This is a genomic window from Niveispirillum sp., from assembly GCF_017996735.1.
In the GTDB taxonomy this organism is placed as follows: Bacteria; Pseudomonadota; Alphaproteobacteria; order Azospirillales; family Azospirillaceae; genus Niveispirillum.
The window spans coordinates 1-57671 of record NZ_JAGOGJ010000019.1 but is presented as its reverse complement, the minus strand read 5'-3'; the positions used below and the strand labels follow the sequence as shown (position 1 = coordinate 57671).

At 64.7% G+C, this 57671-nt stretch carries 52 protein-coding genes and 1 pseudogene (1 of these 53 running past the window's edge); 28 read left to right on the top strand and 25 right to left on the bottom strand.

The window, feature by feature from the left end; all coding sequences use genetic code 11:
- Positions 1-1102, top strand: the 3' portion of a protein-coding gene (locus tag KBA48_RS09080) for a cytochrome P450 (protein ID WP_292905412.1). Its footprint begins 98 nt before the window's first position; the window shows 1102 of its 1200 coding nt (coding positions 99-1200); its start codon lies off the left edge, out of view; the stop codon is at positions 1100-1102.
- 106 nt (positions 1103-1208) lie between these two features.
- Here KBA48_RS09080 and KBA48_RS09075 read toward each other — a convergent pair whose 3' ends face one another.
- The 6 genes from KBA48_RS09075 to KBA48_RS09050 form a co-directional block, all read right to left on the bottom strand.
- Positions 1209-3452 carry a TonB-dependent receptor gene (locus KBA48_RS09075; protein WP_292905410.1) on the bottom strand — a complete coding sequence of 748 codons (2244 nt, stop codon included), beginning with the start codon at positions 3450-3452 and terminating at the stop codon, positions 1209-1211.
- A 47-nt stretch (positions 3453-3499) separates the two neighbouring features.
- Positions 3500-4468: a fumarylacetoacetate hydrolase family protein gene (locus KBA48_RS09070; protein WP_292905408.1), complete on the bottom strand. Its 969-nt coding sequence runs from the start codon at positions 4466-4468 to the stop codon at positions 3500-3502.
- Between the two features lie 92 nt (positions 4469-4560).
- Positions 4561-5154: a VOC family protein gene (locus KBA48_RS09065; RefSeq protein WP_292905406.1), complete on the bottom strand. Its 594-nt coding sequence runs from the start codon at positions 5152-5154 to the stop codon at positions 4561-4563.
- 185 nt (positions 5155-5339) lie between these two features.
- Complete coding sequence (locus KBA48_RS09060; RefSeq protein ID WP_292905404.1) at positions 5340-6122, bottom strand: SDR family NAD(P)-dependent oxidoreductase; 783 nt, start codon at positions 6120-6122, stop codon at positions 5340-5342.
- 50 nt (positions 6123-6172) lie between these two features.
- Positions 6173-6982, bottom strand: coding sequence for an alpha/beta hydrolase (locus KBA48_RS09055; protein ID WP_292905402.1), 810 nt, complete (start codon positions 6980-6982; stop codon positions 6173-6175).
- Between the two features lie 36 nt (positions 6983-7018).
- Positions 7019-8641 (bottom strand): FAD-dependent monooxygenase, encoded by a 1623-nt coding sequence (locus KBA48_RS09050; RefSeq protein ID WP_292905400.1) that lies wholly within the window; start codon positions 8639-8641, stop codon positions 7019-7021.
- 268 nt (positions 8642-8909) lie between these two features.
- Between KBA48_RS09050 and KBA48_RS09045 the strand changes: the two genes are divergently transcribed.
- The 11 genes from KBA48_RS09045 (at position 8910) to KBA48_RS08995 (ending at position 20536) form a co-directional block, all read left to right on the top strand.
- The gene (locus KBA48_RS09045) at positions 8910-9818 is read left to right on the top strand and encodes a LysR substrate-binding domain-containing protein (protein WP_292905398.1); all 909 of its coding nucleotides are present in this window, start codon (positions 8910-8912) and stop codon (positions 9816-9818) included.
- A 130-nt stretch (positions 9819-9948) separates the two neighbouring features.
- Positions 9949-10872, top strand: a complete 924-nt coding sequence (locus KBA48_RS09040; protein ID WP_292905396.1) for a fumarylacetoacetate hydrolase family protein — start codon at positions 9949-9951, stop codon at positions 10870-10872.
- A 52-nt stretch (positions 10873-10924) separates the two neighbouring features.
- Positions 10925-12022, top strand: a complete 1098-nt coding sequence (locus KBA48_RS09035; protein ID WP_292905394.1) for an aromatic ring-hydroxylating dioxygenase subunit alpha — start codon at positions 10925-10927, stop codon at positions 12020-12022.
- 42 nt (positions 12023-12064) lie between these two features.
- Entirely contained in the window at positions 12065-13558 is a 1494-nt protein-coding gene (locus tag KBA48_RS09030; RefSeq protein ID WP_292905392.1) for an FAD-linked oxidase C-terminal domain-containing protein, read from the top strand.
- Entirely contained in the window at positions 13558-14730 is a 1173-nt protein-coding gene (locus KBA48_RS09025) for an FAD-binding protein (RefSeq protein ID WP_292905390.1), read from the top strand. Before KBA48_RS09030 ends, KBA48_RS09025 begins: the two co-directional genes overlap by 1 nt.
- Entirely contained in the window at positions 14727-16028 is a 1302-nt protein-coding gene (gene glcF, locus KBA48_RS09020) for a glycolate oxidase subunit GlcF (RefSeq protein WP_292905388.1), read from the top strand. Before KBA48_RS09025 ends, glcF begins: the two co-directional genes overlap by 4 nt.
- 9 nt (positions 16029-16037) lie before the next feature.
- On the top strand, positions 16038-16466 hold the full coding sequence (locus KBA48_RS09015; protein WP_292905386.1) for a heme-binding protein: 429 nt from the start codon (positions 16038-16040) through the stop codon (positions 16464-16466).
- 8 nt (positions 16467-16474) lie between these two features.
- On the top strand, positions 16475-17008 hold the full coding sequence (locus tag KBA48_RS09010; protein ID WP_292905384.1) for a gamma carbonic anhydrase family protein: 534 nt from the start codon (positions 16475-16477) through the stop codon (positions 17006-17008).
- Between the two features lie 141 nt (positions 17009-17149).
- Positions 17150-18901: an FAD-dependent monooxygenase gene (locus KBA48_RS09005; RefSeq protein WP_292905382.1), complete on the top strand. Its 1752-nt coding sequence runs from the start codon at positions 17150-17152 to the stop codon at positions 18899-18901.
- Positions 18902-18939: 38 nt separating this feature from the next.
- Entirely contained in the window at positions 18940-19257 is a 318-nt protein-coding gene (locus KBA48_RS09000) for a 2Fe-2S iron-sulfur cluster-binding protein (protein WP_292905380.1), read from the top strand.
- Positions 19258-19294: 37 nt separating this feature from the next.
- On the top strand, positions 19295-20536 hold the full coding sequence (locus tag KBA48_RS08995; protein ID WP_292905378.1) for an NAD(P)/FAD-dependent oxidoreductase: 1242 nt from the start codon (positions 19295-19297) through the stop codon (positions 20534-20536).
- Positions 20537-20790: 254 nt separating this feature from the next.
- Here the strand turns inward: KBA48_RS08995 and KBA48_RS08990 are convergent, their stop codons facing one another.
- The 5 genes from KBA48_RS08990 to KBA48_RS08970 all read right to left on the bottom strand — a co-directional run bounded on the left by KBA48_RS08990 (position 20791) and on the right by KBA48_RS08970 (position 26574).
- A complete protein-coding gene (locus KBA48_RS08990) occupies positions 20791-21930 on the bottom strand; it encodes a hypothetical protein (RefSeq protein ID WP_292905376.1) in 1140 nt (379 codons plus the stop codon).
- A gap of 226 nt (positions 21931-22156) precedes the next feature.
- Positions 22157-23539 (bottom strand): Fic family protein, encoded by a 1383-nt coding sequence (locus tag KBA48_RS08985; RefSeq protein WP_292905374.1) that lies wholly within the window; start codon positions 23537-23539, stop codon positions 22157-22159.
- A 355-nt stretch (positions 23540-23894) separates the two neighbouring features.
- Positions 23895-25039, bottom strand: a protein-coding gene (locus KBA48_RS08980) for an IS3 family transposase (protein WP_292905372.1) whose coding sequence is annotated in 2 segments (ribosomal slippage) — positions 23895-24781 and positions 24781-25039 — 1146 coding nt in all. Because the reading frame shifts where the segments join, the coding sequence is not laid out codon by codon here.
- A gap of 201 nt (positions 25040-25240) precedes the next feature.
- Positions 25241-25768: a nuclear transport factor 2 family protein gene (locus KBA48_RS08975; RefSeq protein ID WP_292905370.1), complete on the bottom strand. Its 528-nt coding sequence runs from the start codon at positions 25766-25768 to the stop codon at positions 25241-25243.
- Between the two features lie 35 nt (positions 25769-25803).
- Complete coding sequence (locus tag KBA48_RS08970; protein WP_292905368.1) at positions 25804-26574, bottom strand: SDR family NAD(P)-dependent oxidoreductase; 771 nt, start codon at positions 26572-26574, stop codon at positions 25804-25806.
- Between the two features lie 327 nt (positions 26575-26901).
- Between KBA48_RS08970 and KBA48_RS08965 the strand changes: the two genes are divergently transcribed.
- The 3 genes from KBA48_RS08965 (at position 26902) to KBA48_RS08955 (ending at position 31975) form a co-directional block, all read left to right on the top strand.
- Positions 26902-28146 (top strand): FAD-dependent oxidoreductase, encoded by a 1245-nt coding sequence (locus KBA48_RS08965; protein WP_292905366.1) that lies wholly within the window; start codon positions 26902-26904, stop codon positions 28144-28146.
- A gap of 261 nt (positions 28147-28407) precedes the next feature.
- Entirely contained in the window at positions 28408-30753 is a 2346-nt protein-coding gene (locus KBA48_RS08960; protein ID WP_292905364.1) for a TonB-dependent receptor, read from the top strand.
- Positions 30754-30919: 166 nt separating this feature from the next.
- Positions 30920-31975 carry an MBL fold metallo-hydrolase gene (locus KBA48_RS08955; RefSeq protein ID WP_292905362.1) on the top strand — a complete coding sequence of 352 codons (1056 nt, stop codon included), beginning with the start codon at positions 30920-30922 and terminating at the stop codon, positions 31973-31975.
- Between the two features lie 139 nt (positions 31976-32114).
- On the opposite strand, the gene KBA48_RS08950 is transcribed toward KBA48_RS08955, so the two are convergent.
- From KBA48_RS08950 to wrbA, 12 genes are all read right to left on the bottom strand, one after another.
- Positions 32115-32879: an SDR family NAD(P)-dependent oxidoreductase gene (locus KBA48_RS08950; protein WP_292905360.1), complete on the bottom strand. Its 765-nt coding sequence runs from the start codon at positions 32877-32879 to the stop codon at positions 32115-32117.
- 40 nt (positions 32880-32919) lie between these two features.
- Entirely contained in the window at positions 32920-33852 is a 933-nt protein-coding gene (locus KBA48_RS08945) for an alpha/beta hydrolase (RefSeq protein ID WP_292905358.1), read from the bottom strand.
- Positions 33849-34310 carry an HtaA domain-containing protein gene (locus tag KBA48_RS08940; RefSeq protein ID WP_292905356.1) on the bottom strand — a complete coding sequence of 154 codons (462 nt, stop codon included), beginning with the start codon at positions 34308-34310 and terminating at the stop codon, positions 33849-33851. Before KBA48_RS08940 ends, KBA48_RS08945 begins: the two co-directional genes overlap by 4 nt.
- Positions 34311-34324: 14 nt before the next feature.
- Positions 34325-35221: a fumarylacetoacetate hydrolase family protein gene (locus KBA48_RS08935; protein ID WP_292905354.1), complete on the bottom strand. Its 897-nt coding sequence runs from the start codon at positions 35219-35221 to the stop codon at positions 34325-34327.
- 91 nt (positions 35222-35312) lie between these two features.
- Positions 35313-36500 (bottom strand): cytochrome P450, encoded by a 1188-nt coding sequence (locus tag KBA48_RS08930; protein WP_292905352.1) that lies wholly within the window; start codon positions 36498-36500, stop codon positions 35313-35315.
- Positions 36501-36623: 123 nt separating this feature from the next.
- Complete coding sequence (locus KBA48_RS08925; RefSeq protein WP_292905350.1) at positions 36624-37784, bottom strand: epoxide hydrolase family protein; 1161 nt, start codon at positions 37782-37784, stop codon at positions 36624-36626.
- Positions 37781-38323: a VOC family protein gene (locus KBA48_RS08920; protein ID WP_292905348.1), complete on the bottom strand. Its 543-nt coding sequence runs from the start codon at positions 38321-38323 to the stop codon at positions 37781-37783. Before KBA48_RS08920 ends, KBA48_RS08925 begins: the two co-directional genes overlap by 4 nt.
- Before the next feature lie 17 nt (positions 38324-38340).
- Complete coding sequence (locus KBA48_RS08915) at positions 38341-38742, bottom strand: nuclear transport factor 2 family protein (RefSeq protein ID WP_292905346.1); 402 nt, start codon at positions 38740-38742, stop codon at positions 38341-38343.
- Positions 38743-38753: 11 nt separating this feature from the next.
- Complete coding sequence (locus tag KBA48_RS08910; RefSeq protein WP_292905345.1) at positions 38754-39209, bottom strand: SRPBCC family protein; 456 nt, start codon at positions 39207-39209, stop codon at positions 38754-38756.
- A 29-nt stretch (positions 39210-39238) separates the two neighbouring features.
- Positions 39239-39436, bottom strand: a complete 198-nt coding sequence (locus KBA48_RS08905) for a 2-hydroxymuconate tautomerase family protein (protein WP_292905344.1) — start codon at positions 39434-39436, stop codon at positions 39239-39241.
- Positions 39437-39448: 12 nt separating this feature from the next.
- Positions 39449-39766 carry a 2Fe-2S iron-sulfur cluster-binding protein gene (locus tag KBA48_RS08900; RefSeq protein ID WP_292905342.1) on the bottom strand — a complete coding sequence of 106 codons (318 nt, stop codon included), beginning with the start codon at positions 39764-39766 and terminating at the stop codon, positions 39449-39451.
- 19 nt (positions 39767-39785) lie between these two features.
- A complete protein-coding gene (gene wrbA, locus KBA48_RS08895) occupies positions 39786-40385 on the bottom strand; it encodes an NAD(P)H:quinone oxidoreductase (protein ID WP_292905341.1) in 600 nt (199 codons plus the stop codon).
- 190 nt (positions 40386-40575) lie between these two features.
- On the opposite strand from wrbA, the gene KBA48_RS08890 reads away from it, so the two are divergent.
- The 8 genes from KBA48_RS08890 to KBA48_RS08855 all read left to right on the top strand — a co-directional run bounded on the left by KBA48_RS08890 (position 40576) and on the right by KBA48_RS08855 (position 47732).
- The gene (locus KBA48_RS08890; RefSeq protein WP_292905340.1) at positions 40576-41343 is read left to right on the top strand and encodes a GntR family transcriptional regulator; all 768 of its coding nucleotides are present in this window, start codon (positions 40576-40578) and stop codon (positions 41341-41343) included.
- 337 nt (positions 41344-41680) lie between these two features.
- Positions 41681-43153 carry a 2-hydroxymuconic semialdehyde dehydrogenase gene (locus tag KBA48_RS08885; protein ID WP_292905339.1) on the top strand — a complete coding sequence of 491 codons (1473 nt, stop codon included), beginning with the start codon at positions 41681-41683 and terminating at the stop codon, positions 43151-43153.
- 174 nt (positions 43154-43327) lie between these two features.
- Positions 43328-43864, top strand: a complete 537-nt coding sequence (locus KBA48_RS08880) for a VOC family protein (protein ID WP_292905338.1) — start codon at positions 43328-43330, stop codon at positions 43862-43864.
- Between the two features lies 1 nt (position 43865).
- Positions 43866-44771, top strand: coding sequence for a VOC family protein (locus KBA48_RS08875; protein WP_292905336.1), 906 nt, complete (start codon positions 43866-43868; stop codon positions 44769-44771).
- A complete protein-coding gene (locus KBA48_RS08870) occupies positions 44761-45447 on the top strand; it encodes a class II aldolase/adducin family protein (protein WP_292905334.1) in 687 nt (228 codons plus the stop codon). Before KBA48_RS08875 ends, KBA48_RS08870 begins: the two co-directional genes overlap by 11 nt.
- Positions 45429-46253 carry a fumarylacetoacetate hydrolase family protein gene (locus tag KBA48_RS08865; protein ID WP_292905332.1) on the top strand — a complete coding sequence of 275 codons (825 nt, stop codon included), beginning with the start codon at positions 45429-45431 and terminating at the stop codon, positions 46251-46253. Before KBA48_RS08870 ends, KBA48_RS08865 begins: the two co-directional genes overlap by 19 nt.
- A 158-nt stretch (positions 46254-46411) precedes the next feature.
- Entirely contained in the window at positions 46412-47170 is a 759-nt protein-coding gene (locus KBA48_RS08860) for a fumarylacetoacetate hydrolase family protein (protein ID WP_292905330.1), read from the top strand.
- Between the two features lie 73 nt (positions 47171-47243).
- A complete protein-coding gene (locus tag KBA48_RS08855; RefSeq protein WP_292905328.1) occupies positions 47244-47732 on the top strand; it encodes a MarR family winged helix-turn-helix transcriptional regulator in 489 nt (162 codons plus the stop codon).
- Positions 47733-47925: 193 nt separating this feature from the next.
- On the opposite strand, the gene KBA48_RS08850 is transcribed toward KBA48_RS08855, so the two are convergent.
- Positions 47926-48321, bottom strand: a complete 396-nt coding sequence (locus KBA48_RS08850; protein ID WP_292905326.1) for a hypothetical protein — start codon at positions 48319-48321, stop codon at positions 47926-47928.
- A 109-nt stretch (positions 48322-48430) separates the two neighbouring features.
- Between KBA48_RS08850 and KBA48_RS08845 the strand changes: the two genes are divergently transcribed.
- The 5 genes from KBA48_RS08845 to KBA48_RS08825 all read left to right on the top strand — a co-directional run bounded on the left by KBA48_RS08845 (position 48431) and on the right by KBA48_RS08825 (position 57135).
- Positions 48431-49605 (top strand): IS3 family transposase gene (locus tag KBA48_RS08845; protein ID WP_292905324.1). Its coding sequence is split into 2 segments (ribosomal slippage): positions 48431-48695 and positions 48695-49605, totalling 1176 coding nucleotides; the frame shifts between segments, so codons are not numbered across the junction.
- Between the two features lie 485 nt (positions 49606-50090).
- Positions 50091-50666, top strand: coding sequence for an RNA polymerase sigma factor (locus KBA48_RS08840; RefSeq protein ID WP_292905322.1), 576 nt, complete (start codon positions 50091-50093; stop codon positions 50664-50666).
- Positions 50667-51659, top strand: coding sequence for a FecR domain-containing protein (locus KBA48_RS08835; protein WP_292905320.1), 993 nt, complete (start codon positions 50667-50669; stop codon positions 51657-51659).
- 146 nt (positions 51660-51805) lie between these two features.
- On the top strand, positions 51806-54766 hold the full coding sequence (locus KBA48_RS08830) for a TonB-dependent receptor (RefSeq protein WP_292905318.1): 2961 nt from the start codon (positions 51806-51808) through the stop codon (positions 54764-54766).
- Positions 54767-54912: 146 nt separating this feature from the next.
- Positions 54913-57135: a prolyl oligopeptidase family serine peptidase gene (locus KBA48_RS08825; protein WP_292905316.1), complete on the top strand. Its 2223-nt coding sequence runs from the start codon at positions 54913-54915 to the stop codon at positions 57133-57135.
- 427 nt (positions 57136-57562) lie between these two features.
- On the opposite strand, the pseudogene KBA48_RS08820 reads toward KBA48_RS08825, so the two are convergent.
- Positions 57563-57671 (bottom strand): annotated as a pseudogene (locus tag KBA48_RS08820) (IS5/IS1182 family transposase); the annotation flags it as partial.

The following is a 57671-nucleotide window of genomic DNA, read 5'->3' as shown; positions in this document are numbered from 1 at the left end:
GGCCCTGCGGGATGCCGGGCCGGCGGTCTGGCTCAGCCGGTACAATGCCTGGGCCGTGGTCCGGCACCGGAATGTTCGCGACGCGCTGGTGAACCAGGAGGTCTTCACCTCCACCGCCGGCATCGGCCTCAATGACGAGGCCAACAGGAACAGCGAAGGGGTCATGATCTTTTCGGACGACCCGGACCATCAGCGCCTGCGGCGCGTTTTCAACCGGCCGCTTCTGCCCGGCGCGCTCAACAAGCTCAAGGAGCGGTTGTCAGCGCTGGCGGAAGCGCGGGTCGATGAACTTGTGGGGAAGGGTGAGTTCGAGGCCGTCACCGGGCTTGCCCATTACCTGCCCCTGACGGTGGTCACCGATCTTCTGGGCCTGACGGAGGAGGGCAAGAAGAAGATGCTGTTCTGGGCCGCCGGGCTGTTCGACGCCCTGGGTCCGGCCGGCAACCCGCGCACGATTACGGGCATCGCGATCGCCGTGGAGGCCTTCACCTATCTGCATGGTCTGGAGCGTGAAGCACTCGACCCGGATGGCTGGGCGGCCGGTCTGTTCCGCGCGGCCGATAATGGCGATCTCTCGCTCAGCGAGGCCAGGCACATGCTGATGGATTACACGGGGCCGGCGCTGGACACCACGATCAACGGGCTCAGCAGCGCGCTGTGGCTGTTTGCGCGCCATCCCGACCAGTGGGACCTGCTGCGTGCCAATCCGGACCTTCTGGGACGGGCGATCGACGAGGTGCTGCGGATGGAATCCCCGGTCCGTTCCTTCGCCCGGCTGATCAGCCGCGATCATGACATGGACGGTGTCAGGATGCGCAAGGGGGACCGCGCATTGATGGTCTATGCCAGCGCCAACCGCGACGAACGGCGCTATTCCGAGCCGGAGCGGTTCGACATCACGCGGGATGCCCGCGACCATGTCGCCTTCGGCTATGGCATGCACCTGTGCGCCGGCATGCATCTCGCCAAGCTGGAGATCGGCACCGTGCTGAATTTCCTGATCCGTCGCGTCAGGCGCTTCCACATCGTGGAGGAGCGGCGGGAGATCCATAACCTGCTGCGCGGCCTGTCGAAACTGACCCTTCGCGTCGATCCGGCGTAAGGCGCGATCCCCATTTCCCGACGGGGAATGAACATTATTGGAAAATGACAAGGCATCCGGAAGGTCGTCGAACCTCCCGGATGCCTTGTGTTGGAAACGGTCGCCCCTAGAACTTGACGCCGGCCGTCACGCCATAGGTCCGGGGATAGCCATAGGACACATCGATGCCGGTGAACCCTTCGAGAAGGGAAGTCGTGTAGACCGTGTTGCCCAGGTTCTTGCCCCACAGCTTGAGCGTGACGCGGTCATCCGGGTCGGTCCAGGAGATGGAGGCATTGATCAGGTCGTAGGCGCCCTGGAAGGCGACATTGTCCGGTGCGGCGAAGAACTTGCCCGACCGGTAATAGGTCGCGTTCAGGGCGAAGGTGCCGGCATCGGTGTCGATGCTGTAATCACCGCCGATGTTGAACGTGTAGTCCGGCGTCTGCGGCAGCCGGTTGCCGGCGGCCTCGCACGGCACTACGCCACCCGGCGGCGGCACGGGGCACCCGGCCCTGGGCACGATCAGGTCGGCCTGGGGGAAGGACTTGAACCGGGCATGGACATAGGAGATGCCGCCATTGAGCGACAGGCCACGGGCAAGGACGATCTCGCCATCCAGGTCCAGACCGTACATTTCCGCCCGGGCACCATTATAAATCAACTGGCTGCCGGCATCGAAGCGCTGCACCTGGATGTTGCGATAATCATAATGGAAGCCGGCTGCATTGAGGCGGAGGTGCCGGTCGAACAACTGGGTCTTCAGGCCCGCCTCGGTCGCCTTGATGTCCTCGGGCTTGAACGGCTGGGCGTCGACCTTGGCCAGCACGAAGCCGCCGCTCTTGAAGCCCGTATTGTAGGAGACGTAACCCAGGATGTCGGGTCCGAACTTGTGGTCGAGCGAGACCCGGTAGTTGAAGCGGTTGAAGTCGATCTTGGTGGGAATGCCCAGGCCGGGCCGGGGGAAGGGCGTGGTCAGGACCGGCACGCCGGACACCAGGGTGGTGTCGGTGCCCGCGATCGACTTGCGTTCGTAATTGTAGCGGCCGCCCAGCGTCAGGTTGGTGTCGTCGGCGATCTCATAGGTGGCCTGCGCATAGGCGGCGACGGCGTCGGTCTTCTGGTAATTCTCGTCGATGACGTTGACCGCCGCCCCGGGAACCTGCTGGTTGACCAGGGGGCCGATGCCGATGACGATCGGCTGCCAGCCATCCTTCGAATGGAAATAATAGAGGCCGCCGACCCATTTAAGCGGGCCGGTATCGTTGGAGGACAGTTGCAGCTCCTGGCTGAACTGGGAGAACTTCGCCTTGCTGTAGGCGGTGAACCCGTCGATCGGCAGCAGGTCGAGATCCAGGTTGAACTGGAATTCCGATGTGCGATAGGCGGTGATGCTCTGGAGCGAGACGTCCTCCAGCTCGTGGTTCACCTGCAAGGAGGCGCCGCCGGCCTGCAGCTTGTTGCGGAACGCATAGTTCTGGTTGACATCGTAGGTGCCACCCAGCGGGAACGGACCGCCGAACGGGGGGATGTTGAAATCGAACACGCCCGCCTGCGGACGCAGATGCTGGATGTCCCGGTCGCTGTCACGGTCCTCGTAATCGACGGCCAGGCGTATTTCCGTGCCGTCCGCCGGTTCCAGCAGGAACTTCACGCGGCCCGCGAAATCATGGTCGAGCTTGCCGACATCCTGGCCATTGAACAGATTGGTCCCGTAGCCCTCACCCTGATGCTCATAGCGGACAGCGATATCGGCTGAAAGCGTGTCCGACAGCCCGCCCGTCGCATAGGCATCGGCGATGATGGTCTGATAGCTGCCATAGGTCAGGTTGGCCGCGGCACCCGGTGTTGCAGCGGGGTCTTTGGTGACGATCTGGATAAGGCCGCCCGTGGCGTTCCGCCCGAACAAGGTGCCCTGCGGTCCCTTCAGCACTTCCACCCGGTCGATATTGTTCAGGGTCAGCAGCGAACTGGGCGCGCTGGCGATATAGACGCCGTCAATATAGGTCGCGACCGGATTTTCGACGCCCGGACCGTTCGAGGTCGTGCCGACGCCACGGATGCGCGGCTGGGTGTAACCCGAGGTCTGGGGGATGGTCAGGCCGGGCGTGACCGTGCTGAGATCCTGGGATGACTGGATGCCTACGGCACTCAGGTCCGCCGCCGTGACCGCCGTGACCGCGACGGGCACGTCCTGCAGCCGTTCGGAACGGCGCTGCGCGGTCACGACAATCTCCTCCAGACCGACAAAACCGGCGTCAGCCGGGGCCGCGTCCAAGGCGGGCGCCGGTGCGGCATTCTGATCCTGCGCCAAGGCCGGCGACGATATCAGCGCCAGTATTCCGACCGACGACAGCAACAGCGTTTTCATGTGTTTACCTCCCGATTTGATTTTGTTTTTGGTTCGATGCGACGTGGTCAGCTGGCCCGCACGACGCGGTTGCGGAGCACCCCGATATTCTGGACCTCCAGTTCAACGAGGTCGCCCGGACTGAGCTTGCGCCCCAGCTCGAAGCCGCAGCCGCCGAGGACGGTTCCGGACCCCAGCACCTCGCCGGGCAGGATGGTCTTTTCCCGGCTGAACTGGGCGATCGCGTCCTCGAAGCGGTGGTACATCGATCCGGTGGTCCCGCGCGTCCATTGCACGCCGTTGATCGTGGCGGTCATCGTCAGATCATACGGGTCGCCGATTTCGTCCGGGGTCACGATGCAGGGGCCGATGCCCCAGCTCCCCGGAAAATCCTTGCCTTCGCCTGGGCCGTTCATCGTGTACATGAGCGGCATTTGCACGTCGCGTGCCGACCAGTCGTTCAGGATCGTGTAGCCGAAGATGTGCTCCGCCGCCCGTTCCCGCGTGGCGTCGCGCGCCGGGCGGCCGATGACGCAGGCCCATTCCAACTCGAAGTCGATATAGTCGGAATAGCTGGGCCAGACGATGTCCACTTCCGTGCCGCTGACCGACGTGTGGTCGGCATTGTAGTACACGCATTGTTTCTTGAAGGTCGGGTTGAGCGCGTATTTGCCCGATGCCATCAATCGCTCGTAGGCGGCGTCGGGATCGCTTTCCTCCTCCGCCGCCCGTCGCGCCATCTGCATCAGCACGACATCCATATGCTCAAGCATCAGGGAGCAGTCGCGCAGCCGGGTCGGTCGGGGCAGGGGGGCGAGGAGGCGCGCATCGGCCAGGTCGTGCATGGCATCGACGTTGGCCTTCGCGATCAGCGCGCGCGCGGCGTCCCAGGCTTCGGGGCCGGCCTCGATCAGCGCCAGCATCGACGCGAAGGCGGGGGCCGCGCCCGCCGCCGCGGCCTGGAGATCGAGCACGCGATCCTCAACAAGCGCACCGAGCCGCTGCGCTTCCCCGCGAACGAACGTAACCAGCTTCATGAAATCTCCATTCGATCATCGCGCGACCCTTGGTCGTCGCGACACCTGCATTCGCCGCATTTCCGTCCGGATATGCCGGAAAGCGCCCGCGTTCAGCGGCGGAAGGGCGGGGCCATCACCTTGGCGATGTCGCGGCGCCATTGGGCGACGGGCTTGAAACCGGGGCTTGCCTCGCACATGGCCTGGGTCTCCCGGGTGATTTCCTCGTCGGTTTTGCTGAAGTCCAGGGGCACGTAGCAGGGTTGGTCAGCGTACCAGTCGGTATCGACATAGAATTCGATGTAATTTCCTTCCGGATCATGCGCGTAGACGCTCCAGGCATTGCCGTGGCTGGCCGCCGTCAGCTTGGTGGCGCCGCCTTCCTCCAGCCGGCCGCGCATGTCGCGCAGATCGGCAAGCGAACCCATCTTGAAGGAAATCTGTTGGATGACCGGACCGAAATCGGGGTTGATCGTGTTGGCCGGCAGATTAGGCGGCCGGCCGGTGGTCAGGACGATCTGGTGATGTTCTTCGGGATCGCGCGACATGAACGCCACGCGCATCTCCCCGAACACGCCATGGTCGGTCACGGTGAAGCCAAGGACATCGACATAGAAACGCGTCATCCGGTCGATGTCGGCAACCACGAGGCCGATATGGGCGAATTTCAGGTTCGGCGCCGGCCTTGCGGCCTTTTCATGGGTCATCGCTTTCTCTCCCTTGTTTTTCGATGCGGCTTGTTTTGAGGCTATTTCAAGCTTGTCGCGATCCGCGCCCAGATGAAAGTTCGGCGTCAGCGATACCTGGAACCGTAGCGCGACCATCGCCGCCTGCTGGTCTGTATTCATGTATCCGATCCACCGTGATGGGGCGATGCGGGTCCCGTTGCCTGTCACAGGGCGCAAACACCGCCATCGACGGAGAACAGCGCCCCATTGACGAAGCTGGACGCATCCGACAGCAGGAACGCGATCACATTGGCGATCTCCGCTGGTTCGCCAAAACGCCCCGACGGGTTGAGCGCCCGGCGGCTTTCCAGGCTGGGCCAACTGGGATCGGCGGCGCGCTCGGCATAGATGGACTGGAGCATGCGCCCTTCCACCGGGCCGGGCGCGACGCAGTTGATGCGGATGCCATGGCGTCCCCATTCCAGGCCGCTGCTGCGTGTCAGGCCGAGCACCGCATGCTTGCTGGCGACATAGGGCGCCATTCCCTCCACACCCTTCAGGCCCGCCGTGCTGCAGGCGTTGACGATGGCACCGCCGCCGCTCTCCCGCAGCAGGGGAATGCCATGCTTGATACCTAGAAAGACACCCTTGACGTTCACCGCCATGACGGCGTCGAACATCTCCGTCGCGCATTGATCGATCGGCGCGCGCCGCCCCTCGATCCCCGCCGCGTTCACTACGCCATGGATCGGGCCGAGGGCGGCGCGCGCCTTGGCAAAGCAGGCGCTGATCTCGGCTTCGGACGTCACGTCGCAGGGGGCGGTAAACAGCCTGTCCGACCCGCCGGCCGCCGCTGCCAGCCTGTCCAGCGCGTCTGGCGATCTGTCCAGCACAGCGACGCGTCCGCCCTGGGCCAGGAGCAATTGTACCGTCGCCGACCCGATGTCGCCACCGCCGCCGGTCAGGATGATGGTCTTGTCGAGAATGGCCGCGTTCCGCGTCGCCATTTCCCCCTCCGTTGCAGCTTCGCGCCCGCCTGGGCGCTTGTTCCGGGGCGCTATTCGATGGTGCGCAGGAATGTCTCGATCGCCTTCGATGTCTCCTCCGGCGCATCGACATTCACATGGTGGCCGGCATTCTGGATCGTCACCAGTTGCGCCCCGGGAATGGCGGCGGCCAGCGCCGCGCCCAGCGTGGGACGGGCCTCGTGCGATGCCCAGAGGATGAGGGTCGGGCAGGCGATCGCGCCCAGGCGTGGCGTGATGTCGACATAGCTTTCGGGCACGCAGGGCAGCAGCCCGACACTTTCGCGCGGATGGGAGAGGATGACATCGATCTCTTCGGCGAAACGCTCCGGTTCCCGCTCGGTGAAGCCCGGCGCGTGGAAATAGTCGGCGGCGAAATCGATGGCCGCCGCCCGGCGCGCGGCCTCATCCCGTTCCATGGCGAAGATCCGCGCGAAACCATAGATACGCTCCACGGCAGCGGGCGGGGGACCGCCGGGACCGCCGCACATATTGACCAGAGCGCGGAGCTTCTCCGGATATTTCAGCGCCACGCGCATGCCGATGGCGCCACCCTGGGACACGCCCGCGATCATCGCTTCGCGCTCTCCCAGAGCCGCGATGATCCGGGCGACATCCTCCACCAGGTCGTCGGCCGTCCAGCCCGCCGGATCGTAGCCCGACCCGCCATGGCCCCGCCAGTCGAACGCGACGCAGCGGAACCAGCGGCTCAGATACCGCACTTGCGGCAGCATCAGCCGCCTGCCCCCGAAGGTCCCGTGGCAGAGCAGCAGCAGGGGACCCGTGCCCGCCTCGGTACAGGCATAGGCGATGCCGTTGATGTCGAGGATATAGTCCTTCATCGTCCCGCTTTCGTCAGGTTTTCCGGTCGACGCTTGTCAGCGGTACTGCGCGGCGCCGCGCACGATGTCGATGACATGGCCCGGATCGTCGGGAAGCGTGTCCCCGCGCCAAGCTACATGCTGGTCCGGGCGGATCAGGGTGAGTTTGCGCTCATAGAGTGCCCGGACGCCCGGATGGTCCAGGTTCCAGACCTTCAGCGGCAGTCCCGCCTTCGCGGCCGCTTCCACTAGGGGGGCGACGTCGATGTCCGGGTCCTGCTGAAGCAGGCAGAATCCCCAGCCCAGGTGGTCGTACAGGGAGTCATCGGCGCCCAGCCAGACATGGGGCGCGCGGCACCCCGGTACCGAGGAGGGCACATAATCGCCATAGGTCATCGGCGGCGGTTCCGTGCCGTCGGCGATGATGATCGGCGAACCGGTGTAGCGATAGCCGAGCTGTGCGCCCAGGCTGCGGAACTGCTGGGTCTTCTCCTCGACGATGACCTTGCGGATCTCCGCACGGACCTGTTCGCCGCGCGCGCTGTCCTCTTCCATATGTTCACGGACCAGCGCCTTGCCCCACACCGTGTTGTTGTGGGCCGAACCGTCGATGATGAACTTGCACACGTCGCGGCGTTCGAGGGAGTAGGTGTCGAGCAGGCGCGGGCCGCCCCAGCCTTCCAGCGTGGCGGCGATCTTCCAGCCCAGATCGGCCGCATCGCCGACGCCCATGTTCATGCCGAAGCCGCCGAAGGGTGGCGTCAGGTGCGCGGCGTCGCCGATAAGGAAGGCGCGGCCATAGTTGAAGCTGCGCGCCATGCGGGCATGGCTTCCCCAGATCCAACCCCGCTCCCCCGACGTCTCGAACCGCTGGCCCACGGACCGGAACATCATCTCCCGGACCTGGTTCCAGTCGTTGGCGTCGACGCCCTCGGGGATGGGCGACACATAATAGCCCCAGTGATCCCCGCCATAGGGGACGAGGATGTCGCCAAAGGCATCGTCATTCAGGAAGAAGGTCATCGAGCACAGATGCGTCTTTTCGAACAGCGTCTTCAACTCCGGCGCGTGGAAATACCAGGAGGTATTGTGGAAAAGCGTCCTGCCCTCCAGCCGCAGGTTGATCTTGCGGCGCTGCGGGGAGTGGGGGCCGTTGGCGATGATGAAATAGTTGGCGCCGACCGTCACCTGTCCGTCATCCTTCTCATAGGTGACCTGGACCCCGCCGGCATCCTGGGTGAAGTCCAGCACGCTCGAATGCTCGATGAAGGTGACGGCGTCGAGTTCCAGCAGCCGCGTGCGCAGGGACTTCTCGATGGCCTCGAAAGGCGCCCATTCGGGCGTTTCCGCCGCGATCGGCATGCGCTCGCGCCATTCATAGGCGCCTTCGGCCTTGAACAGGATCTTGCCATTGGCCCGCGTGGAGAAAACTAGGTCGCGGGCGACATCGGCGGGCACCGGATCGTTCGCGCGGTGACGGTCCGCGATGCCCCAACGCCGGAAATGCTCCATCGAGCGGGCATTCACCAGGTTGACCTTGGCGATACCATAGGCATCGACGGAGCGAGGTTCGCACACAAGCGTGCGGATGCCGCGCAGCCCCAGTTCGATCGCCACAGCCATGCCGCACGGCCCTGCGCCGGCGATCACGACCTGGAAGTTGTTGTCGCTTGGTTTCACGGGTCGATCATCCCTTCTGCGCCCGTTTCGCCTGTGGTCCGCGAAACTGTCGGACTACCGACGCCGCTTGCGGCCCGGATTGTCGGGCGCTACGCGGCGGGCCTTCTCGTGTGGTTGGATGTCGGGGAGGCTAGTTCGGCGCTGCAAGTGCCGCCAGATGACAAGATCACGGCGGCGATACCTCCAACCGTCGCGCGAGGATTGACTGAAGCAGATGGCGCGATATTCTTTGTGATACCTAAAAAATCAAAAGAGTGCGGGGGGAACAATGAAGTTGACCCATTTCCGGGATTTGCTTGCGGTCGTCCATACGGGGAGCCTGCGTGCCGCGAGCCGGCATTTGGGCATCGCCCAGCCGGTCATCACCCGCAGCATCCGGGAGATCGAGAATGAACTGGGCCAGTCGCTGCTGGAACGCCATTCCAAGGGCGTCTCGCTGACACCCGTCGGCGAGCGGTTCGTCCGCCGCATCGAGAGCGTGCAGGCCGAGATCCAGCGAGCGAAGGAGGAGGCAAGCCAGTGGAACGGTGATTTTACGGGCGAAGTCTCGGTCGGCCTGTCGCCGATCAGCATCATGAGCCTGCTGCCATCCTCCCTTTCCGCTTTCAACAGGCGTTATCCGAAGGCTGTCGCCAAGGTCACGCAGACGCTTTTCCAGCCGGTGGAACAGAAGCTGGCGGAAGGCCTCATGGATTTCTGGGTTGGCTCGATCCGCAAGGAGAATGTCTCCCAGCGTTTCACGGTTGAAGAACTGATGCCGCACAACCGTCGAATCGCGGGACGGGTGGGCCATCCGCTTGGCGGCGCCCGGTCGCTGGAGGATCTGGTCAATGTCGGCTGGGTACGTCCGTCGCTGGAGGACAGGAGCGCGGAAAGCGACCTGGAGGCGACCTTCAAACGGCTCGGGCTGCCGGTGCCGGAGGTCCTCGTCGAATCCTCCTCCATGCTCATCACCATCATCACGGTGGCGAATACCGAGCTGTTGACCGTACTGCCGGATCAGATGTTCCAACTGATGCCCATCGCGGGCTTCTGTGCCCCGCTGGAGCATATCCCGCCCATCTCTTCGGACCCGATCTGCCTGGTCCATCGCCGGGGGCTGCCGCTGACGCCGCTGGCGGAAAAGCTCAGTGACCTTCTGCGCAAGGCCGCGCACAACCGGCGCGGGCACCCTTAGCCCGGTGCATGCCGAACCCGTTTCAGGTATCACCGGTCGAACTTTCTGATCGCCACAGGATCATCGGCTTGCCCGATAAGCTCGGGAGAGGGGCGACAACGTCCATGGCCTTTGGGGAGAGAGATCGATCATGAAGCTTGTGCGTTTCATTTGGGATGGCCAGCCTGCCATCGGTGTCGTTGTCGGCGATGGGATCATCCGTATTTCCGACCTGCTGCCGGAATATCGCGAAATGCGCCAGCTCGCAGCAGCCGGTCCGGAAGCCTTGGAGAGGCTCGCCGACAAGCTTGCTGGTGCTCGGCCGATCGTTGCCCTGGAAGGCGCGCGGTTGCTGTCGCCCGTCGAACGGCCGCACAATTTCCTGGCCATCGGCATGAACTACCGCAAGCATGCGGAGGAGGGCGTGCGCCTCGGCGTGGTCCCGCCGAAATTCCAGGTCTGGTTCAACAAGGCGACTAGTTCCATCTCCGGCCCGTTCGATGAGATCGATCCGGGCGTCACTCGTCAGCTCGATTATGAGGTCGAGCTTGGCGTCGTGATCGGCCGGGCGGCGCGCTATGTCACTCCCGACGAGGCGCCGGCCCATGTGTTCGGCTATGTCGTCGCCAATGACGTTTCAGCGCGCGACTGGCAATTGCATGCCAATACCTGGACCATCGGCAAATCCTTCGAGAGTTTCGGCCCCGTCGGCCCCTGGATCGTCACGCCGGATGAGATCGGCGACCCGCACAGACTGGAACTGCGCACCTATGTCAATGGCGAGCTGCGCCAGCAGGCCAATACCGAGCAACTCATCTACAGCATCTGGGAGCAGATCGAGTATGTCTCGACCGCCTTCGTGCTGGAACCCGGCGACCTGCTCCTGACGGGCACGCCGGAAGGCGTGGGCCATGCGCTGATTCCGCAGCGGCACCTGGAAACCGGCGATGTCGTGCGTTGTGAGATCGAGAATATCGGCGCCATCGAGAACAAGGTCGGCCCCAGCAAGGCGCGCCGCTTCCCGGTGCTTGATGAGAACCGGATCTCGAAGGTGCTGGCAGCGGCCCAGGCCTGACGAGTGTGGGGAAGCGCTACCGCCTCCCCACCCATCCATGGCACGTTAACCAATGGTCGGGCGCGCAGGCGGCCTAGCGATTGATCCGCAGCGGGAGCTGGTGATGCGGGCATTGAAAAATATCTGGTACATGGCGGCTTGGGACAAAGAGATCCCGCCCGGACGCCTGTTCCATCGGACGCTGGTGGAGCGGCCGGTGGTGTTCTTTCGCGACCATGAAGGCAGCGTTCGCGCCATCGGCGACCGCTGTCCGCACCGTTTCGCGCCGCTGCACATGGGCGAACTGGTCGGGGATGCGGTGCAGTGCCGGTATCATGGCCTGCGCTTCGGGAGCGACGGGCAATGTGTCCACAACCCGCACGGCAATGGCGCGATCCCCAAGGCGGCAAAGGTTCCCTCCTATCCGGTGTACGAGCGCTATGGCGCCGTCTGGATCTGGTTTGGCGATCCGGCCCTGGCCGACCCCGCGAAGCTTCCGGTGTTTCCGCTGCTGGACCCGGAGAAATATGCAGCCGGTCAGGGCTATCTGAAGGCCAAGGCGCATTACGAGCTTGAATCCGACAATATCATGGATCTCAGCCATATCGAGTTCCTGCACCCGCTCTTCGCCACCGAGGCTGTCCGCCGCGGGAAGATCGAGACGGTGCAGGAGGGTGACGCGGTCTGGTCGAAGCGTTTCATTACCAACGATCACTTGCCCTCCTTCCTGGAGGAGATTTTCGGCCTTGAACCCGGTACGGCCGTCGATCGTTGGCTCGATTGCAAATGGCAGGCGCCGGCTCTGATCGAGCTGTATAGCGGCGCCACGCAGACGGGTCGGCCGCGCGAGGAAGGCAGCGACGTTCCCAGCATCCATTTCTTCACGCCAGAAACGGCGAAAACGACTCATTATTTCTACGCCATGTGCTGCCCCCGCTCGGCCGGACCGATGGCGCAGGAGATCGCGCAGCAGCAGACCGACGCTGTACGGGGACCGTTTGAAACCGAAGACCTGCCCGTGGTCGAGGCGCAGCAGGAGATGATCGGCGATGCGGATTTCATGTCGCTGAACCCGGTCCTGCTGCCAACCGATGCCGGTGCCGGCCGTGCGCGACGCGTTCTCGCCCGGATGATCGCGGAGGAGGAGAAGCAGCTCAATCCGGCAAAATAGGGTCGAACGTTTCCCCGGTTTCCAGCGCAGTGGATATTCCTGATGTCCCTTCGAATGCCCGAGCCTGATACCGCCATTCTCAGGCGGCGCCCGGATATTGTCCGGGCCTTGCGGGCGATTGTGCCGGGCGACAGCGTGATCGACGATGTCGACGCGCTTCGCCCCTACGAATCCGATGGTCTGACTGCCTATCGTCAGCCGCCGATGGTCGTGGTGCTGCCGGAGACCACGGCCCAGGTTTCCGCCATCCTGGCCTGGTGCCATGCCGAGGGTGTCAAGGTGGTGCCACGCGGATCGGGCACTTCGCTCTCCGGTGGCGCCCTGCCGCTGGCCGACGCGGTGCTGGTCGGCATGGCGAAATTCAACCGGGTGCTGGGGATCGACTATGCGGACCGGCTGGTCGTGGTCCAGCCCGGTGTCACCAACCTGGCCGTCACCCGCGCGGTCGAGGAGCGCGGCTTCTACTATGCGCCGGACCCGTCCAGCCAGATCGCTTGCTCGATCGGCGGCAATGTGGCGGAGAATTCCGGTGGCGTGCACTGCCTGAAATACGGCCTGACGACGAACAACGTCCTGGGTGTCGAGATCGTGCTCATGGATGGCGAGGTGGTCCGGTTGGGCGGTCGCCAACTCGATCCCGCCGGCCTTGACCTGCTGGGGCTCGTGGTGGGGTCGGAGGGGCTGCTGGGCATCGTCACGGAGGTGACGGTGCGCATCCTGCCCCGGCCCGAAGGGGCACGCGCCCTGCTCATCGGGTTTCCTGACGTGGAGGGGGCGGGCAAATGCGTGGCCGATGTGATCGCGGCCGGCATCATCCCGGCGGGCATGGAGATGATGGACCGGCCGGCTATCCATGCGGCGGAGGCCTTCGTGAAGGCGGGGTATCCGCTGGATGTCGAAGCACTGCTGGTCGTCGAACTGGACGGCGTTTCGGCCGAATGCGACCATCTGATCGAAAAGGTCGCAGCCATCGCCCGCGCCGACGGATCGACCACCTTGCGCCTCTCCCGCGACGAGGCCGAGCGCACGGCCTTCTGGGCCGGGCGCAAGGCGGCCTTTCCCGCCATCGGTCGCCTTGCGCCGGATTATTATTGCATGGATGGCACCATCCCCCGCCGTCGCCTGCCGGAGATGCTGGAGCATATGCGGGCGCTGTCCAGGCGATATGGCCTGGATGTCGCCAATGTGTTCCATGCCGGTGACGGCAACCTGCATCCGCTGATCCTATATGATGCCAATATCCCCGGCGAACTGGACCGGGCGGAGGCGTTCGGCGACGACATCCTGCGCCACTGCGTCGCCCTCGGCGGCGTGCTGACGGGGGAACATGGCGTCGGCGTGGAGAAGCGTGACCTGATGCCGGTCATGTTTTCCGAGATCGACCTCCGGCAGCAGCAGCGACTGAAATGCGCCTTCGACCCGAAATCGCTGCTCAATCCCGGCAAGATGTTCCCGACACTCCACCGCTGCGCGGAACTGGGCCGCCTGCATGTGCATCAAGGCGCCACGCCGTTTCCGGACCTGCCGCGTTTCTGATGATGCCCGTTCCTCTCCGCCCCACCTCCTCCGATGAGCTGATCGACATCGTCCGCGCGCTGGGGCGCGGACAGCGGCTCGCCATCCATGGTGGCCGCAGCAAGGCAGGCATCGGATGCGATACGCCCGATGCCGTGCCGCTCGACATGACGGGATTTGCCGGCATCGTGGACTATGATCCAGCCGAGCTGGTGTTGACCGTCGGGGCGGGCACGCCGCTGGCGGAGGTCGAGGCGCTGGTGCGTAGCGAGAACCAGATGCTGGCCTTCGATCCCTTCGATCACGCCCCCGTATTCGGCCGTGCCGCCGGACGGGCGACGATCGGCGGTGTGGTGGCGGCGGGAGTGGCGGGGTCGTGCCGGTTGTCCTGCGGGTCGGCGCGTGACCATTTACTTGGCATCCGCACCGTGTCAGGCAGGGGCGAGCCGCTGGTCGCCGGCGCGCGGGTCGTCAAGAACGTAACCGGCTATGACCTGCCCAAGCTTGCCGCCGGAAGCTGGGGCCGGCTGTTTGCCATGACGGAACTGACCCTGAAAGTGCTGCCGCGGCCGCCCGTGCAGGCGACCCTGGTCCTGCCGGGACTGGACCCGGAGCGGGCGGCGGCGGCGATGGCCCTGGCGATGGGATCACCGGCCGAGGTTGCGGCGGCAGCGCACAGGCCGGCGGAACTGGGCGACGGGACCGCGCTGACCGCCCTGCTGCTTCGCGGCTTCGGCCCATCCGTGACGGCCAAGCGCGCCATCCTTGATCGCCACCTGTCCGACTTCGGACCGACCGTTTTGCTGGACGGGGGCGAGGCGGATATTTTCTGGGACGGCCTGCGCACCCTGGCGCCCCTGGGCGATGATCTGCCGCTCTGGCGCGTGAACGTGCCGCCAAGCAGGGGTCCGGCGGTGATCGCCAGCCTGGGGGCGCAAGGGGCGCAGTGGATGTTCGACTGGGCCGGTGGTCTGATCTGGCTGGGCTTTGATGGCGATCCCGCCCTTGTCCGGGCCGCCGCGGCGCAGGGTGGCGGGCATGCGACGCTGATCCGGGGACCGGCATCGCTGCGCGCCCAGGTCCCGGCATTCCATCCCGTCGCTTCGGGCCCCACGGCGTTGGAGGCGCGGATAAGGCGCGCCTTCGACCCGGCGGGCATATTCGAGACCGGTCGTTTTGGAGGCGCGACGTGAAGACGGAATTCAGGCCCGAGGCGCTAGCCGACCCGGTGATGGCGGGATCGGAGGCGATCATCCGCAAATGTGTGCATTGCGGCTTCTGTACGGCCACCTGCCCGACCTATGTCCTGCTGGGTGACGAGTTAGACAGCCCGCGCGGTCGTATCTATCTGATCAAGGACATGCTGGAACGGGAACGGGTGCCGACGCCCGAGATCGTCAAGCATGTCGATCGCTGCCTCTCCTGCCTGTCCTGCATGACGACATGCCCTTCCGGCGTGAACTACATGCATCTGGTCGATCATGCGCGGATCTATATCGAGGCGCGGTTCAAGCGACCGCTGCGTGAACGGCTGATACGCGCGATGCTGGCCTGGACCCTGCCGCATCCGGCTCGGTTCCGCGCGGCGCTGGCGCTGGCACGCCTGGGTCGGTTGGGCCTGCCGCTATTTAACCGGATCAACGCGCTGCGACCGCTGGCAGCCATGCTGGCCTTGGCACCGGCCCGCCTGCCGCCTCCAGCTGATGACAGCAACGCGCTTGTCGCCGGTGCCAGAGGGCGGGTGGCGCTTTTGCGGGGCTGTGCGGAACCGGTGCTGCGCCCGGAATTCCGCCAAGCGGCGGTACGCCTGCTCAACCGCGCGGGTTATGACGTCCTGCTCGCGCCCGGGGAGGGGTGTTGCGGTGCCCTGATCCATCACATGGGGCGGGAGACGGACAGTCTCGACGCCGCGCGGCGGAACGTCGATGCCTGGCAGCGCCTGATCGCGGACGGGGGCCTTGATGCCGTGCTGGTCACCGCGTCGGGATGCGGCACGACGATCAAGGATTACGGCTTCATGCTGCGCGATGACCCCCAATATGCCGCACCGGCGGCTGCCGTATCGGCCCTGGCCAGGGACATCTCGGAATTCCTGGCGAAGATCGATCTGCCGGCGGGGCAGCCCCGCGCCCTCACCGTCGCCTATCACGCCGCCTGCTCCCTCCAGCATGGTCAGAAGGTGACGGAGGCACCGAAGCGCCTGCTGACCCGCGCGGGTTATGACGTCCGTACCCCGGCTGAGGCACATCTTTGCTGCGGGTCGGCTGGTACATACAATATCCTCCAGCCGGAGATCGCAGGACGGCTCGGCGATCGCAAGGTCGCTAATCTCGAACGGTTGCGACCCGACGTCATCGCGACCGGCAATATCGGCTGCGCCATGCAGATCGGTCAGCGCACGGGCATCCCCGTCGTCCACATTGTCGAACTGCTTGATTGGGCTGCCGGCGGGCCGATGCCCGATACCCTTTCCTCACTTTCCACCGACTAGGAGTGCAACATGAGCCGCATCAGTCTGGATCAGGCGAACAGGATGATCGAAGCCGCATTCGCCAAGGGTAACGAATTGGGGCTGAAGCCCCTATGCGTGGCGGTCCTGGACGCGGGCGGCCATCTGATCGCTCTGCAGCGCCAGGATGGCGCCTCCATCCTTCGCCCCCAGGTCGCCACGGGCAAGGCGGCCGGGGCGCTGGCGCTGGGCATGTCCAGTCGCCGGATCGGCGAGGTCGTGGCCGAGCGCCCGGCCTTCATCGCGTCGATCGGCATGGTCGCACCCCAGGGCATCGTGCCGGCGGCCGGCGGTGTTATCCTGGTGGATAGCGACGGCTTGCCGATCGGTGCGATCGGCACCACGGGGGATACGTCGGACAATGACGAACTGTGCACCATGGCGGGTATCGCCGCCGCCGGCCTGACCCCGCAAAGCTGAGAGACGAGATGCCGCTCTATGAGTATGACGGACAGCGCCCGTCACTGCCGGACGATGACAGTGCCTGGGTGGCGCCATCGGCTGACCTTATCGGCCAAGTCAGGCTCGCGTCGGGCGCCAGCGTTTGGTTCGGCGCCGTCATCCGCGCCGACAATACGCCGATCCTGGTCGGCGCCGGCAGCAATATCCAGGACGGCGCGATGCTGCACTCCGACCCCGGCGCCCCGCTGACGCTAGGCGAGGAGGTGACGGTCGGACATCACGCCATCCTGCATGGATGCACCATCGGAGACCGCGTTCTGGTCGGCATGGGCGCACGGGTGCTGAACAAGGCCGTGATCGGTGATGATTGCCTGATCGGGGCCGGTGCACTGGTGACGGAAGGCAAGCACTTCCCGCCGGGAAGCCTGATCGTTGGCGCACCGGCCACCGTCAGGCGTGCATTGTCGCCGCAGGAGATCGCGTCGCTGCGGCAATCGGCACAGCTTTATCGCGAGAAGGCCGCGCATTTCAAAACCACACTGAAGCTGATCGCCGACTGATAATGGCCCGACGCAAGGCGATGCCGCTACAGGCTGTTCGTCGCAACGGCTGATACCTGGAAGGATGGCGCGGGCCGCTTCTTGTCATCCTGCGCGCGCCGGACGCTTGCGATAAAGAAAACGGAAAACCGGGAGGCGACATTGCACAATCAAAAGGATGCGGCCCCGCCGCAGGTGATCATCGTCGGCGCGGGCCCGACCGGATTGGCGCTGGCCATTGAACTGGGAAGCCGTTCGATCCCCTGTCTGGTGGTGGAGAAGAATGACCGCACCGGACATGCGCCGCGCGCCAAGAACACCAATATCCGCACGCGCGAACATCTGCGGCGCTGGGGTATCGCCGGGCGCCTGGCGGAGGCCGCCCCCTTCGGCGTCGACTATCCCTCCAACATCCTGTTCGTGACGCGCCTGGGCGGGCATCTGATCACCCGGTTTGAACATGCCTTCGGTGGCAATCCGCAGCGTGACCACCATTATTCCGAACATGCGCAATGGATCCCGCAATATAAGCTGGAGGCTGTTCTGCTCGACCATGCGCGCTCACTGCCGGGCGTACGTGTCGAGTTCGGGCGGGAACTGGTCGGGATCACCCAGGATGAGAACGGCGTTTCGGCCGTGATCCGTTCGGTGGATACCGGGGCGGAAGCGACGAAGAAGGCCCTCTATCTCGTGGGGGCCGACGGCGGTCGCAGCAGCGTACGCCATCAGATCGGCGCCACCATGGTGGGCGTCCACGGCCTGTCCCGCAACAACATGACGATCTTCGAGGCGCCCGGCCTGGCGGAAGCCCAGCCGCATGGACCGACCATCCAGGTCTGGCAGTGCAACCAGGATATGCCGAGCTTCATCGGGCCGATGGATGTCGGCGACCGCTGGTTCTTCGTTCCGACCGGCATTCCGCCGGAAACCCAGTTTACCGAGGAACAGTTGCTCGGCATGATCCGCCGATCGACGGGCCTTGACCTGCCCTATCGCATCCTAAGTTCGGAAATCTGGGTCGCAAGCCGGCTGCTGGCCGACCGCTATTCGCGCGGACGGATATTCTTGGCGGGTGATGCCTGCCATCTCCATCCGCCCTTCGGCGGGTTTGGCATGAACATGGGTATCGCCGATGCCGTCGATCTGGGCTGGAAGCTTGCCGCCGTGCTGCAGGGATGGGGGGCGCCCGCCCTGCTCGACACTTACGAGCAGGAACGTCGGCCCATCCATGATTATGTGATGGACGAAGCCGAAGCAAACCACGCGCTGGCACCCAATCAGCTGGCCCGCGATGGCATCGAGGAAGATACGCCCAGGGGTGAGCAGATCCGCAAGGAAGTCGCCGACCTGATCTGGAAGACCAAGCGGCCGGAATTCTTCAGCCTGGGGGTCGTGCTCGGCTACCGCTACATGGGATCGCCGATCATTGTTGACGATAACCCCTCCACGCCGTGGGTGCGGTCGGTCGATTACGTGCCCTCGGCGGCTCCGGGCAGTTTGGCGCCCCACCGCTGGCTGGAGGATGGCAACTCGCTCTACGATCATTTCGGCCCGGGCTTCACGTTGCTGGTGTTGGATGCCGATCCCCGCCCGGAGGTGCTGAAGGTCCAGGCCCAGGCGCGGCACCTGGGTGTTCCCTTGCAGGTCTTCGAGACTTCCGACAAGGAGGTCGCCGATCTCTACCAGGCCCCCCTGGTCCTTATCCGGCCGGACCAGCATGTGGCTTGGCGGGGAGGTGCTGTGCCGGACGATCTCATGTCCCGGGTCTGCGGACAGGGGATGAAGGCTCCGCATCTGACAGGTGCCGGGATGGGCGTGGCGGTCGATCGATCCGGTAAGGGCCATCAAGGGAGTGTGCCGCCAATGGTCGCCGACAGGGCGCCCGCCGGAGCGGAAATCCGCCAAGGCCGATAATCCATGGATTCTTGTGCGTTGCTCAACAGGGAGGGCGAATGTCCAGATTGCTTGTCGTTACGTCGGATGGGACGGAAAGGGTCTTCGAAGCGGGGCCGGGGAACTCGGTCATGGAGGTTATCCGTGACAATGGCCTCGAAGAGTTGTTGGCCATATGTGGCGGTTGCTGTTCCTGCGCCACTTGCCATGTGTATGTCGATCCGTCCTTCGCCGATCGGTTGCCGCCGATGAGCGACGACGAGGATGGTCTGCTGGACGGATCGGACTATCGGCGGCCGGAATCCCGCCTGTCCTGCCAGATACCCTTCGACGAAGGCCTGGACGGCTTGCGGGTCACGGTTGCACCCGCCGGCTGAACGGACCATGGGCGGGTGGAGGCTTCAGGGAGCTCCTATGGCTTTGATCTATGATGTCCTCATCGTCGGCGCGGGACATGCCGGTGCCCAGACAGCCATTGCCCTGCGGCAGCAGAAGTTCGCGGGTTCCGTGGCAATTATCGGGGATGAACCCGACATTCCCTACGAGCGACCGCAGCTCAGCAAGGAGTATCTGTCGGGCGAGAAAGCGTTCGATCGGATACGTATCCGGCCGCTCCTGTTCTGGCAGGAACAAGGTATCGATCTGCTGCTGGGCCGCAAGGTGGAGGCTGTGGATGCCGTGGGACACCAGGTCCGCTGTGATGATGGCGCAGTTTTCGGGTATCGTTCCTTGGTCTGGGCAACGGGCGGACAGCCCCGTCGTCTGGCTTGTCCGGGAGGCGGATTGGCCGGCGTCCATTCCATAAGAACGCGAGCGGATGCGGATCGGCTGATGTCCGCCCTGTTGCCGGCACGGCGCGTTGTCATCGTCGGTGGTGGCTATATCGGCCTGGAGGCCGCCGCGGTTCTGCGGAAGCTGGGCAAGGATGTCGTTGTGCTGGAAGCGGCGGAGCGCGTGCTGGCGCGTGTTGCCGGGGAAGTGCTGTCGCGCTTCTACGAGGAGGAGCATCGGCGGCATGGTGTCGCCATGCGATTGAACGCAAGGATCGACGGCCTGGAGGGGAAAGAAGGGCGCGTCACCGGCGTGCGGCTGTCATCCGGTGAGGTGCTGGCCGCTGATCTGGTCATCGTAGGCATCGGCATCTCCCCTGCGGTCGAACCGCTGCTCGCCGCGGGCGCGGAAGGGGGCAATGGTGTGCTGGTGGACAGGTGGTGCCGTACCAACCTGTCCGACATCTACGCCATCGGAGACTGTGCCGCGCATCCCAATAGGTTTGCCGATGGGACCATCATTCGGTTGGAATCCGTCCAGAACGCCAGCGATCAGGCTACGCTGGTGGCACGGAACCTGACCGGCGGGGATGAGCAATATGCCGCGATACCCTGGTTCTGGTCCAATCAGTATGATCTGCGTCTGCAGACCGTGGGGCTGTCGTCGGGATATGACCAGGCCATCGTCCGCGGGGACGTGGCAGACCGTAGTTTCTCTGTCATTTACCTGAAGGCCGGTGTCGTCGTAGCGTTGGACTGCGTCAACGCCGTCAGGGACTATATCCAGGGCAAGCTCCTGGTGGTCTCCAGGGCCAAGGTGCCCCTGAAGATGTTGGCCGACACCAGATTGCCACTGAAGTCCCTTGCTGGAGAACGGGCGCTGTAGGTATCTGAGTCTCATGGGTGAGCTCACCAAATTCTGATTGGCGCTAAATGGTGGCTTGATGAATCGGGCATTTAGGTGAATTGCCCTACGCTGTCGCCCGGAACAGCAAGTTGAGATGGTCGTGCGCCTTCACATTCACTCTTTTCTACTCTGTAGCAGCTAAAACTACGATCCTTCACGACGCGATACACGGTGGGACAGGTAGGTTCAAATCGAACGATTTGAACTTGTCAGTTATCAGGCGGTGCAGGTTGTTACCCGCGTAAGGCGTCCAGCCGCTCGATGAACCGGCCCTTCCTGGCGTGCCGGCCCCGAATGTCGGCCAACCGGCGGGCGAAGCTATCGCCTTCGCCTTGCTGGTCGGCGATCGCTGCCAAGTCGGCGAGAAGGGCCGCCGCCCGGTCATAGCCAGTGGCATTGCGCAGTTCGATCTGCTGTTCCACCTCGCGCCAGGCGGCTTCGCCGCGCTGTGTCACGGCGGTCAGGCGTGCTGTCCGTGCCTCGGCCTGTTCGCGCTCGCGGCGCTGGCGCTCTTCTTCGGCCCGGTCCGCCGCCGCGCGGCGGCGTTCGGCAGCAATGCGCTTGGTGGCCGCCCGCAGGTCCCCGGCGGTGGGGAGCCCACCGGAGCCCCTGGTGCCGCCGCTTCCTGTCAACGCCTCACGGCAACGGCGACGCAACGCCGTCCCCAGATGGGGGTCGGCATTCTCGTACAGGCGGCGTAACCAGAGGATCTTCTCTTCCTCGGCAAGGGTACGGAGAAAGGCTTCGACTTCGTCCGCTGAAGGTTCCGCCGGTGATGCAGCCGTCGCCTGGGTTGCGGCCTTCAGCAAGTCGCCATCTATGGCGAGGAAATCCGCAAGCGCTGCCAACGGTCCCGATAGCGTCCCCAATCCGGGCGAGGGCATGCGGGTTTCGTTGCGGGCATGGCCATTCTCCACCTGTATCAGCCACAACAGCACGAACAGCCGCAGGTCACCGGCCAACAGGTCCGCCCGCAACGGCGCCAGTGCCGTCAGCCGGCCACTGCCGTCATCCCAATCCTCGGCTTCGACCTCCTCCCGGCGGATATCGATGATCAGATGCGCGCCGGCAACCTTGATGTCTGCCACCTCATCATCGATCTGGAAACGGTCCAGTGCTTCCAGGTCGACGAGCCGTCGCGGAAGTTTGAGCGCGAAGCGCCGGCTGCCCCAGTTGGCGAGGTAGAGGAACAAATCGAAATGGCGCTTCAGCATGTCGCGCGGATCGGCCTTGAGGTCACCCCACTCATAGGAGTTGACGAAGCCGGTGGCGGTTATATGTGCCCGGGTCGAGATCGCCCGCAACGCCGCCTTGGCTTCCGGGTCCAGCGGCCGGTCGATGGCCTGGAACTCGTAGTACTGATATTCGCTCATGACGTCTTCTTGGGTTATTCCGTTTCCGGCACTTCCGGCCAATGTCCTGAGCGTGATCCTTCATCTTTTCGGGACATTCTGCCAAGGAGAACATTCCAAGAAAAGGACGCTCCATGCCCGGCTGGTCCCTATGGGCGACTGGTCAGGATCGCCCCGATTGGGGAGCATCGGGGTGCACGACGAGACCGGCCATTCGCTGGTCGAGCCCTCGCTTGGCGGCTGCCGGTCATTTTGCCTCCCAGACCCGGCGCCAAGCTGCGAACTCCGAGGGTCGGACCTGATAGCGCGCGAAATTGCCTTCGTGCAGTCCCGTCAACTCGGCTTCGACAATCTCAATGAAGCGCCCGCGGTCAACGCTATCGACCCTGTCGGCCGCCCAGGCAACGATGTGCCCGATGGCTTCCTTGCGTCCGGTACATCCCCGGATGAGGTCGGCGACAAGTTCACGCAGTTCGGCGCGATAGCGAAGCCTGAACGGATCAGGCTCGCCCAGCGACTGCCGCACAGCGGCATAATGCGCCGCCGAGCGTTCATAGGCCCACAGAAAGAGGTCTTTGAGGAGATCAACCTGGTTCAGTTCGTAAATCCCGAGCACAGCTTCGGTATAAGTCTGCCGGGGCACATCGGCAAAAGAGAGCGGTGAAAGGTTGTTCCTGATGAGGGGGATGTTTGCGGCAAGGCGGGACACGCGCTTGTTCACATCATCGAAGGGCTGCAGATAGGGTAGTTGCACCATGATGAAGAATGCCTGCTCGAACGGATCGGCGATGGCGTCGGCAGTGGCCAGAATTTGATCGAAGGATTCCTCGATAAGCTGCGGTACTTCCAGAGGATGGAAGGCGGACCGTTCGATTCCCACCGCGATATAGCGCAATCTGCCGACGGCGGATGGATCGGCAAGGAGGTTGTTGGCCAGCAGCCCATGCAGATTGAGGATCGTATAGCGGTTGAAGCCGATATCGTCGGCCGCACTGACCAGGAATTCGATCGCATCCTTGTGGTTAAGGATCATCTGCGCGTCGAGATGTGTTCGACCTTCCGCCTCTTTGCCGAATTCAATGAGGCGCTTTGTGTCCAGAAGCGAGTAGGTGTTGCCCTCCAGCCGGCTGGAATTCCAGGCGAGGTCGATGAGGAGCCTGCTGAAGATGTGCCTGGCGTAGGTTCCCGCCGGCTGCTCGGCGATTTGTGATCGACCGACAGACATCAGATGGGCGCGTTCAGTTTCCGTCAGATAGAAGGTGACGTTCGGGCGGTAGCGGTCGAGAAAGTCGCGATTGTAACCGACCGGCATGCGCGTTTCGAGCGCCCGTCGGACATGGTGGCGTATTGATTTGGCTGCGTCGGAAAGCGCAATGGTAAAGGCTCGATCCTCGTCAGGAGGTCCGGTGACCGCCACCGCGTTGGGCAGGCGGTACCTTGCCCAGCGGCCTTCGCCTTCCATGATGAGACGGTTATCCGACACCAGTCGCTTCAGGCGATATTGCAGCGTGCGTTGCGGAATGGGTGCAGGCAGGGCGCGACCAATCTCGGATGCGGGGATGGCCTCTGCATGAAGGCCTACGATCCCTTCGATCGCAGCCAAGGCGTCTTCGGTGATGTGATTGGCCACGATATGTCGCCTTTCCTGCGTATAGCGGCTAGGCGCAAGAATGTAGAATGTAGGCGCAAAAATCAAATATATGCGCAATGTTTGTTGCGCCTATCCGATTGTGATGGCTTCGCGTTGGGCTGGGCTGTCGTCTGGGACAAGCTACGCTACTACACGAAATAGCCCGTTGCGGTTTCCGGCAGCCAGCAGTTTCAGCATTCGGTAGTCCCTGAGGGCGGGTCGCAAGTCGAGAGCATATCCTGCCCCCGCATCCAGAAAAGCCCCGTAACCTCAACAGGTTATGGGGCATTTTGTTGTCCGCGACCCGGAAGCAGGCCAAAGCGTGGAAGTGACCTGCTCCCCTAATTGTTTCCGTTTATAAGCAGAGTCCTCTGGTTTGGTATTGGGGTTGAGGGACGTTCAGGACCGGGGGCATGCCCCCGGTCCTGAACGTTGCGAACTGGGCAGGGGACATCCCGCCCAGGGTGGAATGGGGTCGAATATTGTTGTAGTCGTCGCGCCAGTCGGCCAGCACCTGGCGGGCATGCCGCAGACCGTGGAACAGGGTTTCATTCAGGCATTCATCGCGCAAGCGTCCGTTGAAACTTTCCACGAACGCATTCTGGGTGGGCTTGCCGGGCTGGATGTAATGCCACTCGACCTGATGGGTTTGCGTCCAGGCCAGGATTGCCCTGGAAATGAACTCGCTGCCATTGTCGCTGACAATCATCAGCGGTTTGCCGCATGTGGCGATCAGCGCGTCCAGCTCTCTTGCCACCCGCTTGCCGGACAGCGAGCTGTCGGCCACCAGGGCCAGGCACTCGCGCGAGAAATCATCCACCACGGCCAGGATGCGGAACCGCCTGCCATCGCTGAACGCATCCGACACGAAATCCAGGCTCCAGCGCTGGTTGGGAGCCTGGAGCACATTCATCGGCGCCCGTGTGCCCAGCGCGCGTTTGCGGCCCCGCCGCCGGCGCACCGCCAGCTCTTCCTCCCGGTAAATCCGCAGCAGCTTCTTATGGTTCACCGCCATCCCCTCCCGGGCCAGCAGACATCCCAGACGCCGGTAGCCGAACCGCCGCCGCTCCGATGCCAGTTCCCACAGCCTTTGCCGCAAGGCACCGTCATCAGGGCGACGCGACCGATAACGGATCGTCCGGCGATGCACCTTCAGAACAGAGCAGGCCCGCCGCTCGCTGACACCGAACGTCGCCCGCAGATGGGCAACCGTCCGGCGTTGAGCGGCGGGCCTCACCACTTTTTTCCTGCAACCTCGCGCAGCATGGCGTTGTCCAGCATCGCCTCGGCCAGCAGCTTCTTCAGGCGGCTATTCTCATCCTCCAGGCCCTTCAGGCGTTTGGCTTCCGAGACGTCCAGCCCGCCATATTTCGACTTCCAGGCGTAAAATGTCGCCTCCGAAATCCCGTCTCGCCGGCAGATGTCCGCCGCCTTCTGCCCAGCCTCCTGCTCCCGCAGGATCCCGATAATCTGTTCCTCACTGAAACGGCTCTTCTTCATCCGATAGCCCTCCTCGGTCAGGAGGACTCTACTTCACGCCGGACACATTTCCAGGGAGCAGGTCAACTGCAATTCTTCCTGTCATCGCGCCCAAATTGCATCGACCAGCAGCTGAGTCCGACTGGGCTACGCGCCACGAGATGCGAGGCTACAGCCACGCCGAACCAGACCCCGGTGAGGTCCAATCACCAGGGTCTGGTCTCAGGTGGTAGCCCCTGCGAGTATAGTATCCTCATTGAAGAGCTTCCCCATTGTATCAATCAACGAGGGATCATTCAGGTCGAACAGGGATGCGTTGCCGCCGATCCACTGGAAATCATGTTTCAGGCGGGTGATCAGCCAGTCGTTTCCCTGTTTGATGAACCGGACCTCGTACCAGCCATATTGCGCATTTTCGGAGGCACCGAAATCGGTCTGCCTCCAGTGGCGAGAGGTCATGTAGACCAGCGCGTCTGCATGGTCGCCCTCCACATTGATGTCCCAGTTGGAGTAGCTGTGGTGGCGCCGGACGGGGGCCAGGATTTGGCTGGCGAACAGCGTAAACAGGTCCGGGTCGACTTGCACGATGGGCTGACCGGTCAGGCGCTGGAAATCGACGGTGACGGGGTCGGTAAAGCAGGACCGGTAGGCAGCCCAGTCGCCCGTGTCCAAGGCGCGGCCGAACCGCAGCATCACCTTCTTAACCGCTTCGCGTTCCCACAGGTTCACGACCATCTCGTCCCTGGTCATATCGTTCCTCCTTGTCGTTGCTTTTTGAAATTCGGTCACCAGGCCCGCACGCCGCCATCCACGGCGATGTCGGCCCCGGTCACGTAACTGGCATCCTCGCTGGCCAGGAAGGCGGCCGCGCTGGCCACCTCCTCCGGCTGGCCCATCCGGTTCAGCATGGCGCGACCCAACTGCACGCGCGACCAGTCGGGATCTTCCTTGATCATGCGCGTCTGCGTCGTCTCGATGGTGCCTGGCGACAGGCTGTTGACGCGGATGCCATGGTGGCGGCCTTCCATCGCCAGTTGCCGGGTCATGGCCAGCACTCCGCCCTTGGCCGCGCAGTGCGCCAGCCCCGGCAGCCGCTCAATCCCTACCCAGGCCGACATAGAAGCGTTGTTGACGATGGCGCCACCGCGCTTCTTCAGAGCCGGCCAGGCGGCGCGTGTCATGCGGAACACAAGGTCCAGTTCCTGGTTGATGGTTCGCGCCCATGTGGCGTCGTCCATCTCCTCAATCCAGGCGAAATAGGCCATGGCGCCATTGTTGAACAGGACGTCGATGCCGCCGTGATGCCCGATGGCGGCGGTGATGACGCGCTCGCAATCCTCTGTGAGCGTCAGATCGGCCGGGCTGACGGAAATCATGCTGCCGCCTTGCGCCCGCACCTGCCGCAGGGTCTCCTCCGCGCCTTGCGGGTCGATGTCGCACCCCACCACGTCGGCGCCTTCCGCCGCGAAGCGCAGGCAGGAGGCGCGTCCGATGCTACCGCCGGAGCCCGTGATGATACAGGTTTTCCCGGCCAGCCGGCCCGTAACTGGTCGCATTGGCATCTCCATGGGACAGGGGTGCCGTCGCAACGGCATGAACCTTATACTGGATGCACTTATGCCATGGGTGATACGCGAACGTCAATCCGGTTTCAGGGGTGGAGTAATGATCCGGCCATAAAACTTGCCGAAATTCCGAAGAATTTTGTTTTTTATCAGATAGATGTATGTTTCTACTGCCTTTAGAGAAGCTGATGTGTCCTGGATAATGATATTGCGTAATACTTAATGTGGATACATTATTGGCGCTGCGGGCGCGGCCGGAAATGACGTCCGGATGGCGAGCCGCTGGCTCTCAAACCGCAGGCCCGGAGGGGAATATCGATGAAGAGTTTTGATGTCGTTATCGTGGGTGCCGGGCATGGCGGGGCGCAGACCGCTGCTCTGTTGCGCCAGAACGGGTTCGGGGGGAGCGTCGCGATCATCGGGGATGAACGCGAACTCCCTTATGAAAGACCACCGTTGTCGAAGGAGTATCTTTCCGGCGAGAAGGGGTTCGAGCGCATCTTGATCCGCCCCGCCGGATTCTGGCGGGAACGCTCGGTCGACATGCTGCTGGGCCGGCGGGTGGCCGCCGTCGATCCGGTCGGCCGCGCGCTGACCCTGGATGATGGCGAGGCGGTCGGCTATGGCCGCCTGGTCTGGGCGGCCGGTGGCGCTCCCCGCCGGCTTTCCTGTCCGGGGCATGAGCTGGGCGGCATCCATACCATCCGTACGCGCGCCGATATCGACCGCCTGCAAGCCGAACTGCCCGGCGTGGACCGGGTGGTCATCGTAGGTGGCGGCTATATCGGGCTGGAGGCCGCCGCCGTGCTGGTGAAGCGGGGCAAGCGCGTCACAGTGCTGGAGGCGCAGGACCGCGTCCTGGCCCGCGTCGCGGGAGAGGCGCTGTCCCGGTTCTTCGAGGCGCAGCATCGGGCCCACGGCGTCGATCTCCGCCTGAACGCCGTCCTGTCGGAACTGGAAGGCTGGGAAGGGCGGGTGACCGGCGTGCGTCTGGCCGATGGTTCACGTATCGCCTGCGACATGGTGGTGGCCGGCATCGGCATCGTGCCGGCGGTGGCCCCGCTGATCGCGGCCGGCGCGCGCGGCGGCAATGGTGTGGAGGTCGACGCCCAATGTCGCACCAGCATGCCCGACATCTTCGCCATCGGCGATTGCGCGCTGCATGCGAACCCCTTCGCTGATGGCGCCTGGATCCGTGTGGAATCCGTGCAGAATGCCAACGACCAGGCGGCCGTGGTGGCCAGGGTGCTGACGGGTGGCGACGCCTGCTACCGGTCCGTGCCCTGGTTCTGGTCCAACCAGTACGATCTGAAATTACAGACCGTCGGCCTGTCTGCCGGGCATGATGCCACCGTCTTGCGCGGTGATCCGGCCAGGGGTGGTTTCACGCTGATCTACCTGCGGCAGGGCAGGGTCATCGCTCTGGATTGCGTCAACGCCACAAGGGACTATGTCCAGGGCAAGGCCCTGGTCGTCGGGCAGTCCCTGGCGCCGCCAGCCCTTCTCGCCGATCCCGGCATCCCGCTGAAGCAACTGGCGGCCGCACCGGCGCAGGTCGCCTGACCAGCGTTCCAGCTTGGACTTGACCTGCAAAACTGGATACACTATGACTTTGCTGGGTTGAGTGCGGCTGTATGCCTATGGTCTTTGAATCGCGAGAACGAAATGAGGTCTTGCCTGGTCGGTTCCGGTAATATGGATACACTGATGCGCTAGATGCCAGGACTCACCTCAAAAGTGCGCGCCGATAGGACGTATAAGTCTCAATTCCGGGTAACCGGCTTCCAAGCAACAACACATGAAGATCTAGGGGAGGATATGAGCATGAAGAGGTTCCGCCATTGCCTGCTATTGGGGACGGCCATCGCCATCGCCCCTGTCCAGGCCCAGGAGGCGCCCGCCGGAGTTGACAGCGCGGGCAGCGCCCTGGCTGGCGAACTGGAGCTTGAGCCCATTGTCGTCACCGCGCGCAAGCGCACGGAAAACCTGCGCGACGTGCCCGTGTCGATTACCGCGCTGGGCGGCGACCTGCTGACCGAGGCCAAGATCAATCAGGTCGTGGACCTCAGTTCGCGCGTGCCGAACTTCACGGTCTCCACGGGCTCCAATCTGCCTTTCGCGCTGATCCGTGGCTTCGGCTCGGGCAACAACATCTCCTTCGATCAGGCGGTGGGCAAGTTCATCGACAACGTGTCCTATGGCCGCGACCAGGATATCCGCCTGCCCATGTTCGATGTGGAGCGAGTGGAGGTGCTGAAGGGGCCGCAGGTCCTGCTGTATGGCAACAGCGCCACGGCCGGCGCGCTGAACATCACCACGCGCAAGCCCGGTGCGGATTTCGCGGCCGACGGTTCCGTCAGCTACGAGGGCTACCATGACGAAGTGACGGCGCAGGGCGGCGTCACCATCCCGCTGACGCCCGATGTCGGCCTGCGCCTGTCCGGCTTCTTCCAGAACCGCGACAACGGCCCGACCTACAACCTGCTGACCGACCGGGACGAACCGCAACTGCGCAACCACGGCCTGCGCGGTATCCTCCAGGCTGACCTCACTGACGATCTCACGGTCTCGCTGAAGGCCGAATATGGCCGCGTGAAGGAGCGCGGGGTGGGGGCCGAGGCCATCAGCCAGCCGATCTTCCCGCATCCGACCTTCGGCCGGGTCCTGATGTTCGACGATGCCCGGTTCGACGGCCGCACGGCGATCACATCGGAGGGGGCACCCTTCTTCCAGAAGGCCTTCGTCGGCCTGGAGAACCAGACCTACCAGGCGGATATCAGCTACGACCTGGGCAAGGGCTCGCTGGATTCCACCACGGCCTTCCGGACGCTGGATTTCGCGCAGTCCCTGCCGTCGGCCTCGCCCGTGCCCGTCCTGAACGCCTTCCTGACATACCGGTACAAGCAGTTCAGCGAGGAACTGCGCTACACGGGCAGCTTCGACAAGCTGGATGTGACGGCCGGCGGTTATTACCAGCGCGATACGTTCGACGTCTGGTCGGCCATCGATTTTAACATGAACGGGTTCGGCGGGCTCAGCGCCTTCTCGCTGAACAACAATCTCGACCAGACCAACAACAGCTATTCCCTGTTCGCTGACGTCACCTACCACTTCACCGACCGGTTCAGCCTGGAACTGGGCGCGCGGCAGAGCTGGATCGATAAGCGGGCGGACCAGTTCCTGGTGCCCGGCATGGTCGTGCCCGGCAAGACCTTCGGTAGCCGGGCCGATATCCTGTCCGTCAACCGCATGCTGGACGGGCTGTTCGTGGCACTCAACAACGGCGTGCCGCCGCATGTCTTCACCGGCCTGGAATATGATGACAGCTTCTTCCAGCCCCAGGCCGTCATCCAGTACGAGCTGACCCCCGACAGCAACCTGTTCCTCAAGTATGTGCGCGGGCAGAAGGCGGGCGGCTTCGACTACTTCTATGCCGGGGACGCGGCCGGTCCCACCCCGGCCGGCGCGCAGTTCGCGTCGGAGCGGGCGGAATCCGTGGAAGCCGGCCTGAAGGGCACCTTGCTGGACCGGCGGCTGGACTACTCGCTGGTGGCCTTCCGCACCACCTTCACCGACCTGCAGGCGTCGCAGTTCGAGACGGTCAGCTTCGTCGTCACCAATGTCGGCAAGGCGCGGACGCAGGGCCTGGAGCTTGACGTCAACTATGTCCCGATCCGGGGCATGCGGGTCAGCGGCTCCGCCGCCTATCTGGACGCCAAGTACCTGGACTATCCAGGGCAGCCCTGCACGCTGGAGCAGAAGCTGGCGCATGCGGCAGTCCATGGCACGCCCAATGGCTGCGTGCAGAGCCTGTCCGGTGCGCCCACCCAGTTCAGCTCGAAATGGACGGGGGCGCTGTCGGTCGATTACACCCATCCCGTGGGCGCGGAGACCGACATGGTCGGTGGCGTCACCCTGTTCGCCCGGTCCGGCTACAACGCCTCGCCCAACAACGAGCCGCTGCAGCGGCAGGGCGCCTATGCCAAGATCGACGCGCATGTCGGCGTGAAGCTGGGCAACGGGTCGACCACCCTGTCACTGTTCGCTAAGAACCTGACGGACAAGCGCACCCTGGAATTCGCCACCCTATCGCCGTTCAGCGGCGATGCCCAGACCGGCGTCTATTCGCTGGGCCGGGAGATCGGCGTCCGCGTGGGGTTCGAGTTCTAAGGCGATTGGGGCCTGATGGGAATTGCTCCACGATGGCTCCTGCGTGTCTCCCCCCCGAAAATGGGGGAGACATGCGAAGCCATGCCACGAAATCCGTTCGGCCTCAGATCATCCCTCTCAGCCCTCACCGGCGTGATGGCCGATACTACCGATCCGGAAGCTCATCATGAAATCATCCCACCTGTTCCTGGCCGCGGCCCTCCTTCTGGCCCCGGCATCCGGCCGCGCCACCGAACCGGCCGTGAAGGAGCCCGCACCGGTGGAGAACCCGGTGCTGGCCCGCTCGCGCAATGCCATGGTGCTGACGCTGCTGGGCACGGCCGGCGGCCCCCTGGCCCGGCCCGACCGGGCACAGCCCGCCAACCTGCTGCTGGTGGATGGCAGCGCGTATCTGATCGATGCGGGAGAGGGGACCGTGAGACAGCTGGCCAAGGCCGGTGTGACCACGGGCGACCTGCGCGCCGTCTTCATCACCCATCTGCACACCGACCATACGGCCGGCATTCCCGGCCTGTTGATGTTCCGGTGGAGCTACCTGATGGCTGGGATGCCCCTGCCCGCCCTGCGGCTGGTCGGCCCGCCGGGCACGGCGGAGATGACGGACGGTGCCGTCGGTTTCGCCACCTGGCCGACAGAGACGCTGCGCGCCCAGGCGCCGAAGACCCCGCCCGTGGCGGCGGTGGCGGCGGCCGTCAACGCCTTGCCGGGCGTGATCTACCAGGATGACAAGATCAAGGTCACCGCCGTGGAGAACACGCATTACGACGCGGTGGCGCTGAAGGAGGGGCCGCAGGGCCGCCATCTCTCCTTCTCCTATCGCGTGGACAGCCGGTTCGGTTCCGTTACCTTCACGGGCGACACGGGACCCGGCAAGGCAGTGTCGGACCTGGCCAGGGGAAGCGACCTACTGGTCAGCGAGATCATCGACATCCCCCCCATGGCCCGCTTCGTCGCCAGGGCCGCGTCGCTGCCGCCGGGCGCGGACAAGGGCATCATCGCGCATATGGAGCGCGAGCACCTGTCGCCCGACGCCGTGGCCCGGATCGCCCGCGACGCCGGGGTGAAGAAGGTCGTGCTGTCCCACATCGCCAACCCGGACCTGGACCCGGTCCAGACCGAAGCGCTGGGCACCGGCGTGTCGAAGGGCTTCGACGGTCCCGTCGTGGTCGGCCGGGACCTGCTGACACTCACCGTCGGGGCGGAGGCCGCACCGGCCCCGTGAGGGCCGCCGCATCATCCGACATGCCATCGAAAAGGCAGGGCGTGACCCGTCGGGTCACGCCCTGCCTTTTCCGTTACCTGGGCTCCGTCACTTGGCCGGCCTGCCGTCCGCCGAAGGTCTGATCTTCGGCGGACGGCCATCACAGTGCGCGCAACTGGCCGCCATTCATGATCAGGGTCTGGCCGGTCAAGAAGGCGGCATCGTCCGACGTCAGGAAGGACATCGCGCCGACCAGGTCGCCAGGCGTGGAGGGACGCTTGATGGCCTGGGCCTGGGCCGACAGGTCGAACATCTTGCCGTCTGGGAACATGGAGAAGGTGTTGGGCGTCTTGGTCAGGCCCGGCGCGATGGAATTCACCGTTATGCCGCATTCCCCCAACTCGCTGGCCAGCGCCCGCGTCAGTCCGATGACGGCCCCCTTCGAGGCGATGTAATGGGCGAAGCCGTCGATCACCAGCCCGACCGTGTCGGAGGAGATATTGACGATGCGCCCGTAGGCATGACGCTTCATGGCCGGCACGAAGGCGCGGCAGGTCAGGAAGAAGCTCTCCACATTGATGGCCATGACCCGCCGCCATTGTGCCAGCGTGATCTGCTCCAGCGGTTCGCGCGGGGTGAAGCCGACATTGTTGATCAGGATGTCGCAGCGGCCGAACCGCGCCAGCACCTGCGCCGCCAGCGTCTCCACCGCCGCCTCGTCCGTCATGTCGAGGCGGGCATAGTGTGCATCGCCGGCGCCGAGATCTTTTAATGCCGTTTCGAAACCCTGGATGTCCTGGCGGTCGGCCCCGACGACGATGGCGCCCTCAGCGGCCAGACGCTCGGCGAAAGCGCGGCCGATGCCCTGGGCCGCACCTGTGATCAGGGCGACCTTGCCCTGCTTGTTGCGATGAAGCGGTGTCACGCTGTTTCCTCCCGTCTCTTTATGTTCCGTCTCTTTATGTTCAAGGTCGGCGCAGGAAGGCATCGACGAAGGCCAGCAGCGCCTCGGGCTTTTCCTCGGCCGGATAGTGGCCGCAATCCTCGATGACCAGCGAAGTCACATCGTCGGCGATGCTGCGCCATTCCCGTTCGACCCCGTCGCCCACGCACAGGCGCCCGGCGAAGGTCGCGACGGGATTGGTGATCTTCGGTCCGGTCCGCCACGCCTGGTTCTGCGGAATGCTGATATCCAGGGCGCGGTAGAATTCGAAACTGGCGCGCAAGGCATCGGGATCGCGCAGCAGATCGATATAGAATTCCTTTGCCGGAGCGGACAGGGCGTCCGGGCGCCCGGCCTTGGTGGCGAACTGATGGCCGAAATAGATATGCTCGCGGCCGGACACCAGCAATTCGTTGACCCCGCGCAACCGATTGAAATTGAAATGCGACAGCAGGTCGCTGGGAAACCGGTCCGCCGGCAGCAGTGGCGGGGAAGCTGAGACGCCCGGTATCGTGGCTTCACCCACGATCAGACGGCGCAGCCTCTGCGGCGCGGTCCGGGCCATGGCGAAACCGGTCCACATGCCGATGTCGTGTCCCAGGAAATCGAATTCCCCATATCCCAGCGCATCCATCAGCGCGAACATGTCCAGCGCCTGGCTGCGGCTGTCATAGCCGTCCATCGGTCTGTCGGAAAGGTTGACCCCGCGAGGGTCGGCCACCACCAGCCGCCGGTGCCCGGCCAGGGCCGGCATCAGGTGACGCCAGGCGAACCAGCATTGCGGCCAGCCGGCCAGCATCAAAAGCGGCGGCCCATCGCCGCCCTGGACGACGTGATGGCACAGACGGCCGCTATCCACCCGGACGCTGGTGAACAGGTCGGTGAAGCCGGGCGGCAGGTCGGGAACGCCGGTGACCGTCCCCTTCCCCGTGACGGGCATGGTTTTGCCGGTCATTGAACACGCTCCTCGCCGGAACCGGGCAAAAGCACCTCGAAATCATCGAAGCACTCGCCCTCGCCATAGGTGCCGCCGAACAGGGCGACGGCATCGGCTGCCAGACGGACGTCGCCGGCCAGGAGACGCATTGCGTCGTCGCTGTACCGATAGCGGAAATGCACCAGCGGTCGACGTTCCGCGCCACCCAGCCCGGCCAGCATCGTGCCCCGCAACTCCGGCGCGTCCAGCAGCAGCGAAGGTGCCGCGATGGTGACGGACAGCATGCCGAAATGGCCCGTGAAGCGTACGGCGCCCGCGAAGGACAGATCGTGCGCGCCGGCGTCCAAGGCAAAGTACAGCCGGTCGCCGTCGGCCGGCCGGACACCGTCATCCAGGCTCAGGCGGCCATCGGGCAGCCGCGCCACATAGGCGGCAAAGGATCGCTTGATCGACCAGAGAAGACCGGCCTGGGCCATGGCATGCACTCCTGTCAGATCACCGGCGTCACCAGTTCGCCCAGCGGGCCGATCTCCATCCGGATGATGTCGCCGGGCGCCAGATAGGCCTTGTCCTTGCGCCCATGGGCGACGCCGGCCGGCGTGCCGGTGCCGATGATGTCGCCTGGGTAAAGCGTCATGATCCGCGACAGATGCTCGATGCATTGGGTGACGCCGAACACCATCTGGGCGGTGGACGAATTTTGCCGGACCTGGCCGTTCACCGACAGGCGGATGGGCAGGTCCTGCGGATCGGGCACGAACCGGGCGGGGACCAGATAGGGGCCGACGGGCGCGAAACCGTCGAAGCCCTTGTGCATCACCCAGTCGACGCCGATGGGCGGGCGCTTCTCGATCCAGTCGCGGGCCGAGACATCGTTGAAATTCAGATAGCCGGCAACGACGGACAGGGCCTCGGCGGCGGGCACGTTGGCGCATTCCACGCCGATGACCACGCCCAGTTCCGCCTCGTAATCCATCATGGCGACGCCCTGGGGCGCCTTCACGGGGGCGCCGGAGCCGCGCAGGGTGTTGTTGTGCGGCTTGATGAAGCTGAACGGGTATTTCGGCACCATCGGGATCGGCATCTCGTTGATGTGATCATGATAGTTGGCGCCGATGCAGACCAGCTTGCCGGGCACCGCCACGGGCGGCAGGAACTTCGCGTCCGTCGCCTGGATGGCGTCAGCGAAGGCATCGGCGGCCGGCAACGCGGCCTCAATGGCGGCCGACCAGCGGGGCCAGTCTGCCAGCAGCGGGCCCAGGCCGGTCAGCGGACCCGGCGCTTCGCCCAGGATGGCGGCGACGGGAACCAGCCTGCCTTCTTGCTCCACGACGGCCAGCGGTTGCCCGGCATGGGAGATCACGGCCAGGCGGTAAAAGCGGCTCATGGCATATCCACTTCGTTCGTTCGGGGCGCACGCATCCTTCCGCCCCGTTGCCGGGGCGGTCGGACAGGCGCCATGCATGGGTTCAAATGGTTCAGCCGGCGGGGACGAAGCGCAGGGGCAGCCGCTCCACCGACAGGCGCGGCCAGGTATGGCGCTGGATCGGGCCGGCCAGTTCGAAGGATTTCGTGCGCTTCAGCAGTTCTTCCAGCGTCATCTTCATTTGCATGCGGCCCAATGGTGCGCCGAAGCAGGTATGCATGCCGCGTCCGAAAGCGAAATGCTGGCGGCGCGGGCGGTCCAGGATGAACTTGCCGGGGTCCTCCCAGCGGGCCGGGTCCAGGTTGGCCGACCCGTAGTTCAGGAAGACGGATTCCCCCTTGCGGATGGTCACGCCCGCCACCTCCACATCGCGGGTGGCCTTGCGCGGCATTTCCTGCTGCGGGGATTCCAGGCGCAGGCCTTCCTCCACCGCGTCGGGGATGCGGTCGGGATTCTCGCGCAGGAACTGCTGGATCTCCGGCTCGCGGGCCAGACGCAGGACGATGTTGCCCATGCCGCTGGCCGCCGTCGACTTGCCGGCCAGGATGATGGCCATGACCAGCTGGGTGATGGTGAAATCATCCAGCTTCTGGCCGTTCACCTCCTCCGTCACGAAGCCGCTGATCACGTCGTCGGACGGGTTGGCGCGGCGTTCGGCGATCAGGCCCTGGATATAGGGGAAGACCCGCATGACCAGTTCCTGCGGCAGGTCCTTGCCGGCCCCCACGGTGCCGGCCCCCGTGGCCTCCTCCATCTCGCGCGACCAGTCATTGTAGATCGACCAGTCCTCCTTCACGCGCAGGAAGCTGCACAGGGTGCGCATGGAGAGCTGATAGGCGTATTCCTGGGAGAAATCGGCCGTGCCCCGGGCGATCATCCCGTCGATCAGGTCGACGGCCACGGGGCGCATCTTCTCTTCCATCGCCTTGATGGGGCCGGGCATGAAGAACTTGTTGATGACGCGGCGATAGCCCGTGTGTTCCGGCGGATCGACCATCAGCGGCAGGATGCGCGGCGCGCCCTCCGGCACGGTGACATTGCTGAAGGTGGCATGGTCGGTGGCCGCCCGCTCGATCTCGGCGGCGCTGAAGATGCCCCACATGTTGTTGCCGCCGCCCTTGCCTTGCATCAGGGCCACGGGCGCGCGCGACAGCAGGTCCGCATAGACGCGGCCGCCGTCCCAGTCCCGCCCGTCGGCCAGCGCCTCGAACGCCTCGGTGGGCCGCCAATTCTCAACCATGCTTTTCCTCCCGACGAAACTTGTTAAAGTGTATCCACATTTGTTTTTGACTGTCCAGGAGATTCCGCAAATCTGTGCGGATATCCCGGATCAGTATAAGGGATTGTGTATCCCGATGACGCCTCAGCGCCCGGCCGCCGCCCGCAGATGCGGCAGCATGGCGCGCAGTTCCGCCACGAACAGGCCGGGCTGTTCCCAGGCCGCGAAATGTCCGCCGCGCGCCACGATCGTGTAATAGGCCAGGCGCGTGAACCGTGCCTCCAGCCAGCGGCGGGAGGCTAGGATCGTCTCTCCGGCGAAGCCGCTATAGGCCGCGGGCAGTTCGACGGGCGGCGGCGGAGCCGGCGGCATGGCGCGGCGCAGTTCCCAATAGAGGCGTGCGGCCGAAACACCGGAATTGGTCAGCCAGTACAGCATGATCCCGTCCAGCATCCGGTCCATGGACAGGGCCCCGGTGACGTCGCCCCCATGGTCGCTGGTCTCGCTGAACTTCTCGTACATCAGGGCGGCCAGGCCCACGGGGCTGTCGGCCAGCATGTAGCCGATGGTCTGCGGCCGTGTGCTCTGATGCTCGAAATAGCCAGACTGCTCGGCGAAGAAGCGCTGCGCCCGGGCCAGCCAGGTCCGTTCCTGCGCGTCGGCCGCCGCGATCTCGGCCGGCGTGGGCTGGAAGAAGGACATGTTCAGGTGGATGCCCAGGCAGCCGGGCGGGCGCATGTGGCCGATGGCCTCCGCCACGGCGCTGCCCAGGTCGCCGCCCTGGCAGACCCAGCCCTCATAGCCCAGCCGGGCCATCAGCGTGGCGTAGGCGGCCGCGATGCGCCCGATATGCCAGCCGGTGCCCGCCGGCTTTCCGGAAAAGCCGAAGCCCGGCATGGACGGGATGACCAGATGGAAGGCCGGCGCGCCTTCGGCGCCATGGGCGGCGGGGTCCGTCAGGGGACCGATGCAGTCCAGGAATTCCAGCACCGATCCCGGCCAGCCATGGGCCAGCAGCAGCGGCGTGGCATCCGCGTCCGGCGAGCGGACATGGATGAAATGGATGTCGACGCCGTCGATCTCCGTCCGGAACTGTTCCAGTTCGTTCAGGCGGGCCTCGCACCGGCGCCAGTCATAGCGAGTCAGCCAGTTCAGGTGCAGGGCCTGCATGGCGGCCAGCTTCGGCCCCTGGCTGTCGTCGGTCACCGTTTCCGGTCCGGGCCAGCGCGTGCGGCGCAACCGGTCGCGCAGATCGTCCAGTTCCGCATCGGCGATCCGGATCTGGAAGGGACGCAGGGCGCTCATGATGCTTTCTCCACGGGCGGTTTCCAGCGCCGCAGTTCCGTCGTCCCCTCATAGGGTTGCGGCGACGGGAAGGTGATCAGTTCGATCAGGGCGCCGAACGGGGCCTTCAGGAAGCAGAAGCGGTTGCCGGGCCCACTTTCGTTCGCGATCAGGTCCCAGGGCTGGTTCAGCAGTTCCGCGCCGGCAGCCACGGCCCGGTCGATGGCAGCCTGCATGTCGTCCACATAAAGGGCGACATGCTGCCAGCCGGTGTCGCAGCCGCGCAGAGCCGGGCGCGGCTCGGCCACCTGGTCGTACTGGAACAGCTCGATGCCGGGACCGTTGGCCATCCTGTACATGCGGATCACGGCGATGCGCAGGCCCGGCGGCCCCTGCATCATATGTTCCACGGCCAGCCCCTCGAAGGGTGGCATGGTCCGGTTCAGTGTTTCATAGATGAACTGCGCGCCCAGCCCGTCGATCAGGAAGCGTTCGGCGCTGGCGATGTCCGGCACGGTCAGGCCGATATGGTCGATGCCGCGGATGCTGTTGGCCGTCATGTCGTTCCCCTGGGTCTTCACGGGTGCGCGAACAAGGGGGCGAGGTCGATATAGATCCACAGCCGGTCAATCAAGGCCGCCTCGTTGCGGCGCAGATGGCTGGCCACCGGCAGCGGCACCTCGCGCCCGCCGGGCAGGATGTAGGTGACGGTGGCCAGTTGCACGACCCCCTCACCATCGGTGAAGCGCGCATGCGCCTCGTGCCGCATCCCGGTCAGGTGGGTCAGGAAGGCGCGCAGCCCGTCGCGTGCCTCCTCCCGCGTGGTGGCGGGGGGATTGTTGGCGAAGCGCATGTCGATACGCTCGGCGAAGGAGGCGGCCAGCGCGTCGGCATCGCAGGCGTCCGCCGTGCGGAAGAAGGCCGACACCCAATCTTCCGCGCCGGCGGGTGCCGACGCGGTGTACGTCCCGTTGGTCATGGTCCGCCCCCTTACAGCGTGCCGGCCAGCTTCATGGCGCGGACCTTGGCCAGGGTGGCGGCGACGGCGCCGATATAGTCGCCCTTCATGCTCTCGCCATGGTCGCGCTCCGCCTGCGAGCCCTCGGGGCAGCCGGGGAAGACCAGGCCGAAGGTGAAGGTCAGCAGCAGGCCGTTGTCCGACGTGCTGATGGTGTTCTCGATGAAGCCGCCGCCGTCCATGCGCTCGAAATGCACCTGGGTCGGCGCGCGGAACAGGATCTTCTCCTGCACCTGGTGGCCCTTGAAGATGACCTCGCGCAGCAGCCAGCCCTTGCCGCGCTCCAGCACCTCGCACTTGGCCATGCCGGGCACGAAGGGCAGGGCGTTCTCGGCCTTCATTTCCAGGCCGCGCCAGACCTCCTCCTGCGTCAGGATGATCTCGGCCCCTTCGGGGTTGACGGCGATGGCATGGGACAGGGTGAACATGGGCTTCCTCCTTGGATGGATTGTCTGGTTCAGGCCGGGGCCTGCTCGTCGGCCTTGGTCGTCAGGCCGATGCCCCAATGCGTGGCGGGCACCTCGGTCAGGATGACGCGCACGGATTTCTCCGGCACATCCAGCGCGTCCATGGCCGCCTGGGCCAGGCCCCGCATCAGGTCGCGCTTCTGCCGGTCGGTGCGCCCGGAGATGATCTGCACATTGATCAGCGGCATGGCGGCACCTCCTCAGCTGTCCGGCGCGATGGTGACGGTCAGGCCGTCCATGCCGTCGCCGAACATCACCTGGCAGGCCAGGCGGGAATTGGCCTTGCGGTTGTCGGCGCTTTCCAGCAGGTCGCTTTCCTCCTCGCCGGGACCCGGCAGCAGGGCGGCGAATTCCTCGTCCACGAAGACGTGGCAGGTGGCGCAGGACAGGCAGCCGCCGCACAGCGCCAGCAACTCGTCGATCCCGGACGCGCGGATGCTCTCCATGATGCTGACGCCGGCCTCAGCCTCGACCTGGTGAATCTGTCCGTCGCGCGTCCTGACATTCAAAACGGCCATTCGTTTCCTCCCCTTCGTGTCATTTGCCCAGGCGGCCGGCAAGTGTCGCCACATGCTGCCCCAGGAAGCGGGCGCCATCCAGGTCCGCGGCACCCGGCTGGCGGCTGCCATCGCCGTCGGCGACGGTGGAGGCGCCATAGGGCGAACCGCCCTTCACCGCCTCCAGGCCCATCTGGCCCGTGAAGGAATAGGGCAGGCCGGAGATCAGCATGCCGTGATGCAGCAGCGTGGTCAGCATGGAGAACAGGGTCGTCTCCTGCCCGCCATGCTGGGTGGCGGTGGACGTGAAGGCGGCGCCGATCTTGCCGATCAGGGCGCCCTTCATCCACAGCCCCCCGGTCTGGTCCCAGAACTGCGCCATCTGCGCCGGCATGCGGCCGAAGCGGGTGGGGGCACCCACGATGATGGCGTCATAGTCCGGCAACTCGTTGATGTCGGCGACGACCGCCGTCTGCTCCAGCTTGAAGCCGGCGCCGCGGGCGATGTCGTCCGGCACCGTCTCGGCCACGCGCCGCAGGTCGGCGACGGCGCCGGCCGCGCGGCACCCTTCCGCGACGGCGGCGGCCATCGTCTCCGTGTGGCCATAGGTGGAATAATAGAGGACGAGGACCTTGGTCATAAGGGCTCCGCTTGGATTGGGGGGCGGGGCGCCAGATGGGCGCGGGGATCGGTAAAAGTGGACACACTATTGATGCGCGACGAGTTCTTGTCAATAAGACTTATACGTCCTTTTCTGTAGCTGCCAGGAGAGCGGACGGCAGGCGATGCCAGCCCTTGACGTCGGCGGAGCCGCCGGTTACGTTCCGATCATGACACTCGAACCCGCCATCTTTCAGCCCATTGACAAGGCCGACAAACGCCGCACGGCGGTGGAAGTGTATGAAAGTTTGCGGGAATCGATTCTGTCCGGCGACGTGAAGCCCGGTACCATCCTGTCCCAGGTGGAGGTGGCGCGGGTCTTCGATGTCAGCCGTACGCCCGTGCGCGAGGCGATGCGCATGCTTCAGGAGGGCGGGCTGCTGGTGGGGGAACCCAACCACCGCAGTCGGGTGGTCGGCTTCGACCCCAAGGATATCGAAGCGCTCTATATGAAGCGTGTCCTGCTGGAGGCGTTGGGCGTGGCCATCACCACCCGGCGCATGACGCCGCCGCTGATGGCCCGGCTGGAGGAGACGATCCGCGGGCTGGAGAGCGAGGAGAGCCACCGCGATTTCGAATGCTGGCGCACGCTGCACCGCCGTCTGCACCAGCTGATCGTGTCGGAATCTGGTTCCTCCATGACGGAGGATCTGGCCGGGCTGGAATTGCGGTCGGCCCGCTACCAGTCCGCCAACAAGGGGGCGCATCTGCCCGGCTGGTGGCAGCGCGGGGAGGCTGAACATCGCAGCCTGTTCGATGCCATCGCCAAGGGCGATGCGGCGCTGGCCGGCGAGCTGGCGGCGCGACACTTGGCGCGCACGGCGCTGGAACTGCTGGCGGCGCTGGCGCCGGAATATGACACGGCCCGCCTGCGCGACAGCCTGCATTTCGCCATCGCCGGCGCGCGCGGCGTCGCGGTGGCCGACGGGCGGCGTTGACGCGCGCCTGACGGTGGGCTGTGCGTCCCACGGGTGCCGTCCATGGCCGCGTCCGCTTCCCTGCTTGCGCCTTTCACCCCGCTGTGGGGGCATGGGCACCGTCTTCGCGGTTTTCTCCAACCGTCACCCCGGCCTTCGCCGGGGTGACGGTTGGAGAAGCTGAAATCTGGTGCCCATGGCCTCCCACCGGCCCTTCATCGGGATGAAGGGGAAGGGCAGTCGCCCCCATTACCTCCATCCCATCACGCCTTTCATAAGTGCGTACACTTTCAGCTTGCGTCACGCCGCAATAGGACGTATACATCCCAACAGGCCCTGTCATAGGAAAGATGTTTCAATGGCCTTTTCCAGTGAGACCCGGCATTTGCGGAACTATGTCGGCGGCTGCTTCGTGGATGGCGGCCGGCCCTTCGATGTGGTCGATCCCGCGACCGGTAAAGTGCATGCAATTGCCTATGAGGCGAACCGCCCCATCGTCGATGCCGCCGTGGCCGCCGCGCGCCGGGCGGTGGAGGGGGAATGGGGGCGGATGACTCTGGCGCGGCGGCGTTCCATGCTGGTCGCCGTGGCCGAGGGGATCGAGAAGCGGTTCGACGATTTCCTGGCGGCCGAGATCGCCGACACGGGCAAGCCGCACGGCCTGGCCCATCACCTGGACATTCCCCGGGGTGCTGCCAATTTCCGCGTCTTCGCCGATGTCATCGCCAACCTGCCCGCCGAAAGCTTCGAGATGGACACCCCGGACGGGGGCAGGGCGCTGAACTATGCGGTGCGCCGGCCGCTGGGCGTGGTGGGTGTGATCTCCCCTTGGAACCTGCCGCTGCTGCTGATGACCTGGAAGGTGGCGCCGGCTCTGGCCTGCGGCAATGCCGTGGTGGTGAAGCCGTCGGAGGAGACGCCGTCCACCACCACCCTGCTGGGCGAGGTGATGAGCGCGGTCGGCATGCCCGACGGCGTGTTCAACGTCATCCACGGCTTCGGCCCCGACAGCGCCGGGGAGTTCCTGACCAGCCATCCCGGTGTGCGTGCCATCACCTTCACGGGGGAGACGCGCACCGGTGCCGCCATCATGCGCGCAGCGGCCCCCACGGTGAAGGCGCTGTCCTTCGAACTGGGCGGCAAGAACCCGGCCGTCGTCTTCGCCGACGCCGACCTGAATGCGGCCGTGGCCGGCCTGTCTCGGGCGGTGTTCCTGAACACGGGCCAGGTCTGCTTGGCGCCGGAGCGGATCTATGTGGAGCGGTCGGTGTTCGATGCCTTCGTGCGCGGCATGAAGGCCCGGGCCGAGGCGCTGAAGCCCGGCCTGCCAGAGGAGGCGGGTGTCGATTTCGGGCCGCTCATCTCCGATGAGCATCGCCAGAAGGTGCTGGGCTATTACCGCATGGCCGTGGAGGATGGGGCGCAGGTGGTGACCGGCGGCGGCATCCCGGCCCTGTCGGGAGAGGCGGCCGGCGGCTTCTTCGTGGAGCCCACGTTGTGGACCGGCCTGGCCCATGACGCCCGCGTCTGCCGGGAGGAGGTGTTCGGCCCCTGCGCCGCCATCATCCCCTTCGACAGCGAGGAGGAGGCGGTGCGCATGGCCAACGATACCGAATACGGGCTGGCGGCGTCCATCTGGACCACGAACCTGTCGCGCGGCCACCGCGTGGCGGCCGCCATGGAAGTGGGCATCTGCTGGGTCAACAGCTGGTTCCTGCGCGACTTGAGGACGGCCTTCGGCGGCGCCAAACTGTCGGGCGTGGGCCGGGAAGGGGGCGTGCATTCCGTCAACTTCTATTCGGAGCCGACCAATATCTGCATCCGGCTGTAATACCTGATCCCGGTGAGTGGAATTTACCGGGATCAGGTTCGGCGGCGACTGCCGCCGCGCGGCATAGGCCGCGTAGCCAAAGCCCATGGATGTGGGCACCGGCGATTGAGGCCCGGGGATCGGCTAAGATCACCGGGACATGGCATAAGGCCGCAACCGAGGGAGGACATAAGAATGACGGAAATAGCCGAGGCCAGCCGCGAGAAGGTGGAACCGGTCCTGAAGACCCGCTTCTATTCGCACGCGACGCTGGAATGCAAGGACATCAGGCGTACCCGCCAGTTCTTCGAGGAATTCTTAGGATTCGAGACGGTGCAGATGGCCAACGTCTCCTTCTGGGCGCGCCTGGGTGGGGACCAGATCATCGTCGTCGTCCAGGGGCCGCGCAAGGCCGAGGGCGAGATGCCGTTCCTGAACCATAACGGCCTGGACGTGCCCACGGACGCGGACGTGGACCGGTCCTGGGAACTGGTGAAGGCCAATGCTGAGAAATGGGGCCTGCACAAGATCACCAAGCCCGTGGTCCAGCATGGCACCTACTGCTTCTATTTCTGGGACCTGGACGACAATGCCTGGGAGATCCTGTCCAACCCCAAGGGCGGATATTCCTGGGGCTTTGAGATGGGCGACCAGGAAGGGGCCGGCCATATGAGCCGCAAGTTCCAGCGCCCCAAGACCGGCGCCGATGCCGGCCCTGACGGGGAGGCGTGAGATGGGCGCCGACCTTCACGACATAAGCTATGTCCGCATTGGCGCGTCGGACCTGGACGAGAGCGTCGAATTCGCCACCCGCATCCTGGGCCTGGAACTGGTGGACCGGGACGCCACCTGCGCCTATCTGCGCGGGGACAACCGCGACCACAACCTTGTCTATACGAAGGGGGTGAATTCCGGCCATGTGCTGGGGTTCGAGGTCAAGAGCATGGAGGCGCTGGAAACCGCCGCCGTGATGTTCGAGCAGGCTGGCGTCACGGTTCGCCACGGTACGTCGGAGGAGCGTGAGCAGCGCCGCGTCGGCGGCCTGATCACCATCCAGGACCCGACCGGCAACAATATCGACCTGGTGGCCCGCCCGGCGGCCAGCGGCCGGCGCTATTTTCCTACCCGCGATGCCGGTATCACGGATTTCAGCCATGTCGGCCTGCGCACGTCCGACCCGCGCCAGGACGAGGCGTTCTACACCAGGCTGATGAGCGCCAAGGTCAGCGACTGGATCGGGGATGCGGCCCTGCTGCGCATCGACGAGGTCCATCATAAGATTGCCCTGTTCCCGTCCACCTATGCCGGCGTCCAGCACATCAATTTCCAGACTGAGAGCCATGACGACATCATGCGCTCCTGGTACTTCCTGCGGGACAACAATGTTCGCATCGCCTTCGGCCCCGGCCGGCACCCCACCTCGGGCGCGCGGTTCCTGTATTTCTACGGGCCGGACGGCATGGTCTATGAATATTCCACCGGCGTGCGCCTGATCACGGCGGAGGACGAGAAGACCTATGTCCCCCGGCAATTCCCCAAGGCCAAGGCCAGCTTCTGCAGCTGGGGCTCCGTCCCCGACATCAGCGAGTTCAGCGCGGTGGTGAAGGCGGGGGAGAAGGCGGCACCCCATGCCGCCTGACAACGCCCTGGCCGTGCGGCTGGCCGCGCGGGCGCTGGGGCGGCACGGGCTGGCCCATGCCTATGGCCATGTCAGCGCCCGTGTCGATGGCGGCCATTTCCTGGTGTCGCCGCCACAGCCGCTGGGCAGCGTGGCGGTGGGCGATCCCGGCGTGGCGGTGCCGCTGGACGGTCCGCTGCCGTCCCGCGCCCTGCCGGAGGTGCGCATGCACCGTGCCATCTACCGGCGGCGGCCCGATGTCGGCGGCATCTGCCGGTTCCAGTCGCCGGCCCTGATGGCGCTGTCGGCCTTGGGCCGGACGCCGCGCGTCCTGCACGGGCTGGGCGCCTATTTCTCGCCGTGTCCGCCCCTGTGGCCCGGCACCGCCCTGGTCCGCGACGATGACAGCGCCGGGGCCGTGGCCGGGATGCTGGGACCGGGGCGGGCCATCGTGCTGCGGGGCAATGGCGCCGTCACCGCCGGCGCCTCGCTGATGGAGGCGGCCTGCCTGGCCTTCTTCCTGGAGGATGCCGCCCGCCTGGAGATCGCGCTGCTGCCGGCTGCCGCCGGCGGGGCGGAGCCCATCCCCTATACGGCCGACGAGGCGGCGCAGCGCGCCGTGGGGACCGGCGGCCTGTTCGAACGCATGTGGCACTTCCTGTGCGCCGGAGATTCCGAATGGCAATTGCAGAACTGAACCGCGCGATGAACGATGTCGCGCGCGACGAACAGGCGGCCGCCCTGCGGCGCTGCCACGAGACGGGGGCGCCCATGCCGGCGCTGCGCCGGGCCTTTCCCGACGCCACCATCGACGACGCCTATGCGATCCAGGCGGCCAACACCGCCTGGTGGGAACGGCAGGGCCGCCGCGTGGTGGGGGCCAAGATCGGCCTGACCGCGCGCAGCGTGCAGCGGCAGCTGGGCGTGGACCAGCCGGATTTCGGCCATCTGTTCGCCGACATGGAGGTGGAGGATGGTGCCGTCGTACCGGCAGGCCAGCTGATCCAGCCCAAGGTGGAGGCGGAGATCGCCTTCGTGCTGGACCGGCCGGTGGACACCGCCCGGCTGACGGCTGCGGAACTGATCGGCTGCGTGGCCCATGTGCTGCCGGCGATCGAGATCGTGGACAGCCGCATCGCCGGCTGGGACATCGGCATCGTCGACACCGTGGCCGACAACGCGTCTTCCGGCCTGTTCGTGCTGGGCACCCGGCCCGTGCCGCTGGCGGCGGTCGACCTGCGGCTGTGCGGCATGGTGCTGGAGAGGAATGGCGATCAGGTCTCCTTCGGGGCCGGTGCCGCCTGCCTCGGCAACCCGCTGCACGCGCTGGCCTGGTTGGCGCGGCGCATGGCGGCCCTGGGCCGTCCCCTCAACGAAGGGGATGTGGTGCTGGCCGGCGCCCTGGGGCCCATGGTGGCGGTGGAGCCGGGCGACTTCGTGGAGGCGCGGATCGAGGGGTTCGATCCCGTCCGTGTTTCCTTCGCCGAAAATACCAAGTCCTGATGAGTGGTACTCATCGGGACCTGGTTCGGCAGCGACTGCCGCCGCGCGCCTCGTGGCGCGTAGCCAAGCCACCGGATGGTGGCGCCGGCGATTGAGGCCGGTGATCGGTTCCGCTCACCGGGACCTGGGAATAATCCGGGAAAAAAAGGGGTTCGACCTTGTCCGAACTGATGGAAATCGCCGCGCGGCTGGATGCCGCCATGTTCAACGCCACCGCCACGCCGCAACTGGGCGATACGCTGTCGGTGGCGGATGCCTATCGCGTGCAGGAAGCGTCCATGGCGCGCCGCTATGCCCGCGGCGAGCGCCGCGTGGGCATCAAGATGGGCTTCACCAGCCGCGCCAAGATGGCCCAGATGGGTGTCGACGCGATGATCTGGGGCCGGCTGACCGACGCCATGCTGGTGGAGGATGGCGGGGCCGTCCGCTTCTCCGCCTATGTCCACCCGAGGGTGGAACCGGAGATTGCGTTCCTGCTGAAGGCGCCGCTGCCGCGCACCGTGACGCCGGCCGGCGCCCTGGCGGCGGTGGGCGGCGTGGCGGCGGCGCTGGAGATCATCGACAGCCGGTATGAGAATTTCAAGTTCTCCCTGACCGACGTCATCGCCGACAACAGTTCCTCGTCGGGCTTCGTCATCGGTCCCTGGGCCGATCCCGCCATCGACCTGTCGAACCTGGGCATGATCATGGAGATCGACGGTCAGCCCCGGCAGATCGGGTCTTCCGCCGCCATCCTGGGCAACCCGCTGCGCTCGCTGGTGGCGGCCGCCCGGCTGGCCCATGACGCGGGGGAACCGCTGGGGGCCGGCGACATCGTGATGGCCGGCGGGGCGACGGCGGCGGAGCACCTGTCCGTTGGCAACCATGTCCGGCTGGTGGTCAGCCGGCTGGGCAGGGTGGAATTCCGGGTCGGATGATCGCCTTGTTGGATTTCCCGGTCCGGCCCCGGTAAGGTACGGGCGCATGTCACCAGGGACGGACGAGGAGCACGTGGACAAGATCGAGTTCAGGAGAAGATTGCAGATGTTTTCGCTCCTGGAGGCGCCCGGCCATCTGTTGCGGCGCAATCACCAGCGCTCGTACGAGATTTTCGTGCGCCTCGTCGGTGAGGATGTGACGCGTCAGCAGATCGCCCTGCTGGTGGCCTTGGCCAAGCGGCAGGGAGCCTCGCAGAGTGATCTGGTGGAGGCCACGGGCATCGACAAGAGCACGATGAAGGAGATGGTCGGGCGCATGGTGTCGCGCGGCTGGGTGGAGCGCGAGCGCGACCCGCAGGACAATCGCGCCTGGGTGATGAGGATCACGGAAGCGGGCTGCGCGCTGTTGGCCGAGAGGCTGCCGGGAGTGGAGGAGGCCCAGCGGCAGATCATCGCCCCGCTGTCGCCCGCCGATCGCGAGACGTTCCTGCGCTGCCTGCGCATCCTGGCGGGGATAGACGCGGATCCGGGCCAGGATGTCTCGGAGGACGGAAGCATCTGATGCCGCCATTGTGTCAGCCATCAGCTTTTGCTGGACAGAGATTCGCCTCTTGATACGCTAGCCCGGTTGGCTGTGGCTGAACGGGAAGGCGCTTTGGACGCCGCACAGGCGGTATTCGCCGCCGCCCCCTGCAACATTTGTTGCACCTACCCGGCTACTATGACCTTGCGTTGGGTTTGCTGTCTCGGACAAGCTACGCTGCAACACGAAATAGCCCGTTGCGGTTTTCGGCAGCCAGCAGTTTCAGCATTCGACAATCCCTGAGGGCGGGTCGCAAGTCGAGAGCAGATCCTGCCCCCGCATCCACCGATGGTAAGCCAACCGGCAGAGGTAATTCTCTGCCGGTTGTTGCTCTTATAAGCCCTACCAACGCACCCCGCAGAAGCGCACGCACTTCGCCAGGGCGGGATCCCGGTTCCAGCACCACGCCAGTGATCAGGGACCGGATCGTTCCCATCGCCGCGGTGCATTGGTCGGGATCGGCCAATTCCTCCTCCAGCCGCGCGATCATTGTCTGGTACTGGCCGGCGATGTCGGCCGGCACGTCCAGGGCAGGGATGATGGGCATGGCGGCCAGCTTGGCCCGCAACTCGGCCTCCTGGCACTCTAACTCCTCCAGCCGGGCGATCAGGGATTTCTTGGACTTGCCCGGAAGAAGTGGAGAGCGATGTCCTTAATGTCAGATAGGATATCGCCCCATGACGAATGAGAAGAAGCGCGGTCGGGGCCGGCACGCGCATTTCACGGCTGAGTTCAAAGCCGAGGCGGTTCGCCTGACCCAGACGAGTGGTCGTCCTTTGCGGGTGATTGCCGAAGATCTTGGTGTTGGGCTATCGACGCTGGGTAAGTGGGTTTCATCGGCCAAAGAGGCTGATCTTCTTTCCGGCCCGCATGAGGACACCGCCAGGGAACTGGCGCGTCTTCGCAAGGAAAACGAGATTCTGCGGCAGGAGCGCGACCTGCTAAAAAAAGCGGCCGCCTTCTTTGCCAAGGAGACCATGAAATGAGGTTCAAGGTCATCGAGGCAGAGAAGGCGAATGTGCCGCTCCAGCGTGCCTGCGCGTTGCTCGACGTCAGCGAAAGCGGCTTTTATGCCTGGAAAGGTCGCACGCCAAGCCTGCGCCAGCGCGAGGACATGGTTCTGCTCGCCCATATCCGGGCCGAGTTCCGGACATCCAATGAGACCTATGGCAGCCCGCGCATGACGGCAGAGCTGAACGAGGACGGTATTGCCGTCGGGCGTCATCGCGTTGCCTGGCTCATGCGCGATAATGGCCTGAAAACCTTGCAGAAGCGCCGCTTCAAGAAAACGACGGACAGCGACCACAAAGGCCCGGTTGCCGCCAATGTCCTCGACCAGGATTTTGCCGCCGCCGGACCAAATGAGAAGTGGGGCGTCGACATCAGCTATGTCTGGACCGCCGAGGGCTGGCTCTATCTGGCCATCGTGCTCGAACTCTATTCGCGCCGCATCATCGGTTGGGCGGTGTCCGACAGGCTGAAGAAGGATCTCGCCCTAAACGCCCTCAGGCGCGCCATCACTATCCGCAGGCCGCCGAAGGGCGTCATTCACCACTCCGATCGCGGCAGCCAATATTGCTCGGACGACTACCAAAAGCTCCTGTCCGCCTATGGTTTCATCGCCTCCATGAGCGGCAAGGGAAACTGCTACGACAATGCCATGGTGGAAACCGTGTTCAAGACGCTGAAGGCGGAACTGGTCTGGCGAACCGTCTTCAAAACCCGCATCGCCGCCGAAACTGCCATTGGCCGATACATCGACGCGTTCTATAACCCAACAAGAAGGCATTCAGCCTTGGGCTTCAAAACCCCAATCCAGTTCGAGAGCTTGCCTCGCAAGCTGGCAGCATAGCCAACCAATCGCTCTCCACTTTTTCCGGTCAAGTCCAAACCGCCTCGGCTTTGAACTCAGCCGTGAAATGCGCGTGCCGACCCGGACCGCGTTTCTTCTCATTCGTCATGGGGCAATATCCTATCTGACATTAAGGACATCGTTCTCCACTTTTTCCGGACAAGCCCATCCTTGGCGTATTCGGATTTCGGAACAAATGTCTCGTTGGCTCACAAAGGACCGTTTGCGGGACAGGGGGACCTGCTGCAGTGCGCGCCAGGCAGCACCGGCGATGCGCGAACTGTCAGGCCGAGGGCGACGGTCTCCATCTCTTAACTGGCGCTGAAAGTTGCTCCATAAAGGTCCAGCCCTCCACCAATTAGCCTCATGGGGACCTGAAAATTCCCCTGGCCGACAATGGCGGATTCGCGAGCCTCTTGCGTCTTCCTTGACGAGGGGCATCGACCATATGTCGATGACGGGTCGGGAGGGGAAGCACCAGTTCGATGATGGATGATCGGGAGTCTAGGGAAAGAGCGGACTGGTTTGCCCGAAACGTGTTGCCGCTGGAACCGCGGCTTCGCGGATGGCTGGTGCGTGCCGGTTGGAACCAGACGGAAATCGAGGATCTGGTTCAGGAAACCTATGCCCGGCTGATCGGCGTCGCTCCCACCGGCATTGGACATCTGAGCGGACTGATCTTTTCCATCCTGCGCAACCTTACGGCGGACCAGGTGCGACGACGGCGGGTCGTTCCTATCCACTCCGTCGCGGATATTTCCCGACTGGCCGGCGTCGATCCCGCCCTGTCCGCCGACGCCCGCATCAGCGAAAGGGAGGAGGAGGAGCGGCTGCGTCATGCCATCGAACGTTTGCCCACACAATGTCGGCAGGCCTTCGTCCTGCACAAGATCGAGGGTCTCACCCTGGCACAAACAGCCGAGCAACTGCATATCAGCCGCAGCACAGTTGAAAAACACATCGCCCGCGGGATGCGTCTATGCGCCGACTGGTTGACAGCGCCCGATGAAGGACTGCTGTCGCAACAGGGCAGAGGCCCCCGCCGAGCCCAGGAGAATTGAGTGGAACGCAAACGCACCATCGAGGCAGAAGCCGCAGAGTGGCTGGTCCGTCGTTCCGAGGGGCGACAGGACCCGGCTGCCGACGCTGCCTTTCAGGCCTGGCGGGATGCCGACCCGCGGCATCAGGGGGCCTATGTCCGCCTTCAGGCTGTTGACGCCCGGCTTGCGCGGCTGCGCGCGGCCAGCACAGGGAGGATGGAGCCACCCGCCTGGCGACGGGCCATTGCGCGTCACCCGCTGACGGCCGCCGCACTGGCAGCCTGTCTTCTGATGACCGTCGCCCTTGGCGCCGCGCTTTGGCCCGGTCCTGTCGACCTGGAAACGGCAGTAGGGGAACAGCGGCGCAGTGTGCTGGCCGATGGATCGTCGGTGGAACTGAACACGGCCACCCATCTGGCTATCGACCTGTCCGCAACCCTGCGGGAAATTCACCTGGAGCAGGGTGAGGCCCTGTTTCAGGTGGCCAAGGACAAGGCGCGCCCCTTCGTCGTGCGCACACCGTTGGCGGATGTGCGGGCTGTCGGCACCGCCTTCACCGTGAATATCGATGGCGGCGATCTGGCCGTGGCCGTCAGCGAAGGGGTCGTGTCCATCGAACAGGCCGGCCGTGAGCTGACCCGCGTCGCGGCCGGCCAGAACTTCCGCATGACCCCGGACGGACACAGCCAGCAGGAGGAGCACCCGGTCGCGGAATTGGAGCGGCTGCAATCCTGGCGAAGCGGCCGGCTGGTCTTTGCCGGCGAAACGCTGGCAGCGGCGGCGGCGGCTTTCAATCGCTACAACCATCTGCATATCGACATCCCCGATCCATCCATTGCCGCCCTGCAAGTCGGCGGCTCCTTCCGCGCCACCGATCCCGCCGGCTTCACCGACGCGCTGGTTCAGTCCTTCCCCGTCGGCGTCCAGCGGCAGGGGAACCGGCTGATCCTGACCCGACGGCAGGATCAGTCCGGCAACAAGGAGAATGTTCAGGGTAAAAATAATTTAGAGTAACAGTGGCGGACTTTGGAAACACCTGCGTCTTCCTCTGCGCATAACCGATCAAATCGGAGCGCAATCCAAAGAACAGGGAACTACGCATGTCTCTCAATCGACAGAGTCCATGCCGGCCGGCATGGACAAGAACCCGCCATTTCCTTATGTGTGGCGCCGCTCTCCTTACGTTTACATCCATCATCCCAGCAGCTTCAGCCCAGGACAGCCGCCCCACGTCCGCCTACACGCGATCATTCCGCATTCCCGCCGGCGATGCCGCCCAGTCCCTGAACGAACTGGCCCGCCAGGCCGAAATCCAAATCGTCTTTCCCTATGACGCCGTCCGCGGCAAGAGCACGCCGGCCGTCAATGGGACCTATACGCCGTCCGAAGCCCTGAATCTGCTGACGGCCGATCTGGACCTGCTGGTGACGACGGGCGCCAATGGTGTGGTGACCTTGGCGCCGCGCGCCAATGCGCCGGCCATTCCCGTCCGCAAATCGGCACTGGAGCCCGGAGCCAACGGCGACCTGCTGGAAGAGATTGTCGTGACCGGCACCTATATCCGGGGTTCCCACGGCGTCGGTACCAATGTCATCACCATTGACCGGGCTGCCATCGACCGCGCCGGCTTTGCCACGGCCCGCGACATCATCCGCAGCCTGCCGCAGAATTCCCGTGGCGGCGTGGCCGAGAACACGGTGATCGGCCAGGCCAGTTCCAATTTCACCTCCGGTTCGGCCGTCAACCTGCGCGGCCTGGGCACGGATTCCACACTGGTGCTGGTGGATGGGCGCCGCATTCCCGTGGCCGGCATCGACGCCAATTTCGCCGACATCTCCTCCATCCCCGCCGGTGCCATCGAGCGGGTGGAGGTGCTGCCGGACGGTGCATCGGCCATCTATGGCGCCGATGCCGTGGCGGGCGTGGTGAACTTCATCATGCGCACCGACTATGAAGGGGCGGAAACCAAGGTGCGCTATGGCAGCGTCACCGATGGCGGGCTTCGCGAACTGACGGTGAACCAGACCTTCGGCACGGCCTGGACGGGCGGCAATGCACTGCTTTCCTATGAACATTACGAACAGAAGCCGCTGCCCTACAGCGATCGGTCCTTCACCCGCAGTGCCGACCTTCGCCCCCTGGGCGGGGATGATTTTCGCGGCATCTACAGCAGCCCCGGCAACATCCTGGACAATAATTTCCAGCCGCTCTACGCCGTCCCCAAGGGGCAGGACGGCCGCCACCTGACCAATGCCGACCTGCTGCCGGGGCAGATAAACCGCGCTGATAACAAGTCGGCGAATTCAGACATGTTCGCCCGGCAGAACCGGGACAGCGCCTATGCCAAGCTGAATCAGGATATCACCGAGGGCATCTCCGCCTTTGCCGAGGGACGTTACAGCGAGCGCAACGCCCGCTTCCGGAGTGGTCCGCAGAGCTCTCTGGTGTTCGTTCCGGCCAGCAATCCCTTCGTCGTCGATCCCTTCAATCGCGGCTTCACCTATATCGCCTATGATTTCACGCCCGACCTGGGGGAGTATGTGAATGACAGCAAGGTGAAAACCGGGGCCGGGGTGGTCGGGGGCAGCGCCGATCTGTTTTCGGATTGGCAATTGCGCGTCTATACCGCCTACAGCGAAGAACGCAGCAAGCGTCTGACCAACGGCATCGACATGACGGCGCTTTCGGCGGCGCTGGCCGATCCCAATCCGGCGACGGCCTTCAACCCTTTTGGCGATGGCTCCTTCACCAATGCGGCGACCTTGGCCGGGTTGCGGGCGATCAGCAACATGAAATCGGATTCCTGGATCTGGTCCGGGAATGCCATCATGGACGGCACCCTGTTCACCTTGCCGGGCGGGGCCGTGAAGCTGGCGGTTGGAGCCGACTACCGCATGGAACGGCTTGATTTCTCCATCGACAGTCCCGGCTTCAGCTACTACCTGGAACGGCGCCTGCGCCGTGACGTGACGGCCTTCTTCGGCGAGATGATCATTCCGGTCGTCGGGGCCGGCAACAGCCTGCCCGGGATCGAGCGGCTGACCCTGTCCGTCGCCGGCCGGCACGAAAGCTATGAGGATGAGAAAATCCAGCCCGGCGGCAACCTGAAGCGCGACCCGGGTTCCACCACCAACCCCAAGGTCGGCCTGGAATGGGTGCCGGTCAATGACCTGACGCTGCGCGCCGCCTACGGGAAATCCTTCCGGGCGCCCAATCTGCCGACGCTGGGCAACCCCACCAACGCCGGCCCCGTGGTTCTGGACGATCCGACCTCTCCCACCGGGCATTCCGCCGGCATCTACCGGCAGGGCGTGGATGATAATCTGCGCAATGAGAAATCGAAGAACTGGACCTTCGGTTTGAATATGAAGCCGGAACAACTGCCCGGCTTCACCTTCGACGCCAGCTATTTCGGCATCCGCTTCAAGGACCGGATCAGTACACCTTCCGCCCCCGGCTCCGTGCTGTTCCAGGAAGACCGCTACCGGTCGATCATCACCCGGAACCCGACCCAGGCCCAGATCGACGCCGTCTGCGACGCCACCTTCCAGGGTGACCGGTCCGTCTGCGTCCAGGGGGGGATCGCCGCCATCATTGATGGCCGTCTTCTCAACATCGCCACCTCCGATGTGGACGGCATTGATGCCAATGTCGCCTATGGTTTCGACAGCGGTGGATATGGCCGGTTCGATGCCACCCTGGGCGCCAGCTATATCCTGAACTTCAAGGAATCCTTCGGCTCCTCCTCCGCCGTCTATGATCTGGTCGATACGGTTCATCACCCGATCGATCTGGTCATGCGCAGCAGCCTGACCTGGACCGGGGACCAGGGGCTTTCGGTGACCGGTTTCGTCACTTATCAGGACAGCTACACGGACGATGTCTCCGCCTCCAACCGCAAGATCGACAGCCACACGACCTTCGACCTCGCCATCAGTTACGACACGGCGGAAAGGTTCCAGGGCGGCTGGATGCGGGACTGGCAGGTGAGTTTGAACGTGCAGAACGTCTTCGACAAGGATCCGCCCTTCGTCAACAACCCGCTGGGCATGGGCTACGACCCGGAAAATGCCGACCCGCGCGGCCGCTTCATCTCCCTCGGCATCGCCCGGAAGTGGTGACGCCAACCCGCCGCCGGGTCTTCTGCTTCCCCGGCGGCGGGTTTTTTCATTCCACGGGCGGCATCGTCCGCCTGTCACCCATAAAGGGTACCATCATGTCATCATCGGTTCTTGTTCTTCGCGCCGCGGCGCGACGGTGCATTGCCTTGTCCGTCCTGGCGCTGTTCGCCCTGCCGGTCACCGCCCAGGATACGGCCAGACGGCCCATCGCCGTGAACGATGTGGTCGAAATGACCCGGCTGATTGATCCCGCTGCCGTGCTATCGGGGCAGTCGCCCCTGATCGTGAAACTGTCGCCGGACTACCGCCATTTCGTCATCGCCACCCAGAAAGGCGACCTTTCCACGGGCGAGAATATCTATCGCATCACGCTTTACCGCACGGATGAAAGCCTGGCCTATATCAATGGCGGTGACACGCGTCCCACCGGGCGGGATATCCTGGTGACCCGGTCGGCGGCGAACCTGGAAGCGGTGGGCGGCATTCACTGGACCGACGGCGGACGGAATCTGGCCTTCGTTGCGGCCGTAGACGGCAAACCGCATCAGGCCTTCCTCTACGATACAGAAACCCAGAGGATGCGCGCGATGACGCAGCATCCGCGCCGGGTGCAGGCATTCCAAACCTCCAGCGATCAAAGCCGCGTCGCCTTCTCCGCCACGGTGCCCAACCGGATAGAGGAATGGGACAAGCCGTCCTTCCCCCTGGTGGACCGGAGCATCCACCAGATCGTCCAGCAGGGGCGTGAAAACATCGTCTCTCTATACCGGGTCTATGTCGGCAAGCCGGACGGGGCCAAGGCTGAACTGCCGGTCGGCATTGGCGAAGGCAACATCCCCCCCCTCTACAGCCTGTCACCAGACGGGCGTCAGCTGGCGGCACTGACGGATATGCCGACGGATCCGGCCTGGGCAAAACATCTGCCCCAGGATCTGGGCGGCCAGATTGGCGCGCCGCACGCGTGTCAAGTGGATGGGCCGGAAGGCGGCAGCGTTATCTGCTGGCCCCACTTTGTTCTGTTCGACCTGGAAAAAGGAACCAGGAAGAAACTGATGGCGGCCCCGGCCGGCATGCGCAGACAAGGCGTATGGTCGATCGCCTGGCTGGATAACAACAATGTCCTGATCGGCAATGTGATGGCGGCCAAGGGTGACGGGGTGATCCCCACTGTACAGGCCGTCGATACGCGCACAGGCAAGGCGACGATTGTCACCACCTTGACCGGCACCTCAAATACCGGTGCCCAGATCTCCGAGATCGCGCCCGACGGCAAGGATGGCGCCACCCTGATATTCCAAGAGTTGGCCAAGGGAAGCACCACCGAGAGGCACTTCAGCAAGGCCGGCGGAAAGTGGCGCGAAGAAGGGCCGGCGAAGATGAAAGAGGCAGCCCCCATCAAGCTGTGGGTGGAACAAGGATATAACCGCGCCCCGGACATCGGTGGGGAGGATATCCGGACGGGCCGGCGGCGGACCCTGACGGACCTGAACCCGCAATTCGCCAGCCTGTCGCTGGGCCATGCCGGCCAGGTGGAATGGCGGGATGCGTCCGGCCGCGACTGGCAGGCGAACCTGACCCTGCCGGTGGGGTACGAACCCGGCCGCCACTATCCGTTAATCATCCAGACGCATGGCTATTACGGCGACGTCTTCATCGTTGACGGCCCCTCCCCCGGACCGCATGCAGCCCAGCCGCTCGCCGGCCAAGGCTTCGTGGTGGTGCAGATGGGGGGCAAGGGCGAAGGCTTTGCGACCCACCAGGAACTGGTGGTGAACCAGGCAGGGATCGAGTCCCTGATCGACACGCTTGACCAGCGGGGCATCATTGATCGCGACCATATCGGGCTGATCGGCTGGAGCGGGCTGGGCATGACCGTCGACCATATGCTGGTCTTCTCCAAGTACCGCATCGTTGCCGCTACCACCGCGGACGGCGACAGCACCGGCATGTTCGGCTATGGCGCCCAGGCGAACCGAGGCGGCGGCAACGATTCTCTCCATTATTACGAGGGCATGAATGACAGCTACCCCTGGGGTGCCGGGCTGGACAAATGGATCGCAAACGCCCCCGTCTTCCATCTGGACAAGATCAGGACGGCCGTGCTGGTGGAACAGCTGGGCGGCAACTATGTCAACCCCTACTGGGACAGCTACGCCATCCTGCGCCGCCTGAATAAGCCGGTTGAATGGATGATCTATCCCGACGGCACCCACGTCCTGGTCAAGCCGCTGGAACGGCAGGCCTCCATGCAGACCAATGTCGACTGGTACCGGTTCTGGCTGAAGGGGGAGGAAGATCCCAACCCGGCCAAGGCCGCGCAATATGTCCGCTGGCGGGCCATGCGGGATGCTAAACCAGTGACGGAGTGACAAAATCGGCGGTGACTCCGATATCGGACGGGTAGCGACGGAAATTGGCCCGGTCCAGTTGTCGTGACGCCACCGGTTTATCGTGTGGGGCGATTGACGACCCTGCCGGGGTTTACTCCGGCAGGGTCGCCAGTGCCGAATGCGGCTGCATTGCGCCCCCTTGCGCCATTCACAACGGCCGCATAGCGCCTCCTTGTTGCCTTTCCGCCGTCTTGATGGCCGCCCGGTAAGCAGACATTGGGGCGTGCGTCTTACTTTGAACGCTGCTTGGCGAACAACTCGCCCAGATTGCGATCGGATGCGTAGGTCCGGCCAGATGCTGAGTTCCCCGGCAAAGGACGGTTTAGCGGACGGGTGAGGGGAGGAGAGGAGCCGGTGCGCCCCCTGCGCGCCCCGGCTCCCTCCTTTGACTAGGGCCTGTGGGGATTCAGCGCGAATTGATGACAGCAGCGGCGAGATAGATTATGGCTTCAAAGCTTTTGTCTGTTTTGCAAGCTCTCATGGCGATGCGCTTGAACTCCTTGAGTTTGCAGAAG

What these genes read in the sequence shown, in the direction of transcription:
- KBA48_RS08875 (WP_292905336.1), top strand. Translation starts at nt 43,866, where the DNA reads ATGGGCGCCGACCTTCACGACATAAGCTATGTCCGCATTGGCGCGTCG.
- KBA48_RS08830 (WP_292905318.1), top strand. Translation starts at nt 51,806, where the DNA reads ATGTGTGGCGCCGCTCTCCTTACGTTTACATCCATCATCCCAGCAGCT.
- KBA48_RS08840 (WP_292905322.1), top strand. Translation starts at nt 50,091, where the DNA reads ATGATGGATGATCGGGAGTCTAGGGAAAGAGCGGACTGGTTTGCCCGA.
- KBA48_RS09075 (WP_292905410.1), bottom strand. Translation starts at nt 3,452, where the DNA reads ATGAAAACGCTGTTGCTGTCGTCGGTCGGAATACTGGCGCTGATATCG.
- KBA48_RS09025 (WP_292905390.1), top strand. Translation starts at nt 13,558, where the DNA reads ATGATGCCCGTTCCTCTCCGCCCCACCTCCTCCGATGAGCTGATCGAC.
- KBA48_RS08920 (WP_292905348.1), bottom strand. Translation starts at nt 38,323, where the DNA reads ATGACGGCCAACAGCATCCGCGGCATCGACCATATCGGCCTGACCGTG.
- KBA48_RS08965 (WP_292905366.1), top strand. Translation starts at nt 26,902, where the DNA reads ATGAAGAGTTTTGATGTCGTTATCGTGGGTGCCGGGCATGGCGGGGCG.
- KBA48_RS08955 (WP_292905362.1), top strand. Translation starts at nt 30,920, where the DNA reads ATGAAATCATCCCACCTGTTCCTGGCCGCGGCCCTCCTTCTGGCCCCG.
- KBA48_RS08885 (WP_292905339.1), top strand. Translation starts at nt 41,681, where the DNA reads ATGGCCTTTTCCAGTGAGACCCGGCATTTGCGGAACTATGTCGGCGGC.
- KBA48_RS08905 (WP_292905344.1), bottom strand. Translation starts at nt 39,436, where the DNA reads ATGCCGCTGATCAATGTGCAGATCATCTCCGGGCGCACCGACCGGCAG.
- KBA48_RS08880 (WP_292905338.1), top strand. Translation starts at nt 43,328, where the DNA reads ATGACGGAAATAGCCGAGGCCAGCCGCGAGAAGGTGGAACCGGTCCTG.
- KBA48_RS08940 (WP_292905356.1), bottom strand. Translation starts at nt 34,310, where the DNA reads ATGGCCCAGGCCGGTCTTCTCTGGTCGATCAAGCGATCCTTTGCCGCC.
- KBA48_RS08970 (WP_292905368.1), bottom strand. Translation starts at nt 26,574, where the DNA reads ATGCGACCAGTTACGGGCCGGCTGGCCGGGAAAACCTGTATCATCACG.
- KBA48_RS09030 (WP_292905392.1), top strand. Translation starts at nt 12,065, where the DNA reads ATGTCCCTTCGAATGCCCGAGCCTGATACCGCCATTCTCAGGCGGCGC.
- KBA48_RS08865 (WP_292905332.1), top strand. Translation starts at nt 45,429, where the DNA reads ATGGCAATTGCAGAACTGAACCGCGCGATGAACGATGTCGCGCGCGAC.
- KBA48_RS09010 (WP_292905384.1), top strand. Translation starts at nt 16,475, where the DNA reads ATGCCGCTCTATGAGTATGACGGACAGCGCCCGTCACTGCCGGACGAT.
- KBA48_RS08910 (WP_292905345.1), bottom strand. Translation starts at nt 39,209, where the DNA reads ATGTTCACCCTGTCCCATGCCATCGCCGTCAACCCCGAAGGGGCCGAG.
- wrbA (WP_292905341.1), bottom strand. Translation starts at nt 40,385, where the DNA reads ATGACCAAGGTCCTCGTCCTCTATTATTCCACCTATGGCCACACGGAG.
- KBA48_RS09055 (WP_292905402.1), bottom strand. Translation starts at nt 6,982, where the DNA reads ATGAAGGACTATATCCTCGACATCAACGGCATCGCCTATGCCTGTACC.
- KBA48_RS09035 (WP_292905394.1), top strand. Translation starts at nt 10,925, where the DNA reads ATGGTCGGGCGCGCAGGCGGCCTAGCGATTGATCCGCAGCGGGAGCTG.
- KBA48_RS08995 (WP_292905378.1), top strand. Translation starts at nt 19,295, where the DNA reads ATGGCTTTGATCTATGATGTCCTCATCGTCGGCGCGGGACATGCCGGT.
- KBA48_RS08945 (WP_292905358.1), bottom strand. Translation starts at nt 33,852, where the DNA reads ATGACCGGCAAAACCATGCCCGTCACGGGGAAGGGGACGGTCACCGGC.
- KBA48_RS09060 (WP_292905404.1), bottom strand. Translation starts at nt 6,122, where the DNA reads ATGGCGACGCGGAACGCGGCCATTCTCGACAAGACCATCATCCTGACC.
- KBA48_RS09000 (WP_292905380.1), top strand. Translation starts at nt 18,940, where the DNA reads ATGTCCAGATTGCTTGTCGTTACGTCGGATGGGACGGAAAGGGTCTTC.
- KBA48_RS08990 (WP_292905376.1), bottom strand. Translation starts at nt 21,930, where the DNA reads ATGAGCGAATATCAGTACTACGAGTTCCAGGCCATCGACCGGCCGCTG.
- KBA48_RS09045 (WP_292905398.1), top strand. Translation starts at nt 8,910, where the DNA reads ATGAAGTTGACCCATTTCCGGGATTTGCTTGCGGTCGTCCATACGGGG.
- KBA48_RS08930 (WP_292905352.1), bottom strand. Translation starts at nt 36,500, where the DNA reads ATGGTTGAGAATTGGCGGCCCACCGAGGCGTTCGAGGCGCTGGCCGAC.
- KBA48_RS08900 (WP_292905342.1), bottom strand. Translation starts at nt 39,766, where the DNA reads ATGGCCGTTTTGAATGTCAGGACGCGCGACGGACAGATTCACCAGGTC.
- KBA48_RS08935 (WP_292905354.1), bottom strand. Translation starts at nt 35,221, where the DNA reads ATGAGCCGCTTTTACCGCCTGGCCGTGATCTCCCATGCCGGGCAACCG.
- KBA48_RS09040 (WP_292905396.1), top strand. Translation starts at nt 9,949, where the DNA reads ATGAAGCTTGTGCGTTTCATTTGGGATGGCCAGCCTGCCATCGGTGTC.
- KBA48_RS09015 (WP_292905386.1), top strand. Translation starts at nt 16,038, where the DNA reads ATGAGCCGCATCAGTCTGGATCAGGCGAACAGGATGATCGAAGCCGCA.
- KBA48_RS08960 (WP_292905364.1), top strand. Translation starts at nt 28,408, where the DNA reads ATGAAGAGGTTCCGCCATTGCCTGCTATTGGGGACGGCCATCGCCATC.
- KBA48_RS08915 (WP_292905346.1), bottom strand. Translation starts at nt 38,742, where the DNA reads ATGACCAACGGGACGTACACCGCGTCGGCACCCGCCGGCGCGGAAGAT.
- KBA48_RS08925 (WP_292905350.1), bottom strand. Translation starts at nt 37,784, where the DNA reads ATGAGCGCCCTGCGTCCCTTCCAGATCCGGATCGCCGATGCGGAACTG.
- KBA48_RS09065 (WP_292905406.1), bottom strand. Translation starts at nt 5,154, where the DNA reads ATGACCCATGAAAAGGCCGCAAGGCCGGCGCCGAACCTGAAATTCGCC.
- KBA48_RS09070 (WP_292905408.1), bottom strand. Translation starts at nt 4,468, where the DNA reads ATGAAGCTGGTTACGTTCGTTCGCGGGGAAGCGCAGCGGCTCGGTGCG.
- KBA48_RS08870 (WP_292905334.1), top strand. Translation starts at nt 44,761, where the DNA reads ATGCCGCCTGACAACGCCCTGGCCGTGCGGCTGGCCGCGCGGGCGCTG.
- KBA48_RS08975 (WP_292905370.1), bottom strand. Translation starts at nt 25,768, where the DNA reads ATGACCAGGGACGAGATGGTCGTGAACCTGTGGGAACGCGAAGCGGTT.
- KBA48_RS08890 (WP_292905340.1), top strand. Translation starts at nt 40,576, where the DNA reads ATGACACTCGAACCCGCCATCTTTCAGCCCATTGACAAGGCCGACAAA.